The sequence below is a fragment of the Streptomyces sp. NPDC047117 genome (assembly GCF_040643545.1).
In the GTDB taxonomy this organism is placed as follows: domain Bacteria; phylum Actinomycetota; class Actinomycetes; order Streptomycetales; family Streptomycetaceae; genus Streptomyces.
In genome coordinates, this window is the sequence record NZ_JBEYUN010000005.1 from 1 (window position 1) to 57154 (window position 57154).

The following is a 57154-nucleotide window of genomic DNA, read 5'->3' on the forward strand; positions in this document are numbered from 1 at the left end:
GGAAGCTGAGGATCGTCCGTCCTATGGGCCCGCGCCGGGCGATCAGTTCGAGCGGCAGGTCGGGCCGGACGCCGCCACGAGAGAGGTCTCCCGTGGCGGCCACGGCCGTCGTGCGTCACGGACCGCAGCCCCCGAAGGGCAGGCGGCTCAGCCCTTCTTGAGGCCCAGCACCTCCGCCGCCGCGAAGTTCTCCCCCGGTGCCAGGCCGGCGAAGTACGGCGACAGCGCCGCGTCCAGCTCCTCGTACGTGAAGACGTCCTTGGCGGTGTCGAACTGCGCCGCGACCCGTGGCCGCTCGACGAGCGCGACCATGCCGCCGTGCACGACGAAGACCTGGCCGTTGACGCTGCCCGCCGAGGGCCCGGCGAGATAGCCGACCAGCGGTGACACATGCTCGGGTGCCAGCGCGTCCAGGTCGCCCTCGCCCGGTTCCCCGAAGCCCGCGAAGACGTCCTCGGTCATCCGGGTGCGGGCCCGCGGGCAGATCGCGTTGGCGGTCACCCCGTACTTGGCCAGCGCCGCCGCCGTCGAGGTGGTCAGGCCCACGATGCCGCCCTTGGCCGCCGCGTAGTTGGGCTGCCCGGCGGAACCGGCGAGGAACGCCTCGGAGGAGGTGTTGACGATCCGGCCGTACACCGGGGCGCCGGCCGCCTTGGACCGCGCGCGCCAGTGGGCGGCGGCGAAGCGCGTCGTATTGAAGTGCCCCTTGAGGTGCACCCGGATGACCGAGTCCCACTCGTCCTCGGACATCGAGAAGACCATCCGGTCCCGCAGGATGCCCGCGTTGTTGACCAGGATGTCCAGCGATCCGTAGGTGTCCACGGCCAGTTCCACGAGGGCGCGCGCCGTCCCGAAGTCGGCGACGTCCCCGAGGTGCGCGGTGGCCTGCCCGCCCGCGGCCCGGATCTCGGCGGCCACTTCCTCGGCGGGCGCCGCCGAGGCCTCGCCCGAGCCGTCCCGCCCCGGCTGCCCGTAGTCGTTGACGATCACATTCGCGCCCAGCCGGGCGAGTTCGAGCGCCTCCGCCCGGCCCAGGCCGCGGCCCGCGCCGGTGACGACGGCCGTTTTACCGTGCAGCACCATCCGTGCCTCCCCTACAGCTCGATGCAGGTGCGCAGCGCGGTACCGGTACGCATCTGCTCCAGCGCGTCGTTGATGCCGGCGAGCGGCACCCGGTGGGTGATGAGGTTCTCCAGGTCGATGCGGCCGGCCCGCCAGAGGGCGATGGCGCGCTCGTACGACCGGACCACGTCGCCGCCTCCGTACAGGGAGGGCAGGATGCGCTTCTCGTCGAAGAACAGCTCGAACATGTTGACCTGGAAGAAGTCGTCCATCGCGCCCGCGCCGACGACGCAGAGCGTGCCGCCGCGCCGGGTCGTCTCGTACGCGGTGCGGGCGGTGGCGGACTTGCCGACGACCTCGAAGACGTAGTCGAAGCCCTCCCCCGCGGTGATCCGCTGCTTGGCGTCGGCCAGCTCATCGGGGGCCACCGCCTCGGTCGCCCCGAAGCGCAGCGCGGCCTCGCGGCGCGCCTCCACCGGGTCCACCGCGACGATCTGCGCGGCGCCGCTCGCCCGCGCGCCCTGGATCGTGGAGATGCCGACGCCGCCGCACCCGATGACGGCGACCGACGAACCGGCCTCGACCTCGGCGGTGTTCAGCGCCGCGCCGAGCCCCGTGGTCACGCCGCACCCGATGAGCGCGGCGATGTCGTACGGCACGTCGTCGGGGACCGGCACCGCGCAGTTGGCCGCGACCACGACCTCCTCGGCGAACGTGCCGGTGCCGGCGAAGCCGAAGACGTCCCCGCCGGGGCGCTTGAAGTTGGGGGTGCCGGCGTTCATGAAGCCGGCCAGGCACAGATGGGTCTGGCCGCGCCGGCAGGACGGACAGCTGCCGCAGGCGGGCAGCCAGCACATCAGCACCCGGTCGCCCTGCGCGAGCCCGGTGACGCCGTCCCCGACGTCCACGATCTCGCCCGCGCCCTCGTGCCCGGGGACGAACGGGGCGGGCTGCGGCAGCACGCCGTTCATCGCGGAGAGGTCGGAGTGGCACAGCCCGGTGGCCCTGATCCGGATGCGCACCTTCCCCGGCCCGAACCCGACGGCCTCCACGTCGTCGAGGACTTCGAGCTTGTCCTGCCCTGTCTCGTGCTGTACGGCTGCGCGCATCTGCGGCTCCTCTGCGTACGGTCGGTACGGAAGGTGCGGTGGTGCGGGTGGCTCGTGGGTGCGGGGTCACGGACGGCCGGACAGCCGGGCGGCGGCCGGCGGCCCGGGTCAGGCGTGCTCGACCACGGTGTCGGCGAGAACCGGCGCGTCGTCGCGGTCCGGCGCGGTGACCGAGACCTGGACGCTCCCGGGGCCGGGGGTGTCGCGCCACATCCGGATGCGCAGCGGCTCGCCGGGGAAGACCACGCCGGCGAACCGGGTGGCGTAGCTGCGGACCCGGCCGACGTCCCCGTCCAGCACCGTGTCGACCACCGCCTTCAGCGTCACGCCGTACGAGCAGAGGCCGTGCAGGATCGGCTTGTCGAAGCCGGCGAGCGCGGCGAACTCCGGGTCGGCGTGGAGCGGGTTCCAGTCCCCGGAGAGCCGGTACAGCAGCGCCTGGTCGGGCCGGATCAGCCGGGTCACCTCGCGGTCCGGCGCACGCTCGGGCAGCTCCAGACGGCTGGACGGGCCGCGGTCGCCGCCCCAGCCGCCCTCGCCGCGGACGAAGATCTGGGTGTCGCTGGTCCAGAGCGGGCCGTCCTCGTCGGCGGTCTCCGAACGCAGCACGATGACCGCGGCCTTGCCCTTGTCGTAGACGGCCGGGACGGTCGCGGTCTGGCGGGCCGCGCCCTTGAGGGGGATCGGCCGGTGCAGGGTGATCTTCTGGGCGCCGTGCAGGACGGCCGCGAGGTCCACGTCGATGCCGGGGGACGAGAGCCCGCCGACGACGGCCATGCCGGCGCCCGCGACGGTGGCGAAGCTGGGCAGGACGTGCAGCCGGCTCTCCAGGGTGTAGCGCAGCTCGTCGGGGTCGGTGGCGGCGGCGGGCCGCTCCTCCGTGGCGGCGCCCGCGCCGATGCCGAGGTGGTAGAGCTGGACGTCCTTGTGGTCCCAGGCGATCTCGGAGGTACGCGGCTCGGCGGCAACGGCCTTGTCGGCGTCGATGGGCATGGTGCGGGGCTCCTTCGCCGTGGTGCGGGTGTACGGGGTGGCGTGCGGAGGGCGGGGACGGCGGACGGCAAGACCCCGGCCGGGCGTCCGCACCGTCGGCCGGCCGGGGTCGTCAGCGGTCGGTGACGCGCCGGCGAGGCGGGACGCGTGGCACGTCGCGACGCCGCACAGCGCACTAGAACGCGTTCTACCGATGGGCCATGTATAGCCCATCCCGGCTCAGCCCGGAACCCCCTGACGCATCGTCAGATACATCCCACGCGCACCCCGGCCGCCGCACCCGTGACATTTGTCCTTCCCGGCCGAAGACATTCCCTTCTACCGGGATCACCCTCGTCTCCGTAGATTCATGGCCATGAGGACAACGGGGACAACGGGGACAACGGGGAGCGCCCGGGACGCCACAGCGGTGGCGTTCTCGGGCGTGGTGAAGACCTACGGGGAGGTGCGGGCCGTCGACGGGCTGGACCTCACGGTCCACCGCGGCGAGACCGTCGCGCTGCTGGGGCGGAACGGCGCCGGCAAGTCGACCACGATCAGCATGCTGCTCGGGCTGCTGCCGCCCACGTCGGGCGAGGTGCACCTGTTCGGCGGCGCGCCGGAGCGGGCGGTGCGCCAGGGGCGGATCGGCGCGATGCTGCAGGACGGCCGGCCGATACCGCGGGTGACGGTGCGGGAGCTGGTCGCCTTCGTGGCGGCCACGTATCCGAAGCCGATGGCGGTGGCCGAGGCGCTGGCGCTGGCCGGCCTGGAGGAGCTGGCCGGGCAGCGGGTGGACAAGCTCTCCGGGGGCCAGGCGCAGCGGGTGCGCTTCGCGGTGGCGCTGGCGGGCGATCCGGACCTGGTCGTGCTCGACGAGCCGACCACCGCGCTGGACGTCGAGGGCCGCCGGGACTTCTGGCGGGCGATGCGGGCGTACGCGCGCCGCGGCAACACCGTGGTGTTCTCCACGCACTACCTCACCGAGGCCGACGAGAACGCCGACCGGATCGTGGTGGTGGACCGCGGCCGGGTGGTGGCCGACGGCAGCGGCGAGGCGATCAAGCGCACCGTCGGCGGCGCGCTGGTCTCCTTCGACCTGGCGGGCGCGCCCACCGACGGGCTGACCGAGCTGCCGGGGGTGACGTCCCTGGAGATACGGGGCGACCGGGCGCTGCTGCGGTCCGGCGACTCCGACGCGACGGTGCTCGCGCTGGCCCGGCTGGGCCTCGTACGGGGCCTCCAGGTGTCCCCGGCCAGCCTGGAGGACGCGTTCCTCTCCCTCACTTCCTCCCGCACGGACGCCCGCGACGGCGGCACGGCGGACAGTGGCACCGGTGCCCCGGAAGGCGCCGCAGCGGTAGGCGAAGGAGCCCTGCGATGATCGACTACATCCGGCTGGAGATCCGCCGGACCCTCCGCGACAAGGGCTTCGTCATCTTCGGCATCGGCATGCCGGTGGTGATGTACCTCCTGCTGACCAACATCGGCGGGAGCACGGGCAAGGACGCCGACGCCTGGAAGGTCACCGCCATGGTCGGCATGGCGTCGTACGGCGCGCTGGGCGCGGCGCTCGGCACCGGCAACGGCGTCGCCGAGGACAAGAAGCTCGGCTGGCTGCGGCAGCTGCGGATCACGCCGCTGTCCCCGGCCCGGGTGGTGGTGGGCCGCGGGCTGAGCGCCTCGGTGACGGTGCTGCCCGCGATCGTCGTGGTGCTGCTGCTGGGCGCACTGGTCAACGGCGTACGGCTGTCGGCCGCGCAGTGGGCCGCGCTGGTGCTGCTGCTGTGGCTGGGCACCACGCCGTTCACCCTGCTCGGCCTGGGCAACGGCTACCGCCTCTCGTCGCAGGCCGCCGGCATGGTGAACGCCGGAATGATGATGGTGCTGGCGATCATCGGCGGGCTGTGGTTCCCGGTCGGGGCGTTCCCCGGCTGGCTGGCGGAAATATCCCGCTGGACCCCGTCGAACCGCTTCGCGGACCTCGGCTGGAGCGTCACCGCGGGACACGGCCCGTCGGCGGGTACGGTCCTGGTGCTGGTGGCGTGGCTGGCGGCCTTCGGCGGCTACGCGGTGTACGCGTACCGGCGCGCGGCCCGGACCGCCTGAGGTGGGACGAGGCGGCGCCCCGGCGGTGCGCGTCCCGGAGTTCGAGGACGAGATGGCGGAACAGGACGGCAGGCCCGGGAAGAAGGGCTGCGGCACGGGACCCTCCTGGATGTCCTGGGGCACGCGGAACGACGAGCGCATGGTCTTCCGGAAGGGCCCCACGTCCGCCACGTTCATGCCCTGGCTGGTCATGGGCGTGGGCGCGATCTCCAACACGATCAACGGGAAGGCCGGCAACCCCTGGGTGGCCGGGGCCGGCCTGCTGGTCTTCAACTCGCTCTACGTCGGAGTGGTGCGCACCGCCTTCAACCCCCGGGCCCGCAAGACCTGGGTGCCGTACGGCCTGCTGGCCGCGCTGGCCGCCGTGACCTACGCGCTGGCGATCCGTTACGGCGGGGCCTGGACGCTGTTCTTCCCGCTGATGACGCTGGCCGCCGGCACCCTGCTGCGCGGGCGGCCGCTGTTCGTCGCGCTCTTCATCGCCAGCGCCTCGGCCGGCTCGCTCGCCGGCCACGGCAGCGGCGATCCGTGGGACGCCTCGACCATCGGCTACGGCACCTTCATCTCCGGCATGGTCACCTCGGCCGTCCTCGGCCTCTTCGAGGCCAACCAGCGGCTGCGGGCCACCGAGGGCGAACTGGCGCGTACGGCGGTGGAGAAGGAGCGGCTGCGGTTCTCCCGCGACCTGCACGACCTGCTGGGGCACACCCTCTCGGTGGTCGTGGTGAAGGCCGAGGCGGTGCGCCGGCTGGCGCCGCGGGACGTGGACGCGGCGCTGGCCCAGGCCGCCGACATCGAGGCGGTGGGCCGGCAGGCACTCACCGAGATCCGCGAGGCGGTGACCGGGTACCGCCAGGGCAGCCTGGCCACCGAGCTGGACCGGGCCCGCTCGGCGCTGGAGGCGGGCGGCATCGAGCCGGTCGTACGCCAGTCGGGGCCGCCGCTGTCGCCGCAGGCCGGGGCGTTGCTGGGCTGGGTCGTGCGGGAGGGGGTCACCAACGCCGTACGGCACAGCGGCGCGACCCGCTGCGAGATCGAGGTGCGCGTCGACAGCGACCGGGCCCGGCTGACGATCACCGACGACGGCCGCGGTCCCGTAAGCTCCGAGGCGCTCACCGGGGGCAGCGGCGGCACGGGCCTGACCGGGCTCGCCGAGCGGCTGGCCGCGGCGGGCGGCACGCTGGACGCGGGGCCCGACGGCCGGCGCGGCTTCCGGCTGGTGGCCGAGCTGCCCGAGGACGCGGGCGTACTGGCGGACGCGGAGGAGAGACCCGAGTGATCAAGGTCCTGCTGGCCGAGGACCAGGGCATGATGCGCGGCGCGCTGGCGCTGCTGCTGAACCTGGAAACGGACATGGAGGTGGTGGCCCAGGTACCGGCCGGGGACCGGATCGTCGACGCCGCGCTGGAGACCTCCCCGGACATCGCGCTGCTGGACATCGAGCTGCCCGGGCGCAGCGGCCTGGACGCGGCGGCGGACCTGCGGGAGGCGCTGCCGGAGTGCAAGGTGCTGATCGTGACCACCTTCGGGCGGCCGGGGTACCTGCGCCGCGCGATGGAGGCCGGGGCCTGCGGGTTCCTGGTGAAGGACGGGCCGGTGGAGGAGCTGGCGGCGGCGATCCGGCGGGTGCTGGCCGGGGAACGGGTCATCGACCCCGGGCTGGCCGCCGCCGCGCTGAGCGCCGGGCCGAATCCGCTGACGCCGCGCGAGCAGGAGGTGCTGACCGCCGCGGTGGACGGCGCGACGGTGGCCGACATCGCGGGCAGGCTGCATCTCTCGCAGGCGACCGTGCGCAACTACCTCTCGGCGGCCATCGGCAAGACCGGTACCCGCAACCGCATGGAGGCGGTACGGGCGGCCCGGCGCAACGGCTGGCTGTAGCCCGCGGGCCCGGCGCGGTCCGGACGAGCGGCGCTACGCCTCCTCCCGCAGGTAGGCCTCGTACTCCTCCGCGCTGAGCAGCTCGGCGGTGCTGCCGCTGAACCGGCATGTGAGCAGCCAGCCGTCGCCGTAGGGATCTTCGTTGATCTGCTCGGGAGAGTCGGCGAGCGAGTCGTTGACCGCCAGCACCGTGCCCGCCAGCGGCAGGTAGACCTCGCTGACGGCCTTGACCGACTCCAGCGAGCCGAAGGGGTCACCGGCGTCGAAGCGCTCGCCCACCTTGGGCAGTTCGACGTAGACGATGTCGCCGAGCTGCCGCTGGGCGTAGTCGGTGATGCCGATCGTGACCCGGTCGCCGGCCGTGTCCCGGTCGTCGCGCTCCATGCGGAGCCACTCGTGGCCCTTGCTGTACGACAGGTCCGCGGGGATTTTCACCATGCCGATGACGGTGGCACTGCCGCCACCGGGCCGACAAGGCGGAAACCGGGCTGCCGGCGCCCGCCGCGGAGGGGCCGCGCTCCGATGCTCAGGTGCGCAGGTAGGAGGCGCCGTTGACGTCGAGCACGGTGCCCGAACTCCACTGCGCCTCCGGGGAGGCGAGCCAGCGGACCGCGGCCGCGACCTCGGCCGGCTCGGCGACCCGGCCGAACGGGCTCTGGGCGCGGATCGCGGCACCCTGCTCGCCGGCCAGCCGGCCGCCGACCCGCTCGGTGTCGATGAAGCCGGGCGCCACGGATGCCACCGCGATGCCGTGCGGCGCGAGCGCGACCGCGAGGGACTGGCCGAGAGCGTGCACCGCGGCCTTGGTCGCGCCGTACGCGGGATGGTCCGGCTCGCCGCGGAAGGCGCCGCGCGAGCCGACGTTGACGATGCGTCCGCCGGTGCCCTGCTCGATCATGCGCTGTGCCGCGCCGTGGCTCAGGTGCGCGGTGCCGAGCAGGTTGACCGCGACGTGGCTCTGCCAGGCGGCGGTCCAGTCGGCGTAGGAGGTGGTGGCGGGCGGGTGCGGGGTGTTGACCGCGGCGTTGTTCACCAGCACGTCGATGCCGCCGAGTGCGGCGTCCGCCGCGGCCACCAGCCCGGCGGCGCCCTCGGGGCCGGCGATGTCGGCGTGCAGCAGGGCGTGGCCGTCGCCGGGCAGCGCGGCCAGCGTCGCCTCGGCATCGGCCCGGCGCGAGCCGTAGTGGACGGCGACCCGGTCACCGTTCTCCGCGAAGGCAAGGGCGACGGCCCGGCCCAGGCCGCGGGAGGCCCCGCTGACCAGGACGCGGCGGCCGGTGGCGGGGAACCCCGTGGCGGGAGAGGCGATCGATGCGGTGTCAGCCATGATCGCATCCTCTCGTACGGCCCCGGACGACAGCGGACCGGGCGCGGGAGGGCATCAGCGGGAGGGCATCAGCCGCGAGCGGACGTCAGCAGCGAACGCAACGTCAGGCGCGAGCGCCGTCCGTCGCGCCATCCCCCTTCGTGCGGCCCGGCAACGAGAACATCATCAGCAGGACACTGGCCAGCAGGACCACAGCGGCGACGCGGAAGGCGAGCGCGTACCCGTCGGCCAGGGCCACCCGGCCGCTGCCCGCGACCCCGGCGGCCGCCGTCGAGAGGATCGACAGGCCGAGCGCGCCGCCCATCTGCCGCGAGGTGTTGATCAGCCCGGAGACCAGGCCGGCGTCGCCGGCCGCCGCGCCCGCCGTGCAGATCGCGGCGATCGGGGTGGCCGAGAGACCCGCGCCCAGCGCCATCGTGATGCCGGGGCCGAGGATCGTGCCGAGGTACGTCCCGTGCGCGTCCATCGTCGACTGCCAGGCCATGCCGGCGGTGGCGAGCAGCACGCCCGCCACGGCCACGGTCTTGGCACCGATCCGGGGCAGCGCCATCAGCCGGGGCGCGACCTTGGAGCCGATGACGATCGAGAAGGAGTGCGGGAGGAAGGACAGGCCCGCCTGGAGCGCGCTGTAGCCGAGGACGTTCTGCGTGTAGAGCGAGAGGAAGTACCACATGGAGAACATCCCGGCGCCGACCACGACCATCGCCGAGGTCGTCGCCCAGACCGAGCGCGGCCGGAAGACGCCGAGCGGCATCAGCGGCGCCTTCGAGCGGGCCTCGACCGCCACGAAGGCACCGAGCACGACCAGCCCCGCGAGCAGCGGCAGCAGCGCGCCCGCGGCCGTCCAGCCGCGCTCGCCGGTCTGCACGATGCCGTAGGCGACGAGCGCCAGGCCGCCGGTGACCAGCAGCGCGCCGGGCACGTCCAGCCGGCGGCGCCCCTCCTGCCGGCTCTCGGTCAGGCAGTACGCGGCGCCGGCCAGGACCAGCGCGCCGATCGGCACATTGATCAGCAGCACCCAGCGCCAGGACAGGAACTGCGTGAGCAGCCCGCCGACCAGGCCGCCCGCCGCGCCGCCGCCCGCGCCGACCGCGGTCCAGGTGGCCACGGCCCGGGTGCGGGCCGGGCCCTGCGGGAAGGAGGTGGTGAGGATGGTGAGGGTGGCCGGGGCGAGCACGGCGGCGCCGATGCCCTGGACCGTCCGGGCGGCGATCAGCTGCCAGGACTCCTGGGCGAGCCCGCCGCCCAGGCTGGCCGCGGTGAACAGCGCGAGGCCGATGAGGAAGACCCGCTTGCGCCCGAAGAGGTCGGCGGCGCGGCCGCCCAGCATCAGGAACCCGGCGAAGGTGATCACGTACGCGTTGACCACCCACTGCAGGCCCAGCTCGCTCAGGCCGAGCGAGGACCGCATCGAGGGCATCGCGACGTTCACCACGGAGACGTCGAGCACCACGAGGAACTGCCCCGCGCAGACCGCGAGCATCACCGCCCAGGCGGGCGGGGCCTTGCGGGCGGTGGTTCCGGACGACTGCGGGTCGGTGGTCATGAGCGGGGGCATGCTGGTCATCGTGTCATCCGATGGATGCCCTGGGCATCGGATTATCGGCCCAACGGTCCCGGACCGGAGGTCCTAGGACCACGGGCACCGGGACCGGGCCGCACGTCCCGGGGGCCGGTTCGCCGGGACCGTACGAGGCAGGCCTGCCCCCTACGCCCGGCGCAGCAGCGTCACCACGGCCGCGCCGCCCAGTCCGATGTTGTGCGCCAGCCCCACCCCGGCCCCCGGCACCTGCCGGGCACCCGCCTCGCCGCGCAGCTGCCAGGTCAGCTCGGCGCACTGGGCCAGCCCGGTGGCGCCGAGCGGGTGGCCCTTGGAGATCAGGCCGCCGGAGGGGTTCACCACCCACCGCCCGCCGTGCGTGGTCGCGCCCTCCTCGACGAGCTTGCCGGACTCGCCGTCCGCGCACATGCCCAGCGCCTCATAGGTGAGCAGTTCGTTGACGGAGAAGCAGTCGTGCAGCTCGACGACGTCGACGTCCTCGATGCCGAGCCCGCTCGCCTCGTACGCCTGCCGGGCCGCGGCGCGCGACATCGGCCTGCCGACCACGTCGATGCAGGAGCCGGACGCGAAGGACTCCTCGGTGTCGGTGGTCATGGCCTGCGCGGCGATCTCCACGGCACGGTCCCCGAGGCCGTGCTCACGGACGAAGCGCTCGGAGACGACGACGGCCGCGGCGGCGCCGTCGGAGGTCGGCGAGCACTGGAGCTTGGTGAGAGGCCGGTGGATGGTCTTGGCGGCGAGGATCTCCTCGACGGTGTACGCGTCCTGGAACTGGGCGTACGGGTTGTCCGCCGAGTGCCGGTGGTTCTTCGCGCCGACCGCGGCGAGCTGGCGGGCCGTGGTGCCGTACCGCTCCATGTGCTCGCGGGCCGCGTTGCCGAAGATCTGGGCGGTGGGCGGGGTCATCTCGAAGCCGTGCCGGGCCGCCATCACGCCGTAGTGCCGGGCCACCGGGGACGTACTGAAGTGATCATCAGTGGCTCCGCCACGGGCACCGCTGTCCGCGCCGCCGCCGAGCGCGCCGCGCTTCATCTTCTCGAAGCCCAGCGCCAGCACGCAGTCGTTGAGCCCCGAGGCGACGAACTGCCGCGCCATCATCAGGGCCGTCGAGCCGGTCGCGCAGTTGTTGTTGACGTTGTAGACGGGGACGCCGGTCAGGCCCAGCTCGTACGCGGCCCGCTGTCCGGCGGTGGACGCCTGGTAGCAGTAGCCCACCGGTACCTGCTCGACGTGCTCGTACGCGACACCGGCGTCCGCGAGCGCCGCGCCGCCCGCCTCCTTCGCCATGTCCCAGTACTGCCACTCCCGCGTCTCGGGCTTCTCGAACTTCGTCATGCCGACGCCGACGATGTACGCCTTGCCAGTCATACGTGTTCCTCCGGGGCTCGGACGGGGGCTCAGATGATCGGGCGGGGCTCCGGGTCCCGGGGCAGCCCGAGCAGCCGCTCCGCGACGACGTTGAGCTGCACCTGTGTGGTGCCGCCCGCGATGGTCAGGCAGCGGGACATCAGGAAGCCGTGCAGCGCCCGCTCCCCCGCGCCCTCGCGCACCGCGCCCGCCGGGCCGAGCAGTTCGAGCGCCAGCTCGGCGACGGCCTGCTGGTGGCGGGTCTGGACGAGCTTGCGGACGCTGGCCCCGGCGCCCGGCTCCAGTCCGTCGACCTGCTGGAGGGTGGTGCGCAGCCCGATGCAGCCGAGCGCGTGCGCCTCGGCGGCCAGCTCGCCGACGCGGGCGTGCAGCGCGCCGTCCGCCTCCGGAGCGCCCGCCCGCGCGAGCAGCGCTTCGAGGCCGGTGTCAAAGGTCATCTGGTCGGCCATGTGCACGCGTTCGTTGCCGAGGGTGTGCCGGGCGACCCGCCAGCCGTCCCCGGCCTCCCCCACCACCGCGTCCGCGGGCAGCAGCACGTCGTCGAAGTACACCTCGTTGAAGAGCGCGTCTCCGGTGATCTCCGTCAGCGGCCTGACCTCGATGCCCGGTGTCCGCATGTCGACGAGGAAGTAGGTGAGGCCCTTGTGCTTGGGCGCGTCCGGATCGGTACGGGCGAGCAGGATGCCGTACCGCGCCCACTGCGCCGCCGACGTCCACACCTTCTGCCCGTTGACCCGCCAGCCGCCGTCCCCGGTCCGCTCGGCCCGGGTCCGCAGCGACGCCAGGTCGGACCCGGCCTCCGGCTCGGAGAACAGCTGGCACCACAGTTGTTCGCCGCGGAGGGTGGGCAGCAGGTGACGCTCCCGCTGCTCCGGCGTGCCGTGGCTGATCAGGGACGGCACCACCCACGTCGCGATGCCCAGGTCGCTCAGCTTCACCCCGGCGGCGCGCAGTTCCTCCTGCATGGCGAGCTGCCGCAGCGGACCGGCGCCGAGGCCGTACGGCTCGGGGAGGTGCGGCGCCGCGTACCCGGTGGGCGCCAGCGTCCTGCGGGCGGCGGCCGGGTCGAGTCCGACGGCCGGCGCGATCGCCTCCCGGGCCTCGGCGCGGTGGGCGTCCGCCGCGGCCGGCAGCTCCATGCGCAGCTCGCGCCGGGCGCCCGCTGCGCCGTACCGGGCCGCGCGCTGCCGGTGCCCCGCCGGGCCGCCCAGCAGCTGCCGCGCCACGATCGCCCGGCGCAGGTACAGGTGCGCGTCGTGTTCCCAGGTGAAGCCGATGCCGCCGAGTATCTGGAGGCAGTCCTTGGCGCAGCCGACGGCGGTCTCCAGGGCGGTCGCGGTGGCCAGCGCGCTCACCAGGCCGCGCACCTCGGCGGGTTCGTCCATGGCCCGCGCGGCGTCCCAGGCGAGCGCCCGGGCCTGTTCGAGCCGTACGAGCATCTCGGCGCAGAGGTGCTTGACCGCCTGGAACTGCCCGATGGGCCGGCCGAACTGCTCGCGGACCCCGGCGTGCTCGGTGGCGGTGTGCAGCGCCCAGGCGGCGGTGCCGCACGCCTCGGCGGCGAAGAGGGCCCCGGCCAGGTCCCGGACCAGCTCGGCGTCGAGCGCGAGCAGCCGGCCTGCGGGGACGCGGGCCCCGGCGGCGGTGACCTCGGCGGCCGGGCGGGTCGGATCGGCCCCGGCCGGCACCCGGATCTCCAGCGCCTCGGCGTCCACCGCGAGCCAGACCGTCCCGTTCGCCGCGGCGGCCCCCAGCACCAGTACGTCCGCGTCCCCGCCGCCGAGGACCGGCGGGGCCGTGCCGTCCAGCACGTAGCCGTCGCCGGACTCGGCCGCGGTCAGTCCGCCGGGCGTCAGCGCCACGGCCCCGACGCGCTCCCCCGCGGCGAGTTCCCGTACGAGGGCGCGTGCCGCCTCGTCGCGGGCGCCGCGCCGCAGCAGTTCGGCGGCGAGCACGTCGGGCAGGTACGGCCCGGGGAGCGCGGCGCGGCCGGTCTCCTCCAGGACGACCGCGAGGTCCAGCAGTTCCCCGCCGCCTCCGCCGTACTCCGCCGGCAGTTGCGGGCCGAGCAGTCCCTGCGCGGCCGCCTCCTCCCACCAGCCGGGCCGGCCGGCCCGTCCCGGCGCCGCGTCGAGCAGCTTCCGCCGGTCCTCGGGCGGCACGGCGCGGGTCGCCCACCCGCGCACCGCAGCGGCCAGCTCTCGGTGGTCCCGCGTGATTCCGATGCCCATGCCGGGCACAGTAGAACAGGTTCCAGTCGGACGGAAGACCAGAACTGACGCACTGTCAGTTTTTCGGCGGCGGCCCCACGGCGACCCCACGCGCGCCGAGGAGTGCGGCGTACGCCACGATGAGCGGGATGTACGCGCCGGTAACGGGTCTCCGGCGCCCGCCACCAGGAGGTAACCGATGACCGCCGCTCCCCAGCCGGAGACGCTCGCCGCGTTCGAGGCGGCGAAGGGTTTCATGCCCGCGGACGAGGGGCTGGCGCTGTACGCGGCGGCCGCCGAGGCGGGCGCGCTCGGGCTGCCGCTGATCGAGATCGGCACGTACTGCGGACGCTCCACGCTGCTGCTGGCCGACGCGGCGCGGGCGGCCGGGGTCGCCGCGGTCACCGTGGACCACCACCGCGGCAGCGAGGAGCAGCAGCCCGGCTGGGACTACCACGACCCGGAGGTCGTCGACCCGGTCGTCGGGCGGATGGACACGCTGCCCGCCTTCCGCCGGACGCTGCACGCGGCCGGGCTGGAGGAGCACGTCCTCGCGCTCGTCGGGCGGTCCCCGCAGGCCGCGGCCCTCTGGCGGGCCCCGGCGGGCCTGGTCTTCATCGACGGCGGCCACACCGACGAGCACGCCACGGCGGACTACGAGGGCTGGGCGCCCCACGTGGCGCCGGGCGGCCTGCTGGTGATCCACGACGTGTTCCCCGACCCGGTGGACGAGTGGACGGGCCAGGCCCCGTACCGCATCTACCTGCGCGCATTGAAGTCCGGCGCCTTCACGGAGGTCTCGGCGCACCGGTCGCTGCGCGTCCTGCGGCGGACCGGCGACGGAATCTGAGGCGGCCGGCGACGGATCCGAGGGGCCCGATCGGGCCCGGTGCCGGACGCGCCACGGGCAGGAGCGCCGGCTTCCGGCCGGGTGACGTTACGATCGCGCTGTGTCGAACGGCAGTACTCCCCCCACGTCCCGCCGCTACGCCCGCACCTTCTTCCTGGTGCCGGCCGTACTGGCCGCCCTGGGCTGCGCCGGCTGCGGCGCCACCGGCGGCGGTACGGCGTCCGAGGGCAGGCCGGGCCCGGACCGGCCCGCCGCTGCCGGGCAGCACACCCCCGGCACACGGCCGGACGACGGCGGCACGGCGCACAAGGACGGCAAGGCGCAGAAGAACGGCAAGGACGCGGACCGGGAGCGCGGTCCGGCGGCCGGCGGCGGCCCACTCAAGGGCAAGGTCGTGGTGATCGACCCCGGCCACAACCCCGCCAACCGCGACCACCCGGCGGAGATCGCGCGCCAGGTCGATGTCGGCAACGCCCGCAAGGAGTGCGACACGACCGGCACCTCCACCAACGCCGGATACGCGGAGGCGTCCTTCACCCTCGACGTGGCGCGCCGCGCCCGCACCCTGCTGCGGAAGGAAGGCGTGCGGGTCGTCCTCACCCAGGACGGCGACCGTCCCTACGGGCCGTGCGTGGACGAGCGCGCCGAGATCGGCAACAAGGCCCACGCGGACGCCGCGATCTCCCTCCACGCGGACGGCGCCGGGGCCGGGAACCGCGGTTTCCACGTGATCCGGCCCGGTGCGGTGCACGCCGGCGGCGCGGACACCCGGAAGATCACCGGCCCGTCGCGCGACCTCGCCGACCATGTCGTGGGCCGCTTCGTCGCGGCGACCGGCAGCGCGCCGGCCAACTACATCGGTGACGGCAAGGGCCTGGACACCCGTACCGACCTCGGCGGACTCAACCTCTCCCGGGTGCCGAAGGTCTTCCTGGAGTGCGGCAACATGCGTGACGCGCAGGACGCGGCGCGCCTCACCGACCCCGCGTGGCGCCAGCAGGCGGCCGCCGGCATCGCCGAGGGCATCACCGGTTTCCTGCGCCGCTGACGGCCGTCCGGCGCCCGGCGGCACCCGCGCGAACCGGCCTGTCCGGCGCCCGGAGACCCTCATAAGGGGACGAGACGACCCAGCGGATGGGGCGGTAGGTTCCCCCTTACGATGGGGGGCCACCCCCGCGCCTCGCGCCGTGCGCAATCGGCGACAGCACGACCCATGACGAAAAACGGCAAAGGACTCCTTACGTGAACATCCGATCCCTCACACGAGGCGACGGCGTGGTGATCGGAGCAGCGGTGTTGCTGTTCATCGCCTCGTTCCTCGATTTCACCGGCAGCCCCGACTGCTCCGGCGAGATGGCCAAGTACTGCGCCGCCGCCGAGAGCTCGAACGCCTGGGACTCGCTCGCCACCGTCATGAGCATCTACCTGGCCGGTGTCATCGCTGCCGTGCTCATCATCGTGAGCCGCGCGCTGCCGCAGCCGCGCAAGGTCGCCGGTCTGGACCTCGGACAGTTCGGTGTCGCGCTGGCCATCTTCGCGGCCTGGACGGCGTTCTGGACGATCATCAGCGTCGGCAGCGCGGGCCCCGGCATCATCATCGGCCTCATCGCCGCGCTGATCCTGGCCGCCGCCGCCATTGCCTCGCCGCTCGTCCCCGCGCTGCAGGCCAAGCTCATCACCGCCCCCGCCGCCTCGCCCTCCCCGTACAACACCGGCGTCAACGCCGGGTACGGCTACCCGGGCGCGCAGCAGCAGGTGCCGGGCCAGGGCTACGGCTACCCCGGCGGCCCGCAGCAGGGCGGCCAGCCCTCGTACGGCGGCCGGCCCCAGCCGACGCAGGGCGGCCAGGCCGGTCAGCCCGCGCCCGCCGCGACCGACCAGCAGACCGGTGCGCCGGCCGCCGAGTTCGCGCCGTTCTGGTTCGCGGTTCCGGTCGCCCGCCCGCTGTACGGCGAGGACGGCAGCCCGACGCCGATCGCCGAACTGGCCCCCGGCACCTGGTACCTCGCGGTCGAGCAGCGCGGCCAGGCGCTGATCGCGCAGACCCAGGACGGCCGCCGCGGCGTCCTGCAGGACACCACCGGCATCCAGCGCGGCTGATTCCGCGCGCCGACGGCATCGCACGGCCCCGTACCCACCGTTCGTGGGTGCGGGGCCGTTGCCATGGCCGTACCCGCCTCGTACAGTCGCCGCACGGCATTCTGGCGGTACGTCAGGAAGGATCGGTATGCGGCTCGGCCTGGCGCTCGGCTACTGGGGACGGGGCCCCGACCCCCGCCATCTCGACCTCGCCCGTGAGGCGGAAAGGCTCGGCTACGCCTCCGTATGGACGGCGGAGTCCTGGGGATCCGACGCGTTCACCGTACTCACCTGGATCGCCGCGCACACCACACGCATCCAACTGGGCACCGGCATCGCGCAGATGGCGGCCCGCACCCCCACCGCCACCGCGATGCACGCACTCACCCTGGACCACCTCAGCGGCGGGCGGATGCTGCTGGGGCTGGGGCTGTCCGGGCCGCAGGTGGTCGAGGGCTGGTACGGCAGGCCGTTCCCCAAGAGCCCGCTGACCGCGACCCGGGAGTACGTCGACGTGGTACGCCAAGTGCTGCGCCGCGAGGGGCCGGTGACGCTGGACGGGCGGTTCCACACCCACCCGTACCGCGGCCCGGACGGCACCGGTCTCGGCAAGCCGCTCAAGGCGATCACCCATCCGCTCCGCGCCGGCCTGCCGGTCCTCCTCGCCGCCGAGGGCCCGAAGAACATCGCCCAGACCTGCCGCATCGCGGACGGCTGGCTGCCGCTGTACTGGTCACCGGAGCGCACGGAGGTGTACGCGGCCTCGCTCGCCGACGCGCCGGAGTCCTTCCGCATCGCGCCCATGGCGCGGGCCGTGGTCTGCGACGACGTCGCCGAGGGACTGCTGCCGGTCAAGGCGATGCTGGGCTTCTACATCGGCGGGATGGGCCACGCGACCAGGAATTTCCACGCGGACCTGATGGCGCGCATGGGGTACGAGGAGGAGGCCCGGCGGATCCAGGACCTCTTCCGGGAGGGGCGGCGGGAGGAGGCCGTGCGCGCCGTCCCCGACGCCTTCGCCGACGAGATCTCCCTCGTCGGCCCGCGTGCACGCATCGCCGAGCGGCTGGACCTGTGGCGCGCGGGCCCGGTCACCGACCTCCTGGTCATGGCCCCGGACCCGCACACCCTGCGGGTACTCGCCGAGCTCAACTCCTAGGCGCTCGACGCCCGGCGGGCCGGTGGCTAGCCGAAGCTCACCATCCCGAGCCACTCGTCGAACAGGCCGCGGTCCCCCTCGACGGTGACCGCCGGGGTGTCGTGCGGCAGGCGCCGGTAGAAGACCAGCAGGACGTCCGTCAGCGGGCCGCTGAGCGTGACCGCGGCCTGCTCGTCCGCGCCGGCCCGCCGCCAGTCGAGCCGGTCGCCGGTCAGGTCGATGATCCAGCGCGTACCGGCCGGGCCGGTGTCCGTGGCGTGCAGGCAGACCGTGCGCCCCGGGCCCAGCAGCTGCACGAGGTCCGGCCGCCGCGCCAGGACCTGCGGTGAGGTGCCGATCTCCAGCCACTCCTCCAGCGTGTCCGCGGCGACGTCCGGCGCGAGCCCGTACCCGGCACCCGCCGCGATCGCCGCGTCCGCCCGGTGGATCACGATCTCGTGCGTGGCGCGCCGCGCCCAGAACCCCGCGGTCTGCTCGTCCACCCAGGTCCACACCCGGGCGTCGGGCCCGGCGTCCCGCAGCGCCGCGGCCGCCAGCTCCGCGCTCTCGCCCAGCCAGGCGTCCAGCGCGGCCGGGTCCCCGTCCCCCGGCCCCCGGAAATCCGGTACGTCCTCGTCGGGGACGACGTCCCGCGCGCGGGTCCGCACGGTCGTCCCCATCCAGCGGAGCGCTCCGCCGAGGTGCCGGGTCAGCTCGCCGATCGTCCATTCCGGGCAGGTGGGAACCGTCGCCTTCAGGTCCGCCCCCCGCAGTGCCTCCCGGAACAGTCCGGTCTGCACCAGAATCTCTTCGCAGTACCTCTCGTGCCCAAGGCGTGTCATACCCGCACACTAGTGCGCTTCCGGGGCCCTCGCCCCGATTTTCCGGGGCGGGCGATCAACGGCAGCAGTCCGGCTCCAGCCCCGCCGGGAGACGCTCGCCGCCGAAGACGGCCGTGGTCGCCTCGTCGCCACCGAGGGCCGCCACCGCCAGCAGCAGGGAGCCCGCCGTCCACGACGTCAGCTCGCGCGGCCAGATCGCGTCGTCGTCGAAGACATAGCCGGTCCAGTACATGCCGTCCTCGGCACGCAGGTGCTGGATCGAGCGGAGGATCTCCACGGCCCGGTCGGACTCGCCCATCGCCCAGAGCGCCAGGGCCAGTTCGGCGCTCTCGCCGCCGGTGACCCAGGGGTTGGGCAGGACGCAGCGGACACCCAGGCCCGGCACGACGAAGTCGTCCCACTGCGCCTCGATGCGCTCCTTGGCCGCCTGGCCGCGCAGCGCCCCGCCGAGCACCGGGTAGTACCAGTCCATCGAGTAGCGGGACTTGTCCAGAAAACGCTCCGGGTGGTGCCGGATCGTGTGGCCCAGCCGGCCGGCCGCCAGCTCCCAGTCCGGCTGCGGTTCGCCGCGCTGGTCGGCCATGGCCAGGGCGCAGCGCAGGGCCTGGTAGACGGAGGAGGAGCCGGTCAGCAGCGCGTCGTTGACGGGCGTGCCGTCGTCCTCGCGCTTCCAGCCGATCTCGCCGCCCGGCTGCTGGAGGGCGAGGACGAACTCCACCGCCGCATACACCGCCGGCCACATGCGGTCCAGGAACGTGTCGTCGCCCGTGGAGAGGTAGTGGTGCCAGACGCCGACGGCGAGGTACGCGCAGAAGTTGGTCTCCCGGCCGCGGTCGGTGGGCCGCTCCGCGTCCCCGTCGGCGTACGCGGCGTACCAGGAGCCGTCGGGCAGCTGATGGTCGGCGAGCCACTGGTAGGCGGCCTCGGCGCGGGCGTGCTCGCCGGCCGCGTCCAGCGCCATCGCGGCCTCGGTGTGGTCCCAGGGGTCGAGGTGGTGGCCCCGGAACCACGGGATGGCGCCGTCCGCGCGCTGGGCCGCGAGGATGCCGGCCACGGTGCGGGCGGCCTGCTCAGCGGTGAGCACTCCGGGCAGGACGAGTCGTTCGGTGCGCCCGGGGCTCGTCACAGGGCGGCTCGCGCGGCCTCGTCGGACAGCTCAGCAGCGGCCTTCGGCTCGTGCGGCTTGGTGGCGTACGCGACGAAGCTCTTGCCGATGAGCGGGTTCAGCGCGTTCTCGGCGAGCCGCGTGGCCAGCGGCTTCTTCATGATGTCCCAGACCAGGAGCTTGTGGTACGCCTTGACCGGCAGCGCCTTGTCGTTGTCCACGCCGAACGCGCACTTGAGCCACCAGTAGGGGCTGTGCAGCGCGTGCGCGTGGTGCGAGCCGTACGGGCGCAGCCCCGCCTCGCGCATCTTGCCGAGCAGTTCGTCGGCCTTGTAGATGCGGATGTGGCCGCCCTCGACCTCGTGGTACGCGTCACTGAGCGCCCAGCAGACCTTCTCGGGGCCGTAGCGGGGCACGGTGACGGCGATCCGGCCGCCGGGCTTGAGGACCCGGACCATCTCGGCGAGCACGCCCTTGTCGTCGGGGATGTGCTCCATGACCTCGGAGATGATCACGACGTCGAAGGAGTCGTCGGGGAAGGGCAGCGCGAGCGCGTCGCCCTCCATGGCGGTCGCGGTGGCGCCGGCCGGGGCCTCTCCGGCCTCCTCCATCGCCGCGAACCACTTCGCGACCTCGCGGATCTCCTCGGCGTTCTGGTCCAGCGCGACGACCTGCGCGCCGCGCCGGTAGCACTCGAAGGCGTGCCGGCCCGCGCCGCAGCCCAGATCGAGCACGCGGTCGCCCGGTGCGAGCGGGAATCGGGAAAAGTCGACGGTCAGCACGGCCTCTCAGCTTTCGTCCTGGGGAGGCCCCGGCCGCACGGGGACGGCGGGGACGGTATGGCGGTCACGGCGGTCTCGGCGGACAGAGGTGCGGGGCCGTTCTAGGCGCGCGCGGCGGGCTCGGCGGCCGGCACGGCGGTGGGGCGGGCGGCCTGCGGCCGGTGTGCCGCCTGCCGGGCGATGGCCTCGCGGTAGCGCTCGGCGGTGCCGATGGCCGCCTGCCGCCAGGTGAACCGGGCGAGCACCCGCTCACGCCCCGCGGCGCCGAGCCGGCGGCGCAGGTCCGCGTCGCCCAGCAGCCGGTTCAGGCCCGTGGCGAGCGCGCCCGCGTCGCCCGGCGGCACGGCGAGACAGGTCTCGCCGTCGGGCCCGGCGACCTCGGGGATGGCACCGCCGGTGGTGGCCAGCAGCGGCGTGCCGGTGGCCATGGCCTCGGCGGCCGGCAGCGAGAAGCCTTCGTAGAGGGAGGGCACGCAGGCGACCTGGGCGCCGCGTACCAGGTCCACCAGTTCGGCGTCGCTGATGCCCTTGACGAACTCGATGGCGTCGCCGAGCCCGTACCGCTCGATGGCCGCGGCGACCGGGCCGTCGTCGGCGCGCTTGCCGACCACCACCAGGTGCGCCGCCGGGTTCTCGGTGCGGACCTTGGCGAGCGCCTCGACCAAGTGGATCAGGCCCTTGAGCGGTACGTCGGCGCTGGAGGTGGTGACGATGCGGCCCGGCACCTCGGGGACCGAGGGGTCGGGCGAGAAGAGGTCGGTGTCCGCGCCGATGTGCACGACGTGGATGCGGTCCTGACGGACGCCCAGGTGGTCGGTGATCTCCTGGCGGGAGGAGCCGGAGACGGTGAGGACCGAGGGCAGCCGGCGGGCGACCCGCTTCTGCATGCGGGTGAAGCCGTACCAGCGGCGGACCGAGGCGCGCCGCCGCCAGCCGTCGGCGGCGTCCAGGTCCAGCTGCCGGTCGACGGTGATGGGGTGGTGGATCGTGGTGACCAGGGGCGCGCCGAGGTCGCCGAGCAGGCCGTAGCCGAGCGTCTGGTTGTCGTGGACGACGTCGAAGTCACCGCGGCGCGCGGCGAGATGGCGGCGCGCCCGCAGGGAGAAGGTGAGCGGCTCGGGGAAGCCGCCGGTCCACATCGTGCCCACTTCGAGGGCGTCGACCCAGTCCCGGTACTCGTCGCGTCTCGGCGTGCGGAAGGGGTCCGGCTGCCGGTAGAGGTCCAGGCTGGGCAGCTCGGTCAGCGGCACCCCGGCGTCGAGGACGGGGTAGGGCTGGGCGCCGATGACCTCGACGGAGTGGCCGAGCCCGGCGAGTTCGCGGGAGAGGTGGCGTACGTAGACGCCCTGGCCGCCGCAGAACGGATTTCCTTTGTACGTGAGCAGGGCGATCCGAAGGGGGCGGTCGCCGGTGGCCTCGGCGGGGCGAGCGGCGGCTGCCTGGACGGCCTCAGCGGACACTCTCGGCCCCTCTCTCACTGGACTTTCGCCGGAGCGTAACCGCTGGCGCTAATCTAGAACAAGTTACAGAACGGATCGGTTACCGACGAGTTCACCAGCTCGAATCTACCGGGCGGGGAACCGACGAAAAGGGCCGCACCAGGTGATTCGCGCCACGACCCACCCCCTGCCATGCTGACCCGATCAGCAGCTCGACGTACCCCGGAGCACGGACGGACCGCCACGGAATGGGACACATGACTTCCGAACCCCAGTCGGCGCTTCCCGCCAGTCCCGCCCTGACCGAGCGCCAGGAAGCGCGCCGCCGCCGCATCCTGCACGCCAGCGCGCAGCTGGCCGGGCGGGGCGGCTTCGACGCCGTCCAGATGCGCGAGGTCGCGGAGATGTCGAACGTCGCACTGGGGACGCTGTACCGCTACTTCCCCTCCAAGATCCACCTGCTGGTGGCGACCATGCAGGACCAGCTGCAGCACATGCACGCGACGTTGCGCAAACGCCCGCCGACGGAGAGTGATCCCGGAGCGCGGGTGGCGCAGACGCTGATGCGGGCCTTCCGTGCGATGCAGCGCGAGCCGCACCTGGCGGACGCCATGGTGCGCGCGCTCACCTTCGCCGACCGGTCGGTGAGCCCCGAGGTCGACACCGTCTCCCGGCTGACGACGGCGATCATCCTGGACGCCATGGGGCTGGATTCGGCCGCCACCCCCGAGCAGCTCTCGGCCGTACGAGTGATCGAACACACCTGGCACTCGGCGCTGATCACCTGGCTGTCGGGGCGGGCTTCGATTGCGCAAGTGAAGATCGACATTGAGACGGTGTGCCGGCTCATCGAGCTGACGTCTTCGCAGCGCCCGGAATAGCCGCTTCTCTTCCGGTAGTTCCCCTTTCTCTCCCCCGGCCGCACCCCCTCACAGCGTGCATACATGCATCACGCCGTGCACCCGTGCGCCCCCTTGCCCCCTCTTGGCCTGATCTGCGGCCCCACGGCGCGCCCATTACAGGTATGAATTCGGGGTGGTTGACAAATATGCCGGTACACGGGGGTCTGGAGGGGGACTGCAGTGATCCGGGTGCTGCTGGTGCACGACGTCTGCCTGTTTCGATGGGCGTTGGCCGAGGTGCTCAGCAGGGAAAACGACATAGAGGTGGCGGTGTCCACGCCGGACGGCGCGGTGAGCCGGGTGCGCGCGTTGCAGCCGGACGTCTGCGTGGTCGATGTGGACTCCGCCATGCCGATCGGACTGAAGGCGTTGCGAAAGCTATCGGACAGCGGGGTCGCGCCAGCGGCACATGCCGAAGGTGAAACTCGGAGAGAGGACTCCGGTTGGGGTGACAGTGCGTATCGGAACGCCGACCCGCACCGGACAGGCCGGGGGGCGAGAACCGCGGCCGGGACACACGGCGCCGCGGTGCCGGGCAGAGGGACGAACGGCCGGGGAGCCCCGGCGGGCACCACGCAGGTGGTGCCGGACGCGCACGGCGGCCGCACCCTCCCGGGGCACGGCACGACGGGCCGCGGCCCCATCGCGCACATCCCGCAGCAGGCCACCAGATGCCGCGAGCACCCCGCGCACGGCACGGCAGGCGCCCCGCCCTGCGGTGCGGAGTGCGCGACGGGCGGCGCGCGGGAGGGGGCGGACGCGCCGCGCCGGGGGCCCGCGCTGCTCGTACTGGGCTCGGCCGGCCGGCCAGGGCCGCTGCGCCGGGCGTTCGAGGCGGACGCGCTCGGCTTTGTCGACAAGGAGGGCTCGCCCCGGCAGCTGACCGCGGGGATCCGGCAGGTCGCGGCGGGCCGGCGCTTCATCGACGGCTCGCTCGGCTTCGGCTTCCTCCAGGCCGCCGAAATGCCGCTCACCCAGCGGGAGCTGAGCGTGCTCTCACTGGCGGCGGAGGGCGCCTCGGTCGCCGAGATCGCCGGCACGCTGCACCTGTCCAACGGCACGGTGCGCAACTACATGTCCGCGATCACCCGGAAGACCGGCGCCCGCAACAGGGTCGACGCCATCCGGATCTCCCAGGGGGAGGGCTGGCTGTGACCGGACCGCCGGACAACGGCCCGGGCCGCACCCCGCGCAGGGGGCGGCCCGGGCCCGTCCGGGTCAGCGCGCGAGCGCCGGCCGCGTGCCGTCGTCCGCCCACTCCCCCACGAGGTCGCGGTAGAGCCCGGAGCGCCGCAGCAGATCGCGGTGGCGCCCGCACAGCGCGTACGTACCGTCCATCACCAGCACACGGTCCGCGCGGAGCGCCGAGCTGATGCGGTGCGCCACGACGATCAGCGAGCCGCCCGGCCGGGCTGCGAAGGCCCGTTCCGCCCGGGCCTCCGTCGCGGCGTCCAGATGGCAGCCGGCCTCGTCGAGGATGGCGAGCGGGGCGGGCGCGAGATGGGCACGGGCGAGCGCGATCAGCTGCCGCTCGCCCGCGGAGAGCGTGCCGGGCGTGACCCGCGCGCCGAACCCGCCCAGCCGCTGCACCAGTTCCGCGGCGCCCACCGCCACGGCCGAGGCCCGCAGCGCGGCGTCCGGCACGGCCTCGGGGCGCGGGCAGAGGTACAGCATGTTCTCCCGGAGCGTCCCGGAGAACACGTAGGCCTGCTGCGGTACGAGAACGCGCCTGGACCCCGCGCCGTTCCCGCCCAGCCGGATCTCTCCCCGGTCCGGGACCAGTACCCCCGCGAGCAGCGCCGCGAGCGTCGACTTGCCGATACCGCTCGGCCCGACGACGGCCAGGTGCCCGCCGACCGGCAGGGTCAGCTCCAGCCCCTGCACCACGGGCGTCGCGTGCTCGCCGTACGCGAAGGACACTCCCCGCGCCGCCACCGCCAGCCCACTGGCGGCGGGCGGCGTCGCCCATGCGGGCAGGGGGGCGGCGGCGTCCGGACCGGGGTCGGGGTGTGTGGCGTGCGCGGCGCCCTGGGAGGGCTCGGTAGTCGGAGCCCCGGGGAGGGCGGCCACTCCGTACCCGGAGCGCCCGGCCGCCTCCTCGCCGGACGGTTGCGCCGCCGCGCGCGCGGTGCGGTTGCCGGCCGTGAGGCCCGGTACCGGGATACCGCCGGGCAGCGTCCGCCGCTTGGCCGGCAGCGCGTGCCGCGGCCGCTTGGCATGCCGGGCCCCGCCGCGGGCCGCGGGACCGGCCGGCTGCTCGGCCGGCTGAGCCGACGGCCGTTGAGCGGCCGGCGGTCGGCCGGCCGACGGGGGGCCGGCCAACGGGCGGGGTACGGGCGACAGCCCGGCCGGCAGCCGGGAGGTCGACGCGGGGTCGGTCCAGGGCTGGTGGGTCGGTGAGTGGGTGGACGCGGAGAGGCCGGTCGGCGGTTGAGCGGCAGCGGGCGGAACGGCGGCCGGTGGCACGGTCGGCCGGGCCGGAATACCCGGGGCCGGGGTGCCCGCGGCCGTCGTGCCGGGGGCCAGGGGGCCCGGGGCCGGCGCGCCCACGGCCGGCGGCAGGGCCGGGGGTTCGGGGGCCGGCGGAAGGGCGAACCAGCGCTGCGTACCGGTACCGCTGGGGAGCGCGGGGCGCGCGACGACGGGCAGGCCGGGGCCGGCAGGACCGGGCGGACGCGGGGCCGGAAGGGCGCCGTTCGCCTCCGCCGCCTCCGTCGGTTCCGTCATCTCCATCGCCCGCGCCGCACCCTCCGTCGCCGACTGCCCCGGCGCGGCCGGGTCCGCCGAGCCGGGCGCCGTCGCGTTCCGTCCGGCCCCGGTCAGCCGGCGCAGCACGACGGCCAGCCGCGTACCGGACGTACCCAGCCCCAGCAGCAGCGCGTGCAGCGCGGGCAGCATCGACTGGCTCAGGTAGGCCAGCGCGCCGACCAGCGCGCCCGGCGTCACACCGTTGTCCAGCAGCCAGGGCGCGGTGACCAGCAGCAGGACCACCGGCAGCCGTCCGCCCACGCCGAGCGCGAGGGTACGGCAGACGTTCCAGCGGGCGAGGGTGCGGGAGGCCCGCCACTCGGCGTCGAAGCGCTCCCCCACCTCGCGCGCCACCCGCTGCTCCGCGCCGGCCGCCGTCACGTCGCGCAGGCCGCCCGCCGCCACGCCCACCGCGTGGACGATGGCCTCGTCGGCCGCCAGGTACGTCTCCTGGCCGCGCGTCATCGGACGCAGCGTCACCACGAAGAGGCCGAGGCCGAGCACGAGGGGCGGCAGGACGACGAGCAGCAGTACCGGCGCGAGCGACACCAGGCCGATCAGCGCGCCGGCGGCGGTGAAAACGAAGCCGCGGGTCACCATGGCCAGCCCGCCGAAGGTGTCGCGGGCGATCTCCACCTGGTGCGCGGCGCGGGACACCGCACCGTGGTCGGCCTCCCGCAGCGCACGGGTGACGACCCGTCGGAGCAGCTCGTCGCGGAGCGGCTCGACCAGGTCGGCGACGGAACGGTAGACCCGGCCCGTGCCGTACGAGCCGACCGCGACGGCCAGCGCGGCGGCGGCCAGCCAGCCGAGGCCGACGGTGAGCCGGCCGGCGAGGAATCCGTCGTCGATGGCTTTGGCCAGCGCGAAGCCGAGCAGGAACGTCTGGGCCGCCTCGGCCACGGACCAGGCGGCCAGCCGCGCCACGACGGCCCGCCGCCGGCCCAGGAACCGCCGGGCCCCGTCCCGCAGCCGCATCCCGCCGCCCGTTCGTCGTCCCTCGCCGCGCACGCCGCTGTCGCTCCCGTTCCTGCCGGTCACTGCCGTCCGTACCTCTCCCGCCGCGGACCGCCCCTCCCGAGCACCCCGCACACCGTCCGCCCTCACTGGTCCCCCCGCCGTTCCACGGCCCACCGCTCCCCGAGCGCCACGACCCGCGCCGCGGTCATCTCGGCCCGGGCCCCGGGGCCGCCCCGCTGCGGCCCGGGGACCTGCCGACCGGGCACCACCGGCCCGCTTCCCTGCGGGCCGTTGGCCTGCGGTCCGGAAACCCCTGAACCGGGGGCCGCTGCCGCGGGAGGCGCCGGGGGCGCCCCCTCCGGCCCCGGGGTCGGAGGAGCCGGAGTGGCCGGACGCGGGGGCACCGGACCGGACGGGGGCACCGGACCGGAAGCCGTCGCGTCGCGGCCCGGGGCCGTCACGCCGGGCCCGGAGCGCAGCGCCCGGCGTGCGGCGGGGGCCGGTCCGTCACCCGGGGGCCGACGGCCGGTTGACGGGGGCCGGGGGTCGGTCGCCGACGACCGGGGATCCGGTACCGACGATTGCGGCGACTGCGCCTGCGGCCGTGGCTGCTGTTCGGTCTGGGCGAGCAGGTCCGCCAGGGCGCGGCGGCGGCGCTGAGTGACGGGCATGCCCTCCGGTATCGGTATGCCCTCCGGCACCGGCCACCCGCCCGGGACCGGCCTCCCCTCCGGCCCCGGCCTCCCCTCGGGTGCCTGCGCGGGGCCGTCCGCAGACCCCTGGCCGTGGGCCCAGCTCGGGACGTTCGCGGCGCCGGGCGACGACGGCGGCCACTGCGCCTCCACGGGCGTCGGCCCCTCCGACCGCGCGTCGGCCGGCCGCGCACCGGCGGGCCCCCCGATACGCCGGGCCCCCCGCCCCGGGAAGTCACCGCCCGCCGCGCCGCCGCGCGAAGCCCCGTTGCCAGGGCGGCCGCCACGCAGTGCACCGTCCGACGCCCCGTCGCCCGACGACGCGCCGCTCGGCGTACCGAGGCCCGGCTCCTCCCCCTGCACGGCCGCCGCGCCGTGGCCGATGGCTCGGCGCGGGCGGGAGCCGGGGGCGCCGGCCGGCGGCCTCCCCGCCGCCGGGCCGCCCGCCGGGCGCTTCCGCACCGGCAGCCTGGCCGTCGTCCGGTCCTCCTCCGCCGTACCGTCGCCCGCGACCGGTACCTGCCACCGGCGGGGTGCCGGCCCGCCTTCCGCCGCGAGCGGGGCCGGCTCGTCCTGCCCGAACAGGGCCCGGTAGCGCGGGTCCTCCCAGAGCGTGGCGTGCGGCGCCAGCGCGCGGATGAAGCCCGCGTCGAGCCAGGCGACCAGGTCCGCGCGGGCGGCGGTGGCGGCCCGGTGCGCGATGATCAGGCGGGTCCCCGCCCGCACGTCCCGCAGCAGCGCACGGCCGACGCGCAGTTCGGTGACCGTGTCGAGGCTGGAGGTCGCGTCGTCGAGGATCAGCAGCCGTTCGGCGTGCGCGAACGCGCGGGCCAGGCCCAGCCGCTGGATCTCTCCGCCGGAGAGCGGTACGTCGGCGCAGGGGGTGGCGTACCCCTCGGGCAGCCGCCGGATGAAGGAGGCCGCGCCCGCCGCGTGGGCCGCCGCTTCCACGTCGCCGGGCCCCGGCTCGTACACCCCGTACGCGATGGTGTCGTGCACCGTCCCGCCCAGCAGCGCGGGCCGTTCGAAGGCGTAGCCGACGGAGCGCCGCAGCGCGTAGTGGCTGAGCCCGCGCAACGGCTCGCCGTCCAGCAGGACTTCGCCCGCGTCCGGTTCGATCAGCCGCCCGGCGACGGCGGCGAGGACGGACTTGCCGGTGCCGGAGCGGCCGACGACGGCCATCGTGCAGCCGCCCGGGACGGTCAGGTCGAGGCTGTCCAGGACGAGGTGGCCGGCCTTCCGTACGGTGATGCCGCGCAGTTCGAGCGCGCCCGCGCACGCCCGGGCATCCTCCTCCCCGTCGGCGCCCGGCTCCCCCGCACCCCTGCCGGAAGCCCCCGTCCCCGCGGAAGCCCCCTCGGAAGCCCCCGCAGGCGCAGCACTCGCCCCGGCGGCCTCCGACTCCCCGTACTCGATGGCCGGGAGGTCCTGGAGTTCCGTGAGGCGGCGGGCCGCGGCGCGGCTGTGGACCAGGCCGTTGAGGTGGCCGACGAGTGTGCCGACGCCGGCCGCGAGGACCGCGTACCGGGAGGCGGCGAGCAGGTCGCCGATGGTGAGGGCGCCGGCCAGCAGCCGCATCCCGCCGACCGCGAGCACGGCGATCTGGAGCAGCGGGACCAGCGCGGCGGCCTGGGCGGTGGACCGGCCCTGCACCCGCCACATGCGGTGGCCCTGCCGGGAGAGGGCCGGCAGGGGCGCGAGGATGCGGCCGGCCTCGCGCTCGTGGCTGCCGGCGGCGGCGATGGTGCGGGCGCCGCCGATGGCCTCCAGCAGCCGTCCGGCGATGTCGCCCTGGATCCGCTGGTACTGCGCCACGCAGTCCCCCGTGTCGCGGACGAACGCGCGCATCAGCAGCGCCAGCAGCGGCAGTCCGAGGACGAAGGTGGCCGCGGTCCACGGGTCGAGCAGGGCCAGGGCCACCAGCGCGCCGACCGGGGTGAGCGCCATGGCCGCGGTGGCGGCGAGCGCGGTGGGCGCGGTGCCGGCCGTGGCGGCGTTGCCCACGACCCGTGCGACCAGGTCGCCGGTCTCGTGGCGCTCGGTGGCGGTGGGCCCGGCGGCCAGTACGCCGCGGAGCGCCCGGCGCCGCAGCCAGGCGGTGGCGCGCGCGTCCGTCGTACCGGTGAGCAGCCCGTCGAGCGCGCCGAGCAGTACGAGCAGCGCGGTCAGTCCGGCGCAGGCGAGCAGCCAGGACTGTGCGGGGCGGCCGTCGAGCAGCAGGTCGAGGGTGTGGCCGAGGGTGGCGGGGAGGGCGAGACCGACCGCGGCGCCGCCGGTGGTGAGCAGCAGGACTGCCGAGGCCCGGGGGGCGCTGTGGCGCAGTGCGCCGAGCAGCAGCCGGTCGGCGGGTTTGGCGGTCACGGTTCTTCCTCCCGGACGAGCTTTTCGAGCTGACGATCAGTTGGAGCGCAAGGGCTGAGCTGGATGGAGCGAACGGGCTGAGCTGTACCTGACAGGGCGATACGCGGATGTGGGCGCTGCGCAGGCGGTCGTGGGCGGTATGCAGGCAGTGGTGCGTGGACGGCGTGTGCGGGGAAATGGTGTGCGTGCGGCTCGTGTGAGCCGCACGCACACCGGTCCGTACCGGGCCGGATCGGCTTGCCGGAGCAGGCCGGCCGACACGGGCGGCGGGCCGCGCCGTACCGGGCCGGACCTCACGGTCCGGTACGGGTACGGCCGCCTCCCGTGCTGTGGCCGGCCCGTATCACCTCACGGTCTCGGGCCGACAGGTTCCGGAACGAACCTGATCAGGGGCGGTGCGCCGGTCAGAGGCGCAACGCGTCCGGTTCGGGCAGCGGTGGCAGGAACGGCAGTTGCACCGGTTCCTCGTGCAGCGCCGAGCCGAGGGCGAGCAGGCAGCCGGCCGTGCCGGTGGACAGGTCCATCGACAGCCGCATCAACTGATCGCCGGGAAAGGCCAGTTCGCCCCGGTAGGGCATCGTGTACCAGCTCAGGTCGGCGATCTGTGACGCCAGCGCGGCCTCGACCTCGGGGTCGGGCGTCGTGGTCCGGGCCAGGTGCAGCACCATGCCGGCGCGCCCCCGGAAGAGGCCGGGCTGCGCGTAGAAGCGGGCCTGCGCGGCCGGCAGCATCGCCATCCGCGCCTCCTCGAACTCCGCGTCGGCGCGGTGCGTGAGGTAGTCGTCGAGGACCATCGCGATGCCCACCGACCCGGCACCGAGGTAGGGCATGGTGCGCCAGCCCTCGTCGACCAGCAGCGTGCCGCGCGCGTTGCGCACGCACCGGGCGAGGTCACTGCGGAGCGCCTGCGCCGCGAGGTCGAGCAGCCCGGGGTCCCCGGTGCCTTCGTACAGGCGCAGGAAGAGCAGGGCGGGGCCGCTCGCGCCGCGCAGCAGTCCGGCCCGGTTCGCGCAGCTCTCCAGCCGGTCGGCGGCGTGCCCGGCCGCCTCCAGCGCCCGGTCGCGCAGTTCGCGTGCGCCGCGTTCACGCGCCAGGTGGTCCAGGGTGAGGCCGATGCCGGCCAGTCCGCCGTACAGGTCGGGGCCGAGGCGGTACCACTTCTCGGCGAGCACCCGCTCGATCAGTTCGTCGGCCCGTTCGCGGTGGCCGAGCCGGTCCAGTACATAGGCGACGCCGGCGAGTCCGTCGTAGCACCCGAGGGGGGTGCCGAGGGGAGGCGGAGCGGTCTGCCGCAACAACCACTCCTCACCCTCCTCGAACCCCTCGGCACCCGTCTCGGAGAGCGCGTACAGGACACCGGCCGCTCCATGGGCGATGCCGAGTCCGCCGCCGTCGGCGAACTGGGCGACGTCGCCGGGGAACAGGCGGTCCGTGCGCTCGGGCGTGGCCGAGGCGAGGATGCCCCGGGCCATGGACTCGCGGCTGCGCGGCCAGTCGGCCGGGTCGCAGACGTACGGTTCGCGGGTGTCGACCGCGACGAGGTGGCGGGCCTGCGCGGGGCGCCGGATCCGTGCCTTGACGGGCTGGGGCGCGCAGATGGTGCGCACGGCTTCCTCCAGGAACCCGGGCGGTACGCCGGGGAATTCGCGGGCGATCGTCTCGGCCAGGTCGGTCGCCTTGTCCCGCTCGATCGCCAGCAGCTCCGTCATCGGCAGGAAGAGCGCGAGGCGCAGGCAGGCCAGCGCGTACCGGTCGATGTCGTAGCCGGTGCGGTCGCGGGGGACGGCGAAGGCCGGGTGGGCGAGGGAGTGCCGGGCCGGGTCGGCGACGTCGGTGGCGGCCTCCAGGTCCAGCAGGGTGACGCTCAGTTCGTCGGGCGCGACCATGACGTTGAACAGATGCAGGTCGTTGAGGACCAGGCCGCGGCGGTGCACCGCGGTGACGGCCTGCTCGACGGCGGCATGCATGCCCACCGCCCACTCCGTGTAGGAGGTCAGCGCCGCCGGCTCGGGGTCGGCGGCGAGCAGCGGATGCCGCTCGGTGAGGCAGGCGTGCAGCGTCTTGCCCGGGACGTGGTCCACGACCAGGAACCGGTGGTCGCCGACGGCGACCCAGTCGCGCACCTCCGGGGCCACGCCGAGGCCCGAGAGCCGCCGCAGCGCGGCGCGTTCGCGCTCCAGCCGGGTGACCGCGTCGGCCCCGTCGGCGGCGAGTCCGGCGTGCGGCCTGGCCTCCTTGAGGACCACCCGCTCCCCGGTGTCCCGGTCGCGGCCGAGGTAGACGCCGCCCCCGTTGGCGAAGCGCAGCGCCGATTCGACGGCGTACGGCAGGTCGGCGACGGTGGTGGCGTTGCGCGCCTTGAGGTGCGGGGCCAGGAAGCCCGGCAGCTCGGCCCACTCCGGCGGCCGGAAGGCCGGTTCGCAGCGGTCGGGCACCAGCCGGCCCTCGGCGTTCTCGATGGCGGGCACCAGCGCCCCGGTGCCGTCGACGCAGTGCCGCCGGGTGAACCCGCCGTACCGCACGTACAGCGGGCCGTCGTGCCACCGCAGGTCGCTGAGGATGTACGGGCCCGGCTCGCCGTCCAGCAGCGAGCCCAGCTCCTCCAGAATGCGGTGGCAGTCCTCGACGTCCGCCGGGTAGATGGTGGCGAATTTGCCGCCGGCCGTCCGGTCCGCGTATTTCGAATTCCGCAGCCGCAGCGGGCGCGGGCCCGGCACGAACTTGAACGGCACGGAATGGGCGACGCAGTAGTCCCAGACCTTGGAGGCAATCTTCTCCGCATTGTCCGGGCAGGCCGACACATGTACCTTCCACCCCTGTGCCGGCCTGCCCGGACGCGGGTTCCCCTCGCTGTCCACGGGATTCACGTGGAGCCAGTCCCCGGAGAGGAAACAGCGCCACCCTTCGGGGACTGCGCGCTGCGCCGCTTCGTACACCGCGCTGTCGTCGGCTGCGGCGTCCTCCCCGACGGACAAACGGTCCGGGGTTTCGTAGAAATACCTGCCGGCTAGGCAGTACACCTCGTACCGCTTGTCCATCGTCTCCCCCCTCGGCGGCGTGGAACAGAGATTTCCACGTACGGAGAGGGGCGGACAGTCACAGACGTCATGACGTCACCGTGAGGAACGCACGAGTAACCCTAAGTACGAACCAGCTGGTCGCACGGGTGTTCGCCTGGCGTTACTCCTCCGGCGGGAAGACAGCTTCCCCGGAGTCGGCCTCCGTAATCACGATCGCCTCGACGGGACAGCCCTCGGCCGCGGCCAGCACCGCCTCCCGGGCGTCCACCTCGTCCTTCACCGGGTGGGACTGGCGCGCCGAGTCCAGCCGGAACCCGTCCGGCGCGGTGCTCACGCACAGCCCCGAGCCGATGCAGACGCCGCGGTCCACCTCCACCTGCCACCGGGAACCCATGGCTCACGCCCCCGCCGGGAGATGGATCATCTTGTGCTCCAGGTACTCGCCGTACCCCTCGGGGCCGAACTCCCGCCCGATGCCGCTGTTCTTGTAGCCGCCGAACGGCCCGAGCATGTCGAGGCTGAAGGTGTTCACGGAGTACGTACCGGTGCGCACCCGGCGCGCCACCTCGATGCCGCGCTCGACGTCCGCCGTCCACACCGAGCCCGACAGGCCGTAGTCGGAGTCGTCGGCGATCCGCACCGCCTCCGCCTCGTCCTCGTACGGGAGCAGGCAGATCACCGGACCGAAGATCTCCTCGCGGGCGATGCGCATGCCGGGGGTGACGTCGCCGAAGAGGGTGGGCTCCACGTACCAGCCGGTCCCCTGGTCCGCCGGCCTGCCGCCGCCCGCGAGCACCTTGGCGCCCTCCTGCTGCCCGGCGGCGATGTACTCCAGCGAGCGGCGCCGCTGCCGCTCGGCGACCAGCGGGCCGACCTCGGTGGCCGCGTCCAGCGGGTCGCCGACCTTCAGCGCGGAGGCCGCCGCGGCGAACCGTTCGGCGATCTCGTCGTAGTGCGAGCGCGGCGCGAGGATGCGGGTCTGGGCCACGCAGGCCTGGCCGTTGATCATCCACGCGAAGGGCGTGATCCCGGCGACCGCCGCGTCCAGGTCGGCGTCCGGCAGGATCACCGCGGCCGACTTGCCGCCCAGCTCCAGCGTGACGCGGCTGAGGTTGCGGGCGGCCACCTCCATCACGCGCTTGCCGGCCGCGACCGAGCCGGTGAAGGACACCTTGTCCACGCCCGGATGCCCGACCAGGTACTCGCTGACCTCCCGGTCGGCCGGGAGGATGGACAACACCCCTTCGGGCAGCCCGGCTTCGGTGGCGATCTCCGCGAGCAGATACGCGTCCAGCGGCGTCTCCGGCGACACCTTCAGCACCGCCGAGCACCCGGCCAGCAGCGCGGGGGCGAGCTTGGCGGCGGCGGTGAACTGCGGGACGTTCCACGGCACCACGGCCGCGACCACACCCACCGGTTCACGGCGGATCAGCAGCGGCCCGAGCACGCCCTGCCGCCGCTCCTCGTACGCGAAGTCGCGGGCGACCGTGATCGCCGCGTCCCAGACCATCATCGCGGCCAGCGACTGCACCATGATCCCGGAGGTGTACGGGGTGCCGTTCTGCGCGCTGATGAGCCGCGCGAACTCCTCGCTGCGCACGGCGAACGCGTCCTTGATCCGCGTGACGACCGCGATCCGTTCCTCGAGCGGGGTGTGGGCCCACACTCCCGAGTCGAAGGACGCGCGCGCGGCCGTGACGGCCCGGTCCACGTCCTCCCGGGAGGCGTGCGGCACCCGGCCGATGACCTGCTCGGTGTGCGGGGAGACGACCTCGATGGTGTCCCGGCCGGCCGGATCGACCAGCTCACCACCTATGTAGAGCTGTCCGTGCTCGATCGGGCCAGTCATCGATCCAGTCATCGATTCCGCCTCCTGCGGGCCGCCGTTACCTGTCGCGTCACCGGAAAACTGATCTGACGCAGCATCAGAACTGATACCAGTTCTAGTTATAGTGGGCAATGCACGCGACGGCGTGCGGGCCGAGAGGGGCGATGGCATGCCGCACGTGATCGACCACCGGGGCGGGGTGTGGAGCATCGCCGTGCCCATACCGGACAACCCGCTGGGGCACACCCTCGTGCACCTGCTGGAGACGGACCGCGGTCCGGTGCTCATCGACACCGGCTGGGACGACCCGGACTCCTGGGACGCGCTCGCCGCCGGGCTCGCCGCCTGCGGCACCGCCGTCACCGACCTGCACGGCGTGCTCATCACCCACCACCACCCCGACCACCACGGCCTGTCGGCGCGGGTCAGGGAGGCTTCCGGCGCCTGGATCGCGATGCACGCCGCCGACGCCGCGGTCGTCCGGCGCACCCGCGAGGCCGAACCGGGCAGCTGGCTGGCGTACCTCATCGACAAGCTCGCCGCGGCGGGCGCGCCCGAGGAACACCTCGCGCCCCTGTACGCGGCCCGCGCCAAGGGGCGCACCCGCGCGCTCCCCGAGAATCGGCCCGCGCTCCCGGACCGCGAGATCGTCCCCGGCGAGCTGCTGGACCTCGCGGGGCGGCGGCTGCGGGCCGTCTGGACGCCGGGGCACACCCCGGGCCATGTCTGCCTGCACCTGGAGGAGGCACATCCGGCGGCGCACCCCGGGAACGGGCGCCTCTTCTCCGGCGACCACCTGCTGCCCGGCATCACCCCGCACGTCGGCCTGTACGAGGACCCGGACGACGTCACCGTCACTGATCCCCTTGGCGACTACCTCGACTCCCTGGAGCGGATCGGCCGGCTCGGCGCCGCCGAGGTGCTGCCCGCGCACCAGCACGCCTTCACCGGCGCGGCGGAGCGGGTCGCGGAGCTGCTCACCCACCACGAGGAGCGGCTCGGCGGCCTGCGCGCGCTGCTCGCCACGCCGCGTACCCCCTGGCAGCTCGCCGAGGCCATGGAGTGGAACCGCCCCTGGGAGCGGATCCCGTACGCCTCGCGCACCATCGCCCTCTCCGAGGCCGAGGCCCATCTGCGGCGCCTGGTGAAGCGGGGGCTGGCGGAGCCGGTGCCGGGCTCGGACCCGGTGACGTACCGGGCGGTGTGAGGCACCGGCCGTCCGGACGCGAGGGCGTACGGGCGGCCGTACGCATCCCGTACGTGCCGGGAGCCGGCCGCTACCCGCCGGTTAAAGTGTTGCGACAAGTTCATTCGTGCCCGACCGGGGGAAGCCGGTGGAAAACCGGCGCTGACCCGCAGCCGTGAGCCCTGGTGCGCACCCGCGCGCCGGAGCGAGCCGGAACACCCGGCGGGGCACACCCAAGGCTCCCGCGTGCCGCCGGCCGCCCTTCAGCGGCCGCCCGGCGCGCGGCACCGTCGAGGTATACGGAGCTGAGCCCGGTGCCACCGCGCCGCGCGCGAGTCGCGGACGTGGTGCGGCGGAGTGCGGCTGCGTGTCCCCCACGGCTGTGTGAGCCCCACCTCGCGCACCCCGCGAACCGACCGAGAGGCACCGACCCCATGGCCATCACGGCCCGCTCCCTCGCCGCCCCGGTGCGCCGCTGCGCCGCGGCCCTGGCCGCCGCCGTGCTGTGCGCGGCCGCTGCCCCCGCCGCGTTCGCCGACTCCCCCGCGCCCGGCGCTTCCCCGAAGCTCCCGAAGGGCCTGTACGGCAGCACGGACCCCAAGTACGACGGCGTCTGGCGGCAGTCGCTGGCGCTGCTGGCCCAGGACGCCACGGGCGTGCGCCCGGCGGACGAGGCAGTGGACTGGCTCGTGGGGCAGCAGTGCGCCGACGGCGCGTTCACCGCGTACCGCGCCGACCCTCCCCCAAGTTCTCGGCTCCGCTCGAACAGCGGGGACCCCCATCAGGACTGCGACGCGAAGACCCTGCGGGACACCAACCAGACGTCCGCCGCCGTCCAGGCGCTGGCCGCCGTCGGCGGGCACTCCGACGCGGTCCGCAAGGGCGTCTCCTGGCTGAAGTCCGCGCAGAACGACGACGGCGGCTGGGGCTCGGCGGCCGGTGCCGACAGCGACGCCAACTCCACCTCCGTCGTGATCGGCGCGCTGACCGCCACGGGTACGAAGGAGGCGGCGCTGCCGAAGAAGGACGGCAAGTCGCCGTACGACGCGCTGCTCGCCTTCCGCCTCGGCTGCGACGTCAAGAGGGCGGACCGCGGCGCGTTCGCGTTCCAGGCCAAGGACGGGAAGCTCGCGGCCAACGACGACGCGACGGCGGCCGCGGTGACCGGGGCCATGGGCAAGGGCTTCGTCGTCGAGCCCGGTGGGGACGCCGCGAAGAAGACGTCCTGCGAGGAAGCGGCCGAGGACGCGCAGGGTGCCGCGAGCGGCGGCGCCGATCACCTCGTCTCCGCCATGGCCGCGCACGGCCACCACCTGATGTCCGCCATGCCCGGCGCCGAGGACCAGCCGGACGTCGGCAACACCGCCGACGCCGTGGTCGCGCTCGCGGCCGCCGGCCGGCCCGACGACGCGAAGCAGCCGCTGGAGTGGCTCCGCGGCCACTCCGCCGCCTGGGCGAAGCAGAGCGGCCCGGCCGCCTACGCACAGCTGATCCTCGCCGCGCACGCCACCGGTGCCGACCCGCGCGCCTTCGGGGGCACGGACCTCGTGGCGAAGCTCAACGCGACCGGGCCGAAGCCGGCGGCGCAGCAGCACGCGCAGGGCCAGGAGGCCGAGCAGAAGGACGAGGGCGGCATCTCCGTGTGGTGGGTCGTGCTCGTCGGCCTCGCGGTGGGCGCGGGCATCGGCTTCCTGCTGAGCGGCCGCCGGAAGCAGAACCAGCTGTGAGGCACGCCGCCCGGATCGCACGCGGCGCCGGCGCCCTGGTCCTGGCCGGTACGGCCACGGGCCTGGCCGCCGGCCCCGCGCACGCCGACGAGTACCGCTACTGGTCCTTCTGGACGGCGGACGCGCCGGCGCGCGGCAAGAGCACCTGGTCGTACGCCACCGAAGGGCCCTCGACCGCCCGCCCCGAGGACGGCGGCGCGGTCGGCTTCCGCTTCACCGTCAGCGCCGACTCCGCGCGCGCCGCGACTCCGCGCGCGGCGGCCGACTTCGACGCGGTCTGCGGCGGCACGAAGGCGGCCGACGGCCGCAAGCGCGTCGCCGTCGTCGTCGACTTCGGCACGGCGGCGGACGCCCCCAAGGGCGAGACGCCGCCCGCCGCCCGCGAGAAGTGCGCGCGGGTCCCCGAGGACGCGAGCGCCGGTGAGGCCCTCGCCGCGGTCGCCGCACCGCTGCGGTACGACTCCAGTGCGCTGCTGTGCGCGATCTCCGGCTTCCCGGAGAAGGGCTGCGCCGAGCAGGCGGGCGGGTCCTCCAAGGAGGCCACCGGCTCCGCGGCGCCCGATGCCGGCGCGTCCGACGGGGACAGCGGCGCCGGCGGGCCGTCCGCCGGCCTGATCGGCGGCATCGCCGCGGTCGCCGTGCTCGGCGCCGCCGCGGTGTGGCAGGCCCGGCGTCGGCGCGGATGACGGCGCCCGGCCGGCTGCGCGCTCCCCTCGCCACCCGGGGGCGCACGCTGCACGCCGGCGCGTGGTGGCTGTGGGCGCTGGGCCTGGCGACGGCCGCGTCCCGCACCACCAACCCGCTCCTCCTCGGGCTGCTCGTCGGCGTCGCCGGGTACGTGGTGGCGGCCCGCCGCACCGACGCGCCGTGGGCCCGCTCCTACGGCGCCTTCGTCAAGCTCGGCCTCGTCGTGCTCGCCGTCCGGCTGGTCTTCGCCTTCGTGCTCGGCTCGCCCGTCCCCGGTACGCACACCCTGGTCACGCTCCCCGAAGTGCCGCTGCCCGACTGGGCGCGGGGCGTGCGGATCGGCGGCCGGGTCACCGCCGAGGGCATGGTCTTCGCGCTGTACGACGGGCTGAAGCTGGCCACGCTGCTGATCTGCGTGGGCGCCGCCAACGCGCTCGCCAACCCGGCCCGGCTCCTCAAGTCCCTGCCCGGCGCGCTCTACGAAGCGGGCGTCGCCGTCGTCGTGGCCATGACCTTCGCCCCGAACCTGGTCGCCGATGTCCAGCGACTGCGTGCCGCGCGCCGGCTCCGCGGCCGCTCCGACCGCGGCTTCAAGGCGCTGCTCCAGGTCGGCCTGCCGGTACTGGAAGGCGCGCTGGAGCGTTCGGTGGCGCTCGCGGCGGCGATGGACGCCCGCGGGTACGGCCGTACCGCACAGGTGCCGCGCGCCGTCCGGCACACCACCACGGCACTCACCCTCGGCGGCCTCCTCGGCATCTGCGCCGGTACGTACGGGCTGCTCGCGGCCCAGGGCGCCGGATACGGGCTGCCGGTGCTGGCCGCGGGGCTCGCCGCCGCGCTCGCCGGGCTGTGGCTCGGCGGCCGCCGCTCGGTCCGCACCCGCTACCGGCCCGACCGCTGGGGTCCGCGCGCCTGGCTGGTCGCGGGCTCCGGCGTGGCGGTGGCCGCGCTGATGATCTGGGCGAACTCCTACGCGCCCACGGCCCTGCACCCGCCGGCCGTGCCCCTGACCGCACCGGCACTCCCGCTCTGGCCCGCGCTGTCGGTCCTGGTGGGGCTGGTACCGGCGTTCGCCGCACCGGTACCGGCGGGTTCCCCCGGCCCGCCCGCCGAACGGCGCACGAAGCAGGCGGGGCCGCGCCCGGAGAGCGTGGAGGCGCGCCCGGACAGCGTGGCGCCGCACCCGGACAGCGCGACGGAGAACGTGCAGAACGCGAAGGAGAGGACGACGTGATCCGGTTCGAGCAGGTGTCGGTCACCTACGGGGACGCCGGCACGCCCGCCGTCCAGGGGATCGACCTGACCGTCCCCGAGGGCGAGCTCTGCCTACTGGTCGGCCCGTCCGGCGTCGGCAAGTCGACGGTACTGAACGCCGTCTCCGGCCTCGTACCGCACTTCACCGGCGGCACGCTGCACGGCCGGGTCACCGTCGACGGCCGCGACACCCGCACCCACCGGCCCCGCGAACTGGCCGACGTGGTCGGCACGGTGGGCCAGGACCCGCTGTCCCACTTCGTCACCGACACCGTCGAGGACGAGCTGGCGTACGGCATGGAGTCGCTCGGCCTCGCCCCCGACGTGATGCGCCGCCGCGTCGAGGAGACCCTCGACCTCCTCGGCCTCGCCGACCTCCGCGACCGCGCCATCACCACCCTCTCCGGCGGCCAGCAGCAGCGCGTCGCCATCGGCTCCGTCCTCACCACCCACCCCAAGGTGCTGGTCCTGGACGAGCCGACCTCGGCCCTGGACCCGGCCGCCGCCGAAGAGGTACTGGCCGTGCTCCAGCGGCTGGTCCACGACCTCGGCACCACCGTCCTGCTCGCCGAACACCGCCTGGAACGCGTCGTCCAGTACGCCGACCAGGTCATCCTGCTGCCCGCGCCCGGGGCCGCGCCGGTCATCGGCGAGCCCGCCGACATCATGGCGGTCTCCCCGGTCCACCCGCCGGTCGTCGCCCTCGGCCGGGCCGCCGGCTGGTCACCGCTGCCGCTGACCGTACGGGACGCCCGCCGCAAGGCCGGCGCGCTCCGCGAGCGGCTGGCCGGGCAGTCCCCGGCGTCCCCGGGCGCGGCGGCCGGCGCACCGCCCGTGCCGTCCGCCGCGGCGCCGGTCGCCGAGGCCGCCGGGCTGTCCGTACGCCGCGGCCGCATCGACGCGCTGCACCGCGTCGACCTGGCCGTACGCCCCGGCGAGACCGTCGCCCTGATGGGCCGCAACGGCGCGGGCAAGTCGACACTGCTGAACACCCTGGTCGGCCTGCACGAGCCGGCCGCCGGATCGGTCCGGGTGGGCGGCGCCGTGCCGCACCGCACCGGCCCGCGCGAGCTGCTCCGCCAGGTCGGCCTGGTGCCGCAGGAGCCGCGCGACCTGCTGTACGCGGACACCGTCGCCGCCGAGTGCGCGGCCGCGGACGCCGACGCGGGCGCTGCCCCCGGCAGCTGCCGCGCCCTGGTCACCCGGCTGCTTCCCGACGTCCCCGACGACACCCACCCCCGCGACCTCTCCGAAGGCCAGCGCCTCGCCCTGGCACTCGCGGTGATCCTCACCGCCCGGCCGCCGCTGCTCCTGCTGGACGAGCCGACCCGCGGCCTGGACTACGCGGCCAAGGCCCGGCTGGTGACCGTGTTGCGCGACCTCGCCGCCGAAGGCCACGCCATCGTCCTCGCCACCCACGACGTGGAACTCGCCGCGGAACTCGCCCACCGCGTCGTCATCCTCGCCGACGGCGAGGTCGTCGCGGACGGCCCGACCGCCGAGGTCGTGGTCTCCTCCCCGTCCTTCGCGCCGCAGGTCTCCAAGGTCCTCGCCCCGCTGCCCTGGCTCACCGTCCCCCAGGTCACCCACGCCCTGGCCGCACTGGAGCGCACGGCATGAGCCGGGCCACGGAAACGGCACGGGCCGCCGGCGCCGCGCAGCGGCAGGTCCGGGCGATCCACCTCGGCCCCCGGTCGGTGGCCGCCCTCGTCCTCGTCTCCGCCGTCGGCATCATGGCCTTCGGCTGGCCGCTGCTGGCGGACTCCGCGTCCGGCCTCGCGCACTCCAAGGACGCGCCCTGGCTCTTCGCCGCGCTGCTCCCGCTGCTGCTCGCGGTCGTCGTGGCGACCATCGCGGACGTCGGCCTGGACGCCAAGGCCATCGCCATGCTCGGCGTGCTCGCGGCGGCGGGCGCCGCGCTGCGGCCGCTCGGCGCGGGCACGGCGGGCATCGAGCCGATGTTCTTCCTGATGGTGCTGTCGGGGCGGGTGCTCGGGCCGGGCTTCGGCTTCGTGCTCGGCGCGGTGTCGATGTTCGCGTCAGCGCTGCTCACCGGGGGTGTCGGCCCCTGGATGCCGTTCCAGATGCTGTCGATGGGCTGGGTGTCGATGGGCGCGGGCCTGCTTCCCGGGGCCGACCGGCTCCGGGGCCGGCGCGAGATGCTGCTGCTGGCCGCGTACGGCACGGTCGCGTCCCTCCTGTACGGCCTGGTCATGAACCTCCAGGGCTGGCCGTACATCGCGGGCCTCGCCTCCGGTGTCTCGTTCGTCCCCGGCGACCCGCTCCCGGACAACCTCGCCCGCTTCGTCGCGTACTGCCTGGCCACGTCCCTCGGCTGGGACCTCCCCCGGGCGCTGGTCACGATCGTGCTGACCCTCACCGTCGGCCCCGTCCTCCTGAAGGCCCTCCGCCGCGCCACCCGCCGCGCAGCCTTCGACGCCCCGGCAACCTTCACGACCACGACCACGGCCACGGACAGGGCCACGACGGACAGCGGCTGAGGAGGGGCAGCGGCCACGGGGCTGGTGGACTCCGGGGCCCTCCCCTCCCTTCCCTCCTCGGGTGGGGCCCCCTCCCCCCTCCCCCTCCCCCCTCCCCCGCCCCACCCCCTCCACCCCGTTTTCTGTGAAGCCACGCACAGGGACCTTGGTCACATACGAAGCGCGATAGCAGGTCCCCGCGCGGCCCCTGCCCGCCTGCGCGCCCTGTCCCGCGCGCGGGCTGCGGCCCGGTGACCGGTCCGGGGCCCGGGTCCCCGCCGCGCGGCCCGGTACGAAGCGCGTACGTACCGGGGGTGGTTGCGGGTGCCCCCGACCGCCTCGCACGGTGAAGTGGTCGCCGGGTCCGCAAACCTCACCGCTGCCCGGCGACGCACCCCGCCCCGTGCCCCCGTCGGAAGGTTCTCCCTCCGTGCTGTCCACCGTGTCCTCTGCCGCCGGCCGTACCGCCCCCCGTCTCGTCACCCGTCGCCGCGCCGCGGGCGCTGCCGCCGCCGGTGCCGTGGCCCTCGGCGCCGCCACCGCCGCCGTCGCCGCGACCCCGGCGCACGCCGCCGAGCGGGCCGGTGCGAGCGAGGCGCAGGCCGCGGCGCACCAGCAGATCCCGGACCAGCGCCAGTACCAGTGCTTCAGCAACATCGTGGAGCGCGAGAGCGGCTGGGACCCGCAGGCCTCCAACGCCTCCTCCGGCGCCTACGGCCTGGTCCAGGCGCTGCCCGGCTCGAAGATGGCCTCGGCCGGCGCGGACTGGAAGACCAACCCGTCCACCCAGGTCAAATGGGGCCTGAACTACATGAACGAGCGCTACGGCAGCCCCTGCGGCGCCTGGTCCTTCTGGCAGTCCCACAACTGGTACTGAGCACGAGCGGCGTCCTGACTCCGCTCCCCCCTTTCCGCCGGCGGCGTGGCCCGGGTCCTAGACCCCGGTCGCGCCGTCGAGGCGTTCGCGGAGCAGGTCGGCATGGCCGTTGTGCCGGGCGTACTCGGCTATGACGTGGACCAGGATGCGGCGGAGCGAGACCGGCTGACCGCTCGCCGCGTGGGTGCCCGTGGCGTCCAGCGAAGGCGTGGCGGCGACGAGCTTGCGGGAGTGCGCGCACTCGGCGCGCCAGAACGCCAGCTCTTCCGCCGCGTCCCCGTCCAGCATCTCGAAGTCCTGGTCGGGGTGGTCGTCGGAGTAGTACGGGAAGTCGTCCCGCTCACCCGCGAACTGGACGCGGAACCACCAGTGCTCGACGCCGGCGAGGTGACGGATCAGCCCGTGCAGGCTGAGGCCGGAGGGCGGGACGCTCTTCTCCGACAGGCGATCGGCGTCTATCCCGGCGCACTTGAGCTCGAAGGTCCTGCGGTGCCAGTCGAGGAACGAGGTGAGGATCTCCCGCTCGTCCCCGACCAGCGGCGGGGCGGGGCGCTCCTCGGGCCCCGCCCAGACCGGCGGAAGGTTCTCCGGGGGAATGGCGGGCGGTGCTGCGGGAGCCGTGGAGTCCGCCGGCTCTGCCGCGCCCGTCGGTTCTGTCGTCATGTCTGGAGTGTGACAGGCGCCACTGACAATGGCCGCCGGCCGCCGCGGCGCGGCAGGGTCCGCGCCCTCGCCGGCCGGGCCGTCACAGCCGCTGGATGATCGTCCCGGTTGCCAGTGCGCCGCCCGCGCACATGGTGATCAGGGCGAATTCCTTGTCCCTGCGCTCCAGTTCGTGCAGGGCCGTGGTGATGAGCCGGGCGCCGGTGGCGCCGACCGGGTGGCCGAGGGCGATGGCGCCGCCGTTCACGTTGACCTTCTCCAGGTCCTGTTCGAAGACCTGGGCCCAGGACAGGACGACGGAGGCGAAGGCCTCGTTGATCTCGACGAGGTCGATGTCCTTCAGGGACATGCCGGCCTTGCCGAGCACCGCGCGGGTCGCGTCGACCGGTCCGTCCAGGTGGAAGTGCGGGTCGGCGCCGACCAGGGCCTGGGCGACGATGCGGGCCCGCGGCTTCAGCCTGAGGGCCCGGGCCATCCGCTTGGACGCCCACATGACGGCGGCGGCGCCGTCGGAGATCTGGGAGGAGTTGCCCGCGGTGTGGACGGCGGTGGGCATGACCGGCTTGAGGCCGGCGAGCGCCGCCATGCTCGTGTCGCGCAGCCCTTCGTCGTGGTCGACCAGCCGCCACATGCCCTGCCCGGCGGCCTGTTCCTCCTCGGTGGTGGGCACCTGGACCGCGTAGGTCTCGCGTTTGAAGCGTTCCTCGGCCCAGGCCTGCGCCGCCCGTTCCTGGGAGATCAGGCCCAGTGCGTCGACGTTCTCGCGGGTCAGGCCGCGTTTGCGGGCGATGCGTTCGGCGGCCTCGAACTGGTTGGGCAGGTCGACGTGCCACTCGTCGGGGAAGGGCTTGCCGGGGCCGTGCTTGGAGCCGCTGCCCAGGGGGACGCGGGACATCGCCTCGACGCCGCAGCCGATGCCCACGTCGATGACGCCGGCCGCGATCATGTTGGCGACCATGTGGTTGGCCTGCTGAGAGGAGCCGCACTGGCAGTCGACGGTGGTGGCGGCGGTCTCGTACGGCAGGCCGACCGCGAGCCAGGCGTTGCGGGCGGGGTTCATGGACTGTTCGCCGGCGTGGGTGACCGTGCCGCCGACGATCTGCTCGACGCAGTCCGGCTGGATGCCCGTTCTCTCCAGGAGTTCGCGGTACGTCTCGCCCAGTAGGTAGGCGGGGTGGAGGTTGGCGAGCGCGCCTCCGCGCTTGCCGATCGGGGTGCGGACGGCTTCGACGATGACGGGTTCAGCGGCCATGACTCGTCCTCTCCTGGCTGTCCGGGCGGCCCGGCACCCGGGCAGAACTAGTACGCGTTCTAGTTCCGCGCCCAGTCTCACGAGCCTCACGCGCCCGCGCAAGAGTGCTGCGCCGACCGTATTCGCAAGTATTTCCCGCGTGAGCCTTGCCACTTGTAGAACTCGTTACTACCTTCGCGACATCTTCTGATGGCCCGTCAGGAGTACGGGAGAACCGGCCGCCGAAGCCGGAGAGACGGACCTGGAGACGCCGATGCCTTGTCCAGCGCTGCCCGACGGGTTCGACTTCACCGACCCCGACGTCTACCGAGACCGCGTACCCCTCCCCGAATTCGCCCAGCTGCGGCGGACCGCGCCCGTGTGGTGGAACGCCCAGCCGCACAACATCGCGGGCTTCGGGGACGACGGCTACTGGGTGGTGACCCGGCACGCGGACGTCAAGGAGGTCTCCACCCGGCCCGATGTCTTCTCGGCGCACCGCAACACCTCGATCATCCGCTTCAACGAGTCCATGACCCGCGACCAGATCGACGTACAGAAGCTGATCATGCTGAACATGGACCCGCCCGAGCACACCCGGGTCCGGCAGATCGTCCAGCGCGGCTTCACCCCCCGCTCCATCCGCGCCCTGGAGGACGCGCTGCGCGACCGGGCCGGCCGGATCGTCGCGGAGGCGAAGAAGAACGGCCGCGGCGACTTCGTCACCGACATCGCCTGCGAGCTGCCGCTCCAGGCCATCGCGGAGCTGATCGGCATCCCGCAGGAGGACCGCTCCAGGATCTTCGACTGGTCCAACAAGATGGTCGCGTACGACGATCCCGAGCTGGCGATCACCGAAGAGGTCGGCGTCAACGCGGCGATGGAGCTGATCTCGTACGCCATGAACCTCGCGGCGGCGCGCAAGGAGTGCCCGGCGAAGGACATCGTCAGCGCGCTGGTGGCGGCGGAGGACGAGGGGAACCTGGGCAGTGACGAGTTCGGCTTCTTCGTCCTGCTGCTGGCGGTGGCGGGCAATGAGACCACGCGCAACGCCATCACGCACGGGATGCACGCCTTCCTCACCCACCCCGAGCAGTGGGAGCTGTACAAGCGGGAGCGCCCCTCGACCGCCGCCGAGGAGATCGTGCGCTGGGCGACGCCCGTGGTCTCCTTCCAGCGCACCGCCACCCAGGACACGGAGCTGGGCGGCGCGCACATCAAGGAGGGCCAGCGGGTCGGCATCTTCTACGCGTCGGCCAACAACGACCCCGAGGTGTTCGACCGGCCCGAGGACTTCGACATCACCCGTGACCCCAATCCGCACCTGGGCTTCGGGGGCGGCGGCCCGCACTTCTGCCTGGGCAAGTCGCTGGCCGTGCTGGAGATCGACCTGATCTTCAACGCCATCGCCGACGCCGTACCGGACATCGCGCTCAGCGGCGACCCGCGGCGGCTGCGTTCGGCGTGGCTGAACGGCGTGAAGGAGCTGCGGGTCAGCTACGGGTAACTCCCGGGCCCCGCAAGGGCGGTGGCCACCGGACCCCCGGTGGCCACCGTCTTTCCTTTTGGCGGAAAACCGCCCGACCCGGAACCTTGCCAACCCCCACTGGCGCACTTACATTCAACTCAACTCGTCGGTAACACCGGCGGTAACACTCGGCACGCGGCCACGACCCGCTGCGTCCGCCCCCCCACGCGCCTCGTTCGCCCCCCACGCATCGATCAGCCCTGCGCCGGCCGCTCCCGGGCCGACGCGTCGCCGGTCGATGAGCCAGCTATCGATCCACGCATCGAAGGGGACAGCAGCCATGAAAGACGCACACGGCAGACCGGTCACGGGACGGGTCAGCGCACGGAAGTTCGCCGTGCTGGCCGTCCCGGCCTTCGCGGGCACGGCGGCCCTGGCCATCGCCCTGGGCAACGGCGCGCTGGCGGCCTCGTTCGCCGTCTCGGGCCAGCAGTTCAAGGTCTCGGCGAGCAGCCTCAAGGGGGACGGCTTCGCGCAGTACGGCGGGGTGGACGCCAACGCACGCGGTGAGCTGCTTCCGGTCGCGGTGACCGCCATCAAGCAGGCGGAGCTGAACAACCTCTGCCAGTCGGTGGTCACCAAGCTGCCCGTACTGGGCAACATCTCGCTGAACCTGACCGCGGGCAAGGGCGGCAAGCCCGTCGAGGCCAAGAACCTCTACGTCGACGCCACCCAGCTCTCGGGCAACGCCTCGTTCAACAACATCGAGATCGGCCGGGACGCCTCCACGCTGGACAAGGGCCCGGCCGAGGCGCAGGGCATGCAGGACGCCTTCGCCCAGCAGGCCGACGACGTGAACATCACCGACCTGAAGCAGACCGCGTGGGCGACCAACGCCGGCACCTTCAAGCTCTCCGGCCTGAGCATGAAGATCAGCAAGGGCAAGAAGGAATGCTTCTGACCCGGCGCGCGGGCGGCCGCCGGGCAGCGCGGGGCGATGCGCGGCGGCCCCGCTCCGCCTGGTGGCGCTGGCGCAAGGCGCGGCCCTTCTGGGGCGGGCTGGCCACGGTCCTGGCGGGCCTGGAGATCTGCGTGATCCCGCTGGCCCCGCTGAAGGTCATGCTCCAGCAGGGCATCGCCGGCATCCCGTCCGTGCTGATGGGCCTGGTGATGATCGTGATGGGCCTGACCGCCTGGTTCGCGCCGCACTACCGCGGGCTGGCCGGCGTACTGACCGTCCTGATGGCGGCCGCCGCGCTGGTCATGTCCAACCTCGGCGGCTTCTTCATCGGCACCGTGCTCGGCATCCTCGGCGGCGCCCTGATGTTCGCGTGGCAGCCCGTCCCGGAGCCGGAACCGGCCGCCGACGGTCCCTCGCCGGCGGGCACGGCCGCCGGCGGCGCGCCCACGGCCGCGGGCCCGGCCGTCTAGCGCGCGGCGGCTCTGCCGCCCCTCCCAAGAACGGCGTCCTCGGCCGCCTCGGCCGTGGCCGAGGACGCCCTGCACCACCGCACCTCACAGCACACCGACGCACCACCAGCACCACGAGCACTGATGCACCACCAGTACCGCCTGCACCACCAGCACTCCGTACCGGTACCGCACGATCACTCGATCACCCGCAACGGCAACCGCAAGGAGACCCCTCGATGATGCAGCTCAGACCCCGTACGCATGCCCGTACGCTGCTCGCCGCCGGCACCGGCGTCGCGGCGGCGGGCGCACTCTGCCTGGCCGTCACCGCACCCGCCACCGCGGCAGCGCCCGCCCCGGGCGTGGCCGCCGGCTCCACCACCGTCACCCCCGCGGGCCACGCCTTCGCCGCGAAGCTCACCGGCAAGGCCACCTTCAAGGCCGGTTCGGTGACCGTGACCTGCTCGGCGTCCAACTCCACCGGCCAGGTGCCGGCCGCTCCCGGCAACCACAACGACGCCGGACCGGTGTCCAGCACGATCAGCGCGCCCACGTACGGTTCGTGCACGACGAGCATGCCGGGCGTCAGCGCCACCGTCACCACCAGCGGCGCGTGGGGCGTGTCCATGCAGAACGGCTCGCCCAGCACCGCCGTGATGAACATTCCGCAGGGCGGTGTCGTCGTGAAGACCAGCGGCCTCGCCACCTGCACGGTCACGGCGGCACCCAGCGGCCCGGCCACCGTCAACGGCAGCTGGACCAACGGCGCGCCGTCCACGCTCACCTTCTCCGGCGCCTCGGTGCCGGTGACCGTCACCGGCGGCTTCGGCTGCCCGACGAGCGCGACGGCCTCGACGTTCGGCGCCACGTACGCGGTGTCCGACACGACGGACCCGGCGTCGCAGATCACCGTCACCGGCTGACCGAGCGGCCGCCCGCACCGGCCGTCCCGACGTGCCGGTCCACATCCGTCCGAGTGGCGCCGCGGAGCCGCCGGACGGATGCTGGACGGGCGACGATCCGACGGCGCGGCGTTCCCCGGAATGCCGCGCCGTCACGTGGGATGGGTCACATCAGGGCCCTCAGTTGCACGTGATCGCAGCGATAAGGATCACAGGAATACTTTTTCCGTGTCCGTTCTGTCCGCCGCATCGCCCCTGCAACGAGGGGGTTTCACCCCCTTCCCGTATACGGACGAACACCTTCCGTGACGATCCGTTCTGCCCCTAAGGTCGACATTCGCCCGTCGGTGGCCCGGCGGGCTTTGCAATGCAGTCGTCCCAGAGAGCGCAGGCGAGCGAACACGTGCCGACGCACACCTCCGTCGCCCCGGGCCCCGGTGCCCGTGCGAAAGACCGGGCTCCTTCCAGCGAGGAGCGGCACGGTGCCACGGTCGTCGACCCGGCCATGGCCAAGCGAGCGGTCTCGGCGGCCGCGCTCGGCAACGCGATGGAGTGGTTCGACTTCGGCGTCTACAGCTACATCGCGGTCACCCTCGGACAGGTGTTCTTCCCGTCCGGGAATCCGACCGCGCAGTTGCTGTCGACGTTCGGAGCGTTCGCCGCGGCGTTCCTCGTAAGGCCCATCGGCGGCATGGTCTTCGGTCCGCTCGGCGACCGTATCGGACGCCAGAAGGTCCTCGCCATCACCATGATCATGATGGCGATCGGCACCTTCGCGATCGGCCTGATCCCCTCGTACGCCGCCATCGGCGTCTGGGCCCCCGTCCTGCTGCTGATCGCCCGCCTGGTGCAGGGCTTCTCCACCGGCGGTGAGTACGGCGGCGCCTCCACCTTCATCGCCGAGTACTCGCCCGACAAGAAGCGCGGCTTCTTCGGCAGCTGGCTGGAGTTCGGCACGCTCGCCGGCTACATCGGCGGCGCCGGCCTGGTCACCCTGATGACCGCGCTGCTCAGCCATGACGACCTCATCTCCTGGGGCTGGCGGATCCCGTTCCTGATCGCGGGCCCGATGGGCATCATCGGCCTCTACCTGCGGATGCGCCTGGAGGAGACCCCGGCCTTCGCCGCGATGGAGAAGGAGGCGGCGGAGCAGGAGAAGCAGCGCCGCACCGCCGAGAAGAAGACCGGCCTGCGCGAGATGATCGTCGGCCAGTGGCGCGCGATGCTGCTCTGCATCGGCCTGGTCCTGGTCTTCAACGTCACCGACTACATGCTGCTGTCGTACATGCCCAGCTACCTGACCTCGGAGCTGAAGTACGACGAGACCCACGGCCTGCTGGTCGTGCTGGCCGTGATGGCCGTGATGATGTGCGTCCAGCCGTTCGCGGGCCGCGCCTCCGACCGCTTCGGCCGCCGCCCGGTGATCGCCGTCGGCTGCATCGGCTTCTTCGTCCTGTCCGTCCCGGCGCTGCTGCTGATCCGCCAGGGCTCGCTGGCCGCGATCGGCCTGGGCATGGCCGCGCTCGGCCTGCTGCTGGTCTGCTTCACCTCGACGATGCCGTCCACGCTGCCCGCGCTCTTCCCGACGAAGGTCCGCTACGGCTCGCTCTCCATCGGCTTCAACGTCTCCGTCTCGCTCTTCGGCGGTACCACCCCGCTGGTCGTGACGGCCCTCATCGGCGCCACCGGCGACAAGATGATGCCCGCGTACTACATGATGGCGGCCGGCGTCATCGGCGGTATCGCGGTGTGGAAGATGTCCGAGAGCGCCGGCCGGCCGCTGCCGGGCTCCAAGCCCGCGGTGGCCAGCGAGGCCGAGGCCCGCGAGCTGAGCAAGGCGGCCTGACCCCGCCGCGCACGCGCGACTGCCCGACGAGGCCCCCTGCTCCGCAGCAGGGGGCTGTGTCGTAACTGTCCTGTCCGGATCCGTGCCCGGGCCGCCCGGGGGCCGTCCGGCGCGATGCGGCAGGATGGCGGCATGAGCATCGTGAAGATCAATGTGCTGACCGTCCCCGAGGAGCAGCGCGAGGTGCTGGAGAAGCGCTTCGCCTCCCGCGCCGGCGCGGTGGAGTCCTCGGACGGCTTCGCGTGGTTCGAGCTGCTGCGCCCGGTCGAGGGCACCGACCAGTACCTCGTCTACACCCGCTGGCGGGACGAGGAGGCCTTCCAGGCGTGGATGGAGGGCCCGATGAAGGCCGCGCACCAGGGCGGCGGCGAGGGCGGCGAGCGGCCGAAGCCGGCCGCCTCCGGCTCCACCGTCTGGTCCTTCGACGTCGTCCAGCAGGCCGCCCCGAAGACCGCCTGAGCCGGTACGACCGCCCGGCCACCGCCGGGCACCCGCGCGGGTCACGGCGCTCCGGGTGAGCGGCCGCGGCCCGCATTCTCATACCGGGCGCGGGCCCGCCGGGCGGCGCTGTACGGGCCGGGCGTCGCCGTTGCGCGGGCATTCACCGTCCGAGCCGCCCAGCTCCGCTGTCAGCTGCTGGACCAGTTCGGTGAGGTCCGTGGGGCGGTCCTCGGTCCACCAGTCGCCGAGCAGCTCGGCGAGGGTCTCCTGGCGGGCGGCCGCGAGCCGGTGCGCGACCCGCCGCCCCGCCTCGGTGAGCACCATCGGCATGCCCTGCCGCTCGGCGAGCCCCCGTGCCTCCAGCTGCCGGGTGGCCTCGGAGATCACACCGAGGGGTACGGCGCTGCGCTCGGCGAGCAGTGCGGGCTCCACGGAGCCGTACCGGTACATCCGCAGCACCATCCAGCTCGCCGCCGGCCTCAGGTCGCACCCGGCCCGCGCGGTGATCGTCTCGTAGAGCTTCTTGCGGCCCTCCAGGGAGCCCAGCTTGGACAGGGCGCGGGCGCACTCGTCGTGCGAGGACCGTTCGACGGGGTTCGAGGACAGCACCTCGGTGGTGTCCGGGGCCGTCACCGAGCCCCGCAGCGGCTCCTCCTTGAGCAGCCAGGCCAGCACGAAGGCGAGCAGGACGACGGGCACCGCGTAGAGGAAGACGTTGGTGATCGAGGTCGCGTAGGCGTCCAGCACGCCGGAGGCCTCGCCGGGCGGCAGCTGCGACACCGCGCGCGGGTCCTCGGCCAGCTTGCCCGGGTCGACGCCCGGCGGGAGGCGGCGGCCGGCGAGCGCGTCGGCGATCCGCGGGCCGAGCATGTTCGCGAAGATCGTGCCGAAGATCGAGACGCCGAAGGACGCGCCGATCGAGCGGAAGAACGTGGCCCCCGAGGTGGCGACGCCCAGGTCGGCGTAGGGCACGGCGTTCTGCACGATGAGCACCAGTACCTGCATGACCAGGCCGAGCCCGAGGCCGAAGACGAAGAAGTAGCCGCTCATCTCGGCGACGCCGCTGGACCGGTCGAGGTTGTGCAGGAGCAGCAGGCCCACGGCGGTGACGCCGGTGCCGGCGATCGGGAAGATCTTGTAGCGCCCGGTCCGGCTGACCAGCTGGCCGGAGACCGTGGAGGAGAGCAGCATGCCGATGACCATCGGCAGCATGTGCACGCCGGACATGGTCGGCGAGACCCCGTGCACGACCTGGAGGAACGTCGGCAGGTACGTCATCGCGCCGAACATCGCGAAGCCGATGACGAAGCCGATCGCCGAGCAGAGCGCGAACGTACGGCCGGTGAAGAGGCGCAGCGGCAGGACGGGCTCCGCGGCCCGCCGTTCGACCAGGACGAAGGCGACGAGGAGCAGGACGCCGAGCACGCCGAGGCCGATGATCTGCCAGGAGCCCCACGGGTAGCTGACGCCGCCGAGCGAGGTCATCAGCACGAAGCAGGCGGCGACCGCGGCGATCAGGGCGGTGCCGGGGTAGTCGATGCGGTGCGGGGTGCGGCTCGACGGGATGTGCAGCACGGCGGCGATGACGATCAGGGCGACCGCGCCGATGGGCAGGTTGATGTAGAAGACCCAGCGCCAGCTGAGGTGGTCCACGAAGAGCCCGCCGAGCAGCGGCCCCAGCACGCTCGTCGCGCCGAAGACCGCACCGAAGAGGCCCTGGTACCGGCCGCGGTCGCGGGGCGGCACGATGTCGCCGACGATCGCCATCGACAGCACCATCAGTCCGCCGCCGCCCAGGCCCTGGATCGCGCGGAAGGCGATGAGCTGCGGCATGTTCTGCGCGATGCCGCAGAGCACGGAGCCGATCAGGAAGATCACGATGGCGGTCTGGAAGAGCTTCTTGCGGCCGTACTGGTCGCCGAGCTTGCCCCACAGCGGGGTGGCCGCCGTGGACGCCAGGAGGTAGGCGGTGACCACCCAGGAGAGGTGGTCCAGGCCGCCCAGTTCGCTGACGATCGTGGGCAGCGCCGTCGAGACGATGGTCTGGTCGAGCGCCGCGATCAGCATGCCGAGCAGCAGCGCGCCGATCGCGACCAGCACGGTCCGCTGCGGCCGGGCCTCGGCGGGGACGGCGGGAGCACCGGTGTCCTGCGCCATGGACGTCTCCTTACGTCGGTACCGCGACGAGGAGCGGGGCGGGGCTCCGGACCGCGGCCGGGAGCGGAGCCGCACTCCCGTCCCGCTCATTTTGCCCCGCTATGACACGTTGAGCGATGTGTCGTACTCCGCTTCTTCACGTCCTGGGGCCCTGTGCAGGAGGCGACGGCATATGCATAATCGCAGCCGAGACTAGGGAGGGGACCGCGCGTGACGGCCAGGAACTGCCCGACCTGCTTAGCCCCCGCTCGGACCGGCGGCCGCCCCGGCTGCCGGTGCGAGCAGGCGGCCGCCCAGGACTTCGACCCGCTGCACATCCGGCCGTACGTCTCCTTGCCGGACGCGCCCGATCCCGACGATCCGCAGCACCCGCCCCGCAAGCCGCGGGCCTTCACGGTGCGCGCCTACGGCCCGCCGGCGTTTCCCCCGCCTTCGTACGTCCGGGTGCCCCGGCCCCCGTACGCCCCGCCCCGCACGGCGCAGCCGCCCGCCACGCCCCTCGGGGAGTTACCCGCGGCCCACGAGCCGCCCGCCGCGGCGCCGTACCTCCCGCTGTACGCGCCACAGAGCGGCGGGGAGGGGCCCGGACCGGGCCACCGGCAGTCGCCGGGCCGGCGCCCCGACGGGCTGCCGCTCGCGGGGCCGGTGGCGTTCATGGACCCGCCGGGCGGGGACCTCGGGCAGGCGGGTGACCGGTCCGAGCCGGAGCGGCGCAGGCGCCCGGTGCTGCTGGCCGGGCTGATGGTCACCGCGGCGGCCGGTTCGGTCTGCGCCGCACTCTTCGGGGGCGAGCTGCACGCGGGGGGCGGTGCCGGCGACGTGCTCGCCGACCGCGGCGAGCGCCCCGTCGCCGATCTGCCCGACGGGGCCGCCGAGGCCCGGCCGACGGACCCGGGCACGGCGTCCCGCTCGGCCACGCGACTGCCCGGCGCACGGGCCGCCGCCAGCGCCGCCGAGACGCCGTTCACCCGCCCGCCGGACGCGCCGACGACGCGCTCCGCCGAGCGCACGCGCGAGGAGGCCCGCCGCTTCCGCACGGGCTCGGACACCGGCCCGGCCGTAGTGTCGGAGGGTTCGAGCGGCCCCGAGGTGGTGGAGCTGCAGCGGCGGCTCGCGCAGCTGAAGCTGTACGCCGGGCCCGCCGACGGCCGGTACGACGCCGGGGTGGCGGCCTCCGTGGCGAGGTACCAGCGGACGTACGGCGAGACCGAGGACCCGTACGGCGTCTACGGATCCGCGACCCGCACCTCTCTGGAGTTCCTCACGGACGAGCCCTGACCTGCCCCGTTCGCCCCCTTTATCACCGCGCCCCCCTGGCCTGCTGACCAGGGGGGCTTGGCGTGTGGCCGGACCGCTTTGTATCGTGGATGAACAAAGTGGTTCCGCCCGCTTCCCCTGACCGGCGGGCGGGGCCGCTCTTGTCCCACCACTCCAGCACAGGAGTCCGCCGATGACGGCAACCCGCACCCTCACCGCCCGCGCCCTGCTCCTCGACATGGACAGCACCATCGTCAACTCCGAGGCGGTCGTCGAGCGCTGCTGGCGCCGCTGGGCCGCCGAGCAGGGCATGGACGCCGACGAGGTGCTGAAGGTCGTGCACGGCCGCCAGGGCTGGGCCACCATGGCCGCGCTGCTCCCCGACCGCCCGATGGAGCAGAACCTCGAGGACAACCGGCGCATGCTGGAGCAGGAGACCGCGGACACCGACGGTGTCGTGCCGGTGCCCGGCGCGCCCGCCTTCATGACCGCGATCGCCGCCGTGCCGCACGCCCTGGTGACCTCCGCGAGCGTGCCGCTGGCCGAGGCCCGGATGGGCGCCGCCGGGCTGCCGATGCCCCGCGTACGGATTACCGCCGAGTCCGTGAGCGCCAGCAAGCCGGACCCGGAGGGCTTCCTCAAGGGCGCCGCCGAGCTGGGCTTCGCCCCCGAGGACTGCCTCGTCTTCGAGGACTCCGAGGCGGGCATCCAGGCCGGCCTGGCCGCCGGGATGCGCGTCGTGGGCGTCGGCGACCGGGCCGCGGCCTTCGGACCGACCGTGCAGGTGGACGACCTGACGCAGCTGCGCGTCGAGCCGCTCGCCGAGGGCGGCGTACGGCTGCACATCACCGCCTGAGCACACACCACGCCGGGAACCACGAGGGGCCCCACCCGTACGGGTGGGGCCCCTCGTCGCTGTCCAGGCGCTCAGCCCGCGATCGCCTCGTACAGGCTGAACCCGGCGAGCACGATCATCACGCAGGCCGCGACCTTCGTGATGAGCTTCAGCGGCACGAACCGCATCAGGGTGCGGCCGCCCAGGATGCCCAGCGCGGCCACCGCCCACAGGGCGAGCACGGCGCCGATGCCGACGGAGACCGGGTCGCCGTAGCGGGCCGCGAGGTTCGCGGTCATGATCTGGGTCAGATCGCCGAACTCCGCGACCAGGATCATCATGAAGCCGGCCCCGGAGACCTTCCAGAAGCTCTGGTCGGCGGGCTTCTTCACCTCTTCCTCGTCGTCGTCCTTCTTGAACAGCAGGACGGCGGCGCCGGCGAGGAAGAGCACGCCGACGATCGCCTGGACCAGGCGGTGCGGCAGCAGCGTGAGCACGCTGCCGGCGGCGATGGCGAGCGCGACGTGCACGACGAAGGCCGCGGCGACGCCCGCGAAGACGTAGGAAGCGCGATAGCGCGTGCCGAGCATCAGCCCGGCGAGTGCGGTCTTGTCGGGCAGCTCGGCGAGGAAGACGACGCCGAAGACGACGGCTGCGACGGAGAAGCTGATCACGGGGTGGAATACCTCGTTCGATAGGGCCGCACCGAAAGGGGCCCGGGAAAAGGGGTCGCTTCGGCACGGCAGCGTCGGACACTGCGGCCGAAGGTCTCGCTGGCGTACGGACGGAATCCGTACGCTCCGGGCGCCGGCGCGCTGCAAGAGCGCGCAGTATGTCGACGGTCCGGCGAAGAGCTACTCCCCTTCTGCTGGGATCAAGGGTACGCGGTGCAGCAGTCCGCACGCGACCAGCTCCAGTACCACCGCCACCGCGACCGCCTGCACGGCGAGCAGGGCCACCAGGACGAAAAGCTGCACCGCACCCGCCTGAACGGGCGACGCGCCGCCCAGCAGCATGCCGACGAACGCCCCCGGCAGTGTGACGAGCCCCACCGTCCGGGTCTGGTCCAGCCCCGGCAGCAGCGCCTCGGAGACGACCGGCCGGGCCACCTCCAGCCGCGCCTCCCGGTCCGGCAGCCCCAGCGCGAGCCCCGCCTCCAGCTCCCCGTGCCGCGTCTCCAGCTCGTCCAGCGCGCGCCGCCCGCCGAGCACGGTGGCGGTGAGCGCGCCGCCCATGAGGATGCCGGTCACGGGGATGAGGGTGACCCCGCGCGGCGGCACCAGGCCGGTCAGCAGCAGCGCGGCGACCACCGGCAGCACCCCGGCGGCGATCGGCGCGGCGGCCCACCACCAGGTGCGGTTGCGGGTGATCCGGCGGCCCGCCGTACGCACCGCCACCAGGAACATCAGCAGCAGGAAGCAGACCAGCAGGGGGACGGCGCGGATCACCCAGCCGATGAGGAAGGAGACGGCGGCGAGCTGGGCGGCGGCGCGGAGCCCGGCGACGGCGATGTCCCGGGCGTGGTCCAGCCGGCACAGCGCGGCTACCGTCACGGCGGCGGCGAGCAGCACCGCGAGCACGACCCCGAGGGTGACGTTCACCGGCAACAGCACACGATCACCTTAGGACTGCGGAGCCGGGAGTGGGCTCAACGGACGCGAGTTCGAGGAGTTCTGGCGGCGCGTCACCTCTTGATCTGACGTGAGCATGTCGTCACTCTGTTACCTGGAGCCCACACGGCGGCAACCCCCACGCGCCATCGTGTGGCCCGGCCGGTCACCCCGACCGGCCGGCCCGACCGATCACGACTTCCTCACCCCCCACACCAACGGGAGTTCCGATGTCCAAGGTCTACGCGCGTCGCGTGTCACTCGCCGCCGGCTCGGCCGCCGCGCTCGTCTGCACGCTGCTGTTCAGCGGCCAGTCCGCCCAGGCCGCGCCGCCCGCGCCGCCCAGCGCCGCCACCGCCCGTACCTATCTCGGCGAGATCAAGGAGCAGGCCGAGGGATCGCAGGACGGCTACAGCCGCGACAAGTTCCCGCACTGGAGCGACCAGGGCGACAGCTGCAACACCCGCGAGGTCGTCCTCAAGCGCGACGGCAAGGACGTCGAGACCGACGGCAGCTGCGCCGCGACCAGCGGCTCGTGGACCTCCCCGTACGACGGCGAGACCTGGACGCAGACCTCCGACGTGGACATCGACCACATGGTGCCGCTCTCCGAGGCGTGGAAGTCCGGCGCCGCCGACTGGACCACGGACCGCCGCGAGCAGCTCGCCAACGACCTCACGCACGCCCAGCTGCTCGCGGTCACCGACAACGTGAACCAGTCCAAGGGCGACCAGGACCCGGCCGAGTGGCTGCCGCCGAAGACCTCCTTCCACTG

General features: G+C 74.0%; 49 protein-coding genes and 1 riboswitch (1 of these 50 cut by a window edge). Of the genes, 27 read left to right on the plus strand and 22 right to left on the minus strand.

The window, feature by feature from the left end:
- Positions 1–147: 147 nt before the first annotated feature.
- The 3 genes from ABZ840_RS10750 to ABZ840_RS10760 form a co-directional block, all read right to left on the minus strand.
- Positions 148–1083, minus strand: a complete 936-nt coding sequence (locus ABZ840_RS10750; protein WP_361556634.1) for a 3-oxoacyl-ACP reductase — start codon at positions 1081–1083, stop codon at positions 148–150.
- A gap of 11 nt (positions 1084–1094) precedes the next feature.
- On the minus strand, positions 1095–2171 hold the full coding sequence (locus tag ABZ840_RS10755; RefSeq protein WP_361556637.1) for a Zn-dependent alcohol dehydrogenase: 1077 nt from the start codon (positions 2169–2171) through the stop codon (positions 1095–1097).
- Positions 2172–2279: 108 nt separating this feature from the next.
- Positions 2280–3164 carry a MaoC/PaaZ C-terminal domain-containing protein gene (locus ABZ840_RS10760; protein WP_361556640.1) on the minus strand — a complete coding sequence of 295 codons (885 nt, stop codon included), beginning with the start codon at positions 3162–3164 and terminating at the stop codon, positions 2280–2282.
- A 355-nt stretch (positions 3165–3519) separates the two neighbouring features.
- Here ABZ840_RS10760 and ABZ840_RS10765 point away from each other — a divergent pair, with 355 nt between their 5' ends.
- The 4 genes from ABZ840_RS10765 to ABZ840_RS10780 all read left to right on the plus strand — a co-directional run bounded on the left by ABZ840_RS10765 (position 3520) and on the right by ABZ840_RS10780 (position 7133).
- Complete coding sequence (locus ABZ840_RS10765) at positions 3520–4527, plus strand: ABC transporter ATP-binding protein (protein WP_361556643.1); 1008 nt, start codon at positions 3520–3522, stop codon at positions 4525–4527.
- The gene (locus ABZ840_RS10770; protein WP_361556646.1) at positions 4524–5252 is read left to right on the plus strand and encodes an ABC transporter permease; all 729 of its coding nucleotides are present in this window, start codon (positions 4524–4526) and stop codon (positions 5250–5252) included. The genes ABZ840_RS10765 and ABZ840_RS10770 overlap by 4 nt, the downstream gene beginning before the upstream one ends.
- Positions 5253–5391: 139 nt before the next feature.
- On the plus strand, positions 5392–6531 hold the full coding sequence (locus tag ABZ840_RS10775) for a histidine kinase (protein ID WP_361557716.1): 1140 nt from the start codon (positions 5392–5394) through the stop codon (positions 6529–6531).
- Complete coding sequence (locus ABZ840_RS10780) at positions 6528–7133, plus strand: response regulator transcription factor (protein WP_361556649.1); 606 nt, start codon at positions 6528–6530, stop codon at positions 7131–7133. The genes ABZ840_RS10775 and ABZ840_RS10780 overlap by 4 nt, the downstream gene beginning before the upstream one ends.
- A 33-nt stretch (positions 7134–7166) precedes the next feature.
- On the opposite strand, the gene gcvH is transcribed toward ABZ840_RS10780, so the two are convergent.
- From gcvH to ABZ840_RS10805, 5 genes are all read right to left on the minus strand, one after another.
- On the minus strand, positions 7167–7568 hold the full coding sequence (gene gcvH, locus ABZ840_RS10785) for a glycine cleavage system protein GcvH (RefSeq protein ID WP_361557719.1): 402 nt from the start codon (positions 7566–7568) through the stop codon (positions 7167–7169).
- Between the two features lie 91 nt (positions 7569–7659).
- The gene (locus ABZ840_RS10790; RefSeq protein WP_361556652.1) at positions 7660–8460 is read right to left on the minus strand and encodes an SDR family oxidoreductase; all 801 of its coding nucleotides are present in this window, start codon (positions 8458–8460) and stop codon (positions 7660–7662) included.
- A 103-nt stretch (positions 8461–8563) separates the two neighbouring features.
- On the minus strand, positions 8564–10018 hold the full coding sequence (locus tag ABZ840_RS10795) for an MFS transporter (RefSeq protein ID WP_361557722.1): 1455 nt from the start codon (positions 10016–10018) through the stop codon (positions 8564–8566).
- A 150-nt stretch (positions 10019–10168) separates the two neighbouring features.
- Entirely contained in the window at positions 10169–11389 is a 1221-nt protein-coding gene (locus ABZ840_RS10800) for a lipid-transfer protein (RefSeq protein WP_361556655.1), read from the minus strand.
- 29 nt (positions 11390–11418) lie between these two features.
- Complete coding sequence (locus tag ABZ840_RS10805; RefSeq protein WP_361556658.1) at positions 11419–13620, minus strand: acyl-CoA dehydrogenase; 2202 nt, start codon at positions 13618–13620, stop codon at positions 11419–11421.
- Between the two features lie 178 nt (positions 13621–13798).
- Here ABZ840_RS10805 and ABZ840_RS10810 point away from each other — a divergent pair, with 178 nt between their 5' ends.
- From ABZ840_RS10810 to ABZ840_RS10825, 4 genes are all read left to right on the plus strand, one after another.
- The gene (locus ABZ840_RS10810; RefSeq protein WP_361556661.1) at positions 13799–14449 is read left to right on the plus strand and encodes a class I SAM-dependent methyltransferase; all 651 of its coding nucleotides are present in this window, start codon (positions 13799–13801) and stop codon (positions 14447–14449) included.
- A 100-nt stretch (positions 14450–14549) separates the two neighbouring features.
- Positions 14550–15497, plus strand: a complete 948-nt coding sequence (locus ABZ840_RS10815; RefSeq protein WP_361556664.1) for an N-acetylmuramoyl-L-alanine amidase — start codon at positions 14550–14552, stop codon at positions 15495–15497.
- 194 nt (positions 15498–15691) lie between these two features.
- A complete protein-coding gene (locus ABZ840_RS10820) occupies positions 15692–16549 on the plus strand; it encodes a hypothetical protein (protein ID WP_361556667.1) in 858 nt (285 codons plus the stop codon).
- A 127-nt stretch (positions 16550–16676) separates the two neighbouring features.
- Positions 16677–17687: an LLM class F420-dependent oxidoreductase gene (locus ABZ840_RS10825; protein ID WP_361556670.1), complete on the plus strand. Its 1011-nt coding sequence runs from the start codon at positions 16677–16679 to the stop codon at positions 17685–17687.
- A 26-nt stretch (positions 17688–17713) separates the two neighbouring features.
- Here the strand turns inward: ABZ840_RS10825 and ABZ840_RS10830 are convergent, their stop codons facing one another.
- The 4 genes from ABZ840_RS10830 to ABZ840_RS10845 all read right to left on the minus strand — a co-directional run bounded on the left by ABZ840_RS10830 (position 17714) and on the right by ABZ840_RS10845 (position 21855).
- Positions 17714–18508 carry a maleylpyruvate isomerase N-terminal domain-containing protein gene (locus ABZ840_RS10830; protein ID WP_361556673.1) on the minus strand — a complete coding sequence of 265 codons (795 nt, stop codon included), beginning with the start codon at positions 18506–18508 and terminating at the stop codon, positions 17714–17716.
- Between the two features lie 55 nt (positions 18509–18563).
- A complete protein-coding gene (locus tag ABZ840_RS10835) occupies positions 18564–19634 on the minus strand; it encodes a prenyltransferase (RefSeq protein ID WP_361556676.1) in 1071 nt (356 codons plus the stop codon).
- Positions 19631–20395: a class I SAM-dependent methyltransferase gene (locus ABZ840_RS10840; protein WP_361556679.1), complete on the minus strand. Its 765-nt coding sequence runs from the start codon at positions 20393–20395 to the stop codon at positions 19631–19633. The genes ABZ840_RS10835 and ABZ840_RS10840 overlap by 4 nt, the downstream gene beginning before the upstream one ends.
- 101 nt (positions 20396–20496) lie before the next feature.
- Positions 20497–21855, minus strand: a complete 1359-nt coding sequence (locus tag ABZ840_RS10845) for a glycosyltransferase family 4 protein (protein ID WP_361556682.1) — start codon at positions 21853–21855, stop codon at positions 20497–20499.
- Between the two features lie 236 nt (positions 21856–22091).
- Here ABZ840_RS10845 and ABZ840_RS10850 point away from each other — a divergent pair, with 236 nt between their 5' ends.
- Together ABZ840_RS10850 and ABZ840_RS10855 are read left to right on the plus strand one after the other, a co-directional pair.
- Complete coding sequence (locus ABZ840_RS10850; protein WP_361556685.1) at positions 22092–22715, plus strand: TetR family transcriptional regulator; 624 nt, start codon at positions 22092–22094, stop codon at positions 22713–22715.
- A gap of 549 nt (positions 22716–23264) precedes the next feature.
- Positions 23265–23891, plus strand: a complete 627-nt coding sequence (locus tag ABZ840_RS10855; RefSeq protein WP_361556688.1) for a response regulator transcription factor — start codon at positions 23265–23267, stop codon at positions 23889–23891.
- A gap of 63 nt (positions 23892–23954) precedes the next feature.
- Here ABZ840_RS10855 and ABZ840_RS10860 read toward each other — a convergent pair whose 3' ends face one another.
- The 5 genes from ABZ840_RS10860 to ABZ840_RS10880 all read right to left on the minus strand — a co-directional run bounded on the left by ABZ840_RS10860 (position 23955) and on the right by ABZ840_RS10880 (position 34366).
- Positions 23955–26462 carry an ATP-binding cassette domain-containing protein gene (locus tag ABZ840_RS10860; RefSeq protein WP_361557725.1) on the minus strand — a complete coding sequence of 836 codons (2508 nt, stop codon included), beginning with the start codon at positions 26460–26462 and terminating at the stop codon, positions 23955–23957.
- Between the two features lie 125 nt (positions 26463–26587).
- Positions 26588–29497 carry an ATP-binding cassette domain-containing protein gene (locus ABZ840_RS10865; RefSeq protein WP_361556691.1) on the minus strand — a complete coding sequence of 970 codons (2910 nt, stop codon included), beginning with the start codon at positions 29495–29497 and terminating at the stop codon, positions 26588–26590.
- A 404-nt stretch (positions 29498–29901) separates the two neighbouring features.
- The gene (gene lanKC / locus ABZ840_RS10870) at positions 29902–32535 is read right to left on the minus strand and encodes a class III lanthionine synthetase LanKC (protein ID WP_361556694.1); all 2634 of its coding nucleotides are present in this window, start codon (positions 32533–32535) and stop codon (positions 29902–29904) included.
- A gap of 142 nt (positions 32536–32677) precedes the next feature.
- Entirely contained in the window at positions 32678–32911 is a 234-nt protein-coding gene (locus ABZ840_RS10875; RefSeq protein ID WP_361556697.1) for a ferredoxin, read from the minus strand.
- Between the two features lie 3 nt (positions 32912–32914).
- A complete protein-coding gene (locus ABZ840_RS10880) occupies positions 32915–34366 on the minus strand; it encodes an aldehyde dehydrogenase (RefSeq protein ID WP_361557728.1) in 1452 nt (483 codons plus the stop codon).
- Between the two features lie 148 nt (positions 34367–34514).
- Between ABZ840_RS10880 and ABZ840_RS10885 the strand changes: the two genes are divergently transcribed.
- From ABZ840_RS10885 to ABZ840_RS10915, 7 genes are all read left to right on the plus strand, one after another.
- Positions 34515–35552: an MBL fold metallo-hydrolase gene (locus tag ABZ840_RS10885; RefSeq protein ID WP_361556700.1), complete on the plus strand. Its 1038-nt coding sequence runs from the start codon at positions 34515–34517 to the stop codon at positions 35550–35552.
- Positions 35553–35632: 80 nt separating this feature from the next.
- A riboswitch (cobalamin riboswitch) is annotated at positions 35633–35773 on the plus strand.
- A gap of 192 nt (positions 35774–35965) precedes the next feature.
- Positions 35966–37258 carry a prenyltransferase/squalene oxidase repeat-containing protein gene (locus ABZ840_RS10890; RefSeq protein ID WP_361556703.1) on the plus strand — a complete coding sequence of 431 codons (1293 nt, stop codon included), beginning with the start codon at positions 35966–35968 and terminating at the stop codon, positions 37256–37258.
- On the plus strand, positions 37255–37944 hold the full coding sequence (locus ABZ840_RS10895) for an SCO2322 family protein (RefSeq protein ID WP_361556706.1): 690 nt from the start codon (positions 37255–37257) through the stop codon (positions 37942–37944). The genes ABZ840_RS10890 and ABZ840_RS10895 overlap by 4 nt, the downstream gene beginning before the upstream one ends.
- Positions 37941–39179, plus strand: coding sequence for a CbiQ family ECF transporter T component (locus tag ABZ840_RS10900; RefSeq protein WP_361556709.1), 1239 nt, complete (start codon positions 37941–37943; stop codon positions 39177–39179). Before ABZ840_RS10895 ends, ABZ840_RS10900 begins: the two co-directional genes overlap by 4 nt.
- Positions 39176–40819, plus strand: coding sequence for an ATP-binding cassette domain-containing protein (locus ABZ840_RS10905; RefSeq protein WP_361556712.1), 1644 nt, complete (start codon positions 39176–39178; stop codon positions 40817–40819). Before ABZ840_RS10900 ends, ABZ840_RS10905 begins: the two co-directional genes overlap by 4 nt.
- Positions 40816–41700 carry an ECF transporter S component gene (locus tag ABZ840_RS10910; RefSeq protein ID WP_361556715.1) on the plus strand — a complete coding sequence of 295 codons (885 nt, stop codon included), beginning with the start codon at positions 40816–40818 and terminating at the stop codon, positions 41698–41700. Before ABZ840_RS10905 ends, ABZ840_RS10910 begins: the two co-directional genes overlap by 4 nt.
- A 409-nt stretch (positions 41701–42109) precedes the next feature.
- The gene (locus ABZ840_RS10915; protein ID WP_361556718.1) at positions 42110–42556 is read left to right on the plus strand and encodes a transglycosylase SLT domain-containing protein; all 447 of its coding nucleotides are present in this window, start codon (positions 42110–42112) and stop codon (positions 42554–42556) included.
- Between the two features lie 57 nt (positions 42557–42613).
- On the opposite strand, the gene ABZ840_RS10920 is transcribed toward ABZ840_RS10915, so the two are convergent.
- Positions 42614–43219: a DinB family protein gene (locus tag ABZ840_RS10920; protein ID WP_361556721.1), complete on the minus strand. Its 606-nt coding sequence runs from the start codon at positions 43217–43219 to the stop codon at positions 42614–42616.
- 82 nt (positions 43220–43301) lie between these two features.
- Complete coding sequence (locus ABZ840_RS10925) at positions 43302–44471, minus strand: steroid 3-ketoacyl-CoA thiolase (protein WP_361556724.1); 1170 nt, start codon at positions 44469–44471, stop codon at positions 43302–43304.
- Positions 44472–44724: 253 nt separating this feature from the next.
- Between ABZ840_RS10925 and ABZ840_RS10930 the strand changes: the two genes are divergently transcribed.
- From ABZ840_RS10930 to ABZ840_RS10960, 7 genes are all read left to right on the plus strand, one after another.
- Entirely contained in the window at positions 44725–45957 is a 1233-nt protein-coding gene (locus tag ABZ840_RS10930) for a cytochrome P450 (protein ID WP_361556727.1), read from the plus strand.
- A gap of 301 nt (positions 45958–46258) precedes the next feature.
- Positions 46259–46879 (plus strand): DUF6230 family protein, encoded by a 621-nt coding sequence (locus tag ABZ840_RS10935; RefSeq protein WP_361556730.1) that lies wholly within the window; start codon positions 46259–46261, stop codon positions 46877–46879.
- Positions 46870–47349: a DUF6114 domain-containing protein gene (locus ABZ840_RS10940; RefSeq protein WP_361556733.1), complete on the plus strand. Its 480-nt coding sequence runs from the start codon at positions 46870–46872 to the stop codon at positions 47347–47349. The genes ABZ840_RS10935 and ABZ840_RS10940 overlap by 10 nt, the downstream gene beginning before the upstream one ends.
- A 54-nt stretch (positions 47350–47403) precedes the next feature.
- On the plus strand, positions 47404–47571 hold the full coding sequence (locus ABZ840_RS10945) for a hypothetical protein (RefSeq protein ID WP_361556736.1): 168 nt from the start codon (positions 47404–47406) through the stop codon (positions 47569–47571).
- Entirely contained in the window at positions 47568–48254 is a 687-nt protein-coding gene (locus ABZ840_RS10950) for a hypothetical protein (RefSeq protein WP_361556739.1), read from the plus strand. Before ABZ840_RS10945 ends, ABZ840_RS10950 begins: the two co-directional genes overlap by 4 nt.
- Positions 48255–48738: 484 nt before the next feature.
- Positions 48739–50079 carry a glycine betaine/L-proline transporter ProP gene (gene proP / locus ABZ840_RS10955; RefSeq protein ID WP_361557731.1) on the plus strand — a complete coding sequence of 447 codons (1341 nt, stop codon included), beginning with the start codon at positions 48739–48741 and terminating at the stop codon, positions 50077–50079.
- 132 nt (positions 50080–50211) lie between these two features.
- Positions 50212–50538 carry an antibiotic biosynthesis monooxygenase gene (locus ABZ840_RS10960; protein WP_361556742.1) on the plus strand — a complete coding sequence of 109 codons (327 nt, stop codon included), beginning with the start codon at positions 50212–50214 and terminating at the stop codon, positions 50536–50538.
- 78 nt (positions 50539–50616) lie between these two features.
- On the opposite strand, the gene ABZ840_RS10965 is transcribed toward ABZ840_RS10960, so the two are convergent.
- The gene (locus tag ABZ840_RS10965) at positions 50617–52677 is read right to left on the minus strand and encodes an MFS transporter (RefSeq protein WP_361556745.1); all 2061 of its coding nucleotides are present in this window, start codon (positions 52675–52677) and stop codon (positions 50617–50619) included.
- A 210-nt stretch (positions 52678–52887) separates the two neighbouring features.
- Between ABZ840_RS10965 and ABZ840_RS10970 the strand changes: the two genes are divergently transcribed.
- Together ABZ840_RS10970 and ABZ840_RS10975 are read left to right on the plus strand one after the other, a co-directional pair.
- Positions 52888–53955, plus strand: coding sequence for a peptidoglycan-binding domain-containing protein (locus ABZ840_RS10970; RefSeq protein ID WP_361556748.1), 1068 nt, complete (start codon positions 52888–52890; stop codon positions 53953–53955).
- Positions 53956–54127: 172 nt separating this feature from the next.
- The gene (locus tag ABZ840_RS10975) at positions 54128–54790 is read left to right on the plus strand and encodes an HAD-IA family hydrolase (RefSeq protein WP_361556751.1); all 663 of its coding nucleotides are present in this window, start codon (positions 54128–54130) and stop codon (positions 54788–54790) included.
- A 71-nt stretch (positions 54791–54861) separates the two neighbouring features.
- Here ABZ840_RS10975 and ABZ840_RS10980 read toward each other — a convergent pair whose 3' ends face one another.
- Positions 54862–55443 carry a TMEM165/GDT1 family protein gene (locus ABZ840_RS10980; RefSeq protein ID WP_361556754.1) on the minus strand — a complete coding sequence of 194 codons (582 nt, stop codon included), beginning with the start codon at positions 55441–55443 and terminating at the stop codon, positions 54862–54864.
- A 180-nt stretch (positions 55444–55623) separates the two neighbouring features.
- Positions 55624–56382, minus strand: a complete 759-nt coding sequence (locus ABZ840_RS10985) for an ABC transporter permease (protein WP_361556757.1) — start codon at positions 56380–56382, stop codon at positions 55624–55626.
- 227 nt (positions 56383–56609) lie between these two features.
- Between ABZ840_RS10985 and ABZ840_RS10990 the strand changes: the two genes are divergently transcribed.
- Positions 56610–57154, plus strand: the 5' portion of a protein-coding gene (locus ABZ840_RS10990; protein ID WP_361556760.1) for an HNH endonuclease family protein. Its footprint extends 100 nt past the window's final position; 545 of the gene's 645 nt are visible here — the first part of the coding sequence; the start codon lies at positions 56610–56612; the stop codon falls past the right edge of the window.

Coding starts and splice junctions, on each gene's coding strand:
- proP (WP_361557731.1), top strand. CDS start 48,739: ATGGCCAAGCGAGCGGTCTCGGCGGCCGCGCTCGGCAACGCGATGGAG.
- ABZ840_RS10950 (WP_361556739.1), top strand. CDS start 47,568: ATGATGCAGCTCAGACCCCGTACGCATGCCCGTACGCTGCTCGCCGCC.
- ABZ840_RS10850 (WP_361556685.1), top strand. CDS start 22,092: ATGACTTCCGAACCCCAGTCGGCGCTTCCCGCCAGTCCCGCCCTGACC.
- ABZ840_RS10880 (WP_361557728.1), bottom strand. CDS start 34,366: ATGACTGGCCCGATCGAGCACGGACAGCTCTACATAGGTGGTGAGCTG.
- ABZ840_RS10805 (WP_361556658.1), bottom strand. CDS start 13,620: ATGGGCATCGGAATCACGCGGGACCACCGAGAGCTGGCCGCTGCGGTG.
- ABZ840_RS10940 (WP_361556733.1), top strand. CDS start 46,870: ATGCTTCTGACCCGGCGCGCGGGCGGCCGCCGGGCAGCGCGGGGCGAT.
- ABZ840_RS10830 (WP_361556673.1), bottom strand. CDS start 18,508: ATGACACGCCTTGGGCACGAGAGGTACTGCGAAGAGATTCTGGTGCAG.
- ABZ840_RS10875 (WP_361556697.1), bottom strand. CDS start 32,911: ATGGGTTCCCGGTGGCAGGTGGAGGTGGACCGCGGCGTCTGCATCGGC.
- ABZ840_RS10770 (WP_361556646.1), top strand. CDS start 4,524: ATGATCGACTACATCCGGCTGGAGATCCGCCGGACCCTCCGCGACAAG.
- ABZ840_RS10910 (WP_361556715.1), top strand. CDS start 40,816: ATGAGCCGGGCCACGGAAACGGCACGGGCCGCCGGCGCCGCGCAGCGG.
- ABZ840_RS10920 (WP_361556721.1), bottom strand. CDS start 43,219: ATGACGACAGAACCGACGGGCGCGGCAGAGCCGGCGGACTCCACGGCT.
- ABZ840_RS10800 (WP_361556655.1), bottom strand. CDS start 11,389: ATGACTGGCAAGGCGTACATCGTCGGCGTCGGCATGACGAAGTTCGAG.
- ABZ840_RS10960 (WP_361556742.1), top strand. CDS start 50,212: ATGAGCATCGTGAAGATCAATGTGCTGACCGTCCCCGAGGAGCAGCGC.
- ABZ840_RS10750 (WP_361556634.1), bottom strand. CDS start 1,083: ATGGTGCTGCACGGTAAAACGGCCGTCGTCACCGGCGCGGGCCGCGGC.
- ABZ840_RS10860 (WP_361557725.1), bottom strand. CDS start 26,462: ATGCGGCTGCGGGACGGGGCCCGGCGGTTCCTGGGCCGGCGGCGGGCC.
- ABZ840_RS10760 (WP_361556640.1), bottom strand. CDS start 3,164: ATGCCCATCGACGCCGACAAGGCCGTTGCCGCCGAGCCGCGTACCTCC.
- ABZ840_RS10790 (WP_361556652.1), bottom strand. CDS start 8,460: ATGGCTGACACCGCATCGATCGCCTCTCCCGCCACGGGGTTCCCCGCC.
- ABZ840_RS10810 (WP_361556661.1), top strand. CDS start 13,799: ATGACCGCCGCTCCCCAGCCGGAGACGCTCGCCGCGTTCGAGGCGGCG.
- lanKC (WP_361556694.1), bottom strand. CDS start 32,535: ATGGACAAGCGGTACGAGGTGTACTGCCTAGCCGGCAGGTATTTCTAC.
- ABZ840_RS10765 (WP_361556643.1), top strand. CDS start 3,520: ATGAGGACAACGGGGACAACGGGGACAACGGGGAGCGCCCGGGACGCC.
- ABZ840_RS10935 (WP_361556730.1), top strand. CDS start 46,259: ATGAAAGACGCACACGGCAGACCGGTCACGGGACGGGTCAGCGCACGG.
- ABZ840_RS10795 (WP_361557722.1), bottom strand. CDS start 10,018: ATGCCCCCGCTCATGACCACCGACCCGCAGTCGTCCGGAACCACCGCC.
- ABZ840_RS10975 (WP_361556751.1), top strand. CDS start 54,128: ATGACGGCAACCCGCACCCTCACCGCCCGCGCCCTGCTCCTCGACATG.
- ABZ840_RS10900 (WP_361556709.1), top strand. CDS start 37,941: ATGACGGCGCCCGGCCGGCTGCGCGCTCCCCTCGCCACCCGGGGGCGC.
- ABZ840_RS10755 (WP_361556637.1), bottom strand. CDS start 2,171: ATGCGCGCAGCCGTACAGCACGAGACAGGGCAGGACAAGCTCGAAGTC.
- ABZ840_RS10775 (WP_361557716.1), top strand. CDS start 5,392: ATGGTCTTCCGGAAGGGCCCCACGTCCGCCACGTTCATGCCCTGGCTG.
- ABZ840_RS10930 (WP_361556727.1), top strand. CDS start 44,725: ATGCCTTGTCCAGCGCTGCCCGACGGGTTCGACTTCACCGACCCCGAC.
- ABZ840_RS10890 (WP_361556703.1), top strand. CDS start 35,966: ATGGCCATCACGGCCCGCTCCCTCGCCGCCCCGGTGCGCCGCTGCGCC.
- ABZ840_RS10885 (WP_361556700.1), top strand. CDS start 34,515: ATGCCGCACGTGATCGACCACCGGGGCGGGGTGTGGAGCATCGCCGTG.
- ABZ840_RS10965 (WP_361556745.1), bottom strand. CDS start 52,677: ATGGCGCAGGACACCGGTGCTCCCGCCGTCCCCGCCGAGGCCCGGCCG.
- ABZ840_RS10825 (WP_361556670.1), top strand. CDS start 16,677: ATGCGGCTCGGCCTGGCGCTCGGCTACTGGGGACGGGGCCCCGACCCC.
- ABZ840_RS10925 (WP_361556724.1), bottom strand. CDS start 44,471: ATGGCCGCTGAACCCGTCATCGTCGAAGCCGTCCGCACCCCGATCGGC.